The organism is Oceanisphaera sp. W20_SRM_FM3, from assembly GCF_052119705.1.
GTDB lineage: Bacteria > Pseudomonadota > Gammaproteobacteria > Enterobacterales > Aeromonadaceae > Oceanimonas.
The window spans coordinates 1-57,671 of the sequence record NZ_JBGQOP010000011.1 but is presented as its reverse complement, the minus strand read 5'-3'; the positions used below and the strand labels follow the sequence as shown (position 1 = coordinate 57,671).

General features: G+C 50.4%; 48 protein-coding genes (1 of these 48 running past the window's edge). 14 read left to right on the top strand and 34 right to left on the bottom strand.

Annotation, left to right across the window (positions count from 1 at the left end; all coding sequences use genetic code 11):
- Positions 1-1,031 carry the 3' portion of a helix-turn-helix transcriptional regulator gene (locus ACEN2G_RS07960; protein ID WP_442020952.1) on the top strand. The gene continues 7 nt to the left of window position 1, outside the view, so only the last 1,031 of its 1,038 coding nucleotides appear in the window; its start codon lies off the left edge, out of view; its stop codon occupies positions 1,029-1,031.
- A gap of 320 nt (positions 1,032-1,351) precedes the next feature.
- Here ACEN2G_RS07960 and ACEN2G_RS07955 read toward each other — a convergent pair whose 3' ends face one another.
- On the bottom strand, positions 1,352-1,948 hold the full coding sequence (locus ACEN2G_RS07955) for a hypothetical protein (protein WP_442020951.1): 597 nt from the start codon (positions 1,946-1,948) through the stop codon (positions 1,352-1,354).
- A 423-nt stretch (positions 1,949-2,371) separates the two neighbouring features.
- Between ACEN2G_RS07955 and ACEN2G_RS07950 the strand changes: the two genes are divergently transcribed.
- Together ACEN2G_RS07950 and mutS are read left to right on the top strand one after the other, a co-directional pair.
- A complete protein-coding gene (locus tag ACEN2G_RS07950; RefSeq protein ID WP_442020950.1) occupies positions 2,372-3,049 on the top strand; it encodes a hypothetical protein in 678 nt (225 codons plus the stop codon).
- Positions 3,050-3,738: 689 nt separating this feature from the next.
- Entirely contained in the window at positions 3,739-6,396 is a 2,658-nt protein-coding gene (mutS, locus tag ACEN2G_RS07945; RefSeq protein WP_442020949.1) for a DNA mismatch repair protein MutS, read from the top strand.
- 149 nt (positions 6,397-6,545) lie between these two features.
- On the opposite strand, the gene rpoS is transcribed toward mutS, so the two are convergent.
- From rpoS to pyrG, 11 genes are all read right to left on the bottom strand, one after another.
- The gene (gene rpoS, locus ACEN2G_RS07940) at positions 6,546-7,523 is read right to left on the bottom strand and encodes an RNA polymerase sigma factor RpoS (protein WP_442020948.1); all 978 of its coding nucleotides are present in this window, start codon (positions 7,521-7,523) and stop codon (positions 6,546-6,548) included.
- Between the two features lie 60 nt (positions 7,524-7,583).
- Positions 7,584-8,579 carry a peptidoglycan DD-metalloendopeptidase family protein gene (locus tag ACEN2G_RS07935; RefSeq protein ID WP_442020947.1) on the bottom strand — a complete coding sequence of 332 codons (996 nt, stop codon included), beginning with the start codon at positions 8,577-8,579 and terminating at the stop codon, positions 7,584-7,586.
- Complete coding sequence (locus ACEN2G_RS07930) at positions 8,579-9,160, bottom strand: YqaA family protein (protein WP_442020946.1); 582 nt, start codon at positions 9,158-9,160, stop codon at positions 8,579-8,581. The genes ACEN2G_RS07935 and ACEN2G_RS07930 overlap by 1 nt, the downstream gene beginning before the upstream one ends.
- A complete protein-coding gene (locus ACEN2G_RS07925) occupies positions 9,157-9,789 on the bottom strand; it encodes a protein-L-isoaspartate(D-aspartate) O-methyltransferase (protein ID WP_442020945.1) in 633 nt (210 codons plus the stop codon). The genes ACEN2G_RS07930 and ACEN2G_RS07925 overlap by 4 nt, the downstream gene beginning before the upstream one ends.
- Before the next feature lie 2 nt (positions 9,790-9,791).
- Positions 9,792-10,538 (bottom strand): 5'/3'-nucleotidase SurE, encoded by a 747-nt coding sequence (gene surE, locus ACEN2G_RS07920; protein ID WP_442020944.1) that lies wholly within the window; start codon positions 10,536-10,538, stop codon positions 9,792-9,794.
- Positions 10,519-11,583: a tRNA pseudouridine(13) synthase TruD gene (gene truD / locus ACEN2G_RS07915; protein ID WP_442020943.1), complete on the bottom strand. Its 1,065-nt coding sequence runs from the start codon at positions 11,581-11,583 to the stop codon at positions 10,519-10,521. The genes surE and truD overlap by 20 nt, the downstream gene beginning before the upstream one ends.
- Positions 11,580-12,056, bottom strand: a complete 477-nt coding sequence (ispF, locus tag ACEN2G_RS07910) for a 2-C-methyl-D-erythritol 2,4-cyclodiphosphate synthase (RefSeq protein WP_442020942.1) — start codon at positions 12,054-12,056, stop codon at positions 11,580-11,582. Before ispF ends, truD begins: the two co-directional genes overlap by 4 nt.
- Before the next feature lie 232 nt (positions 12,057-12,288).
- Complete coding sequence (ispD, locus tag ACEN2G_RS07905; RefSeq protein WP_442020941.1) at positions 12,289-13,029, bottom strand: 2-C-methyl-D-erythritol 4-phosphate cytidylyltransferase; 741 nt, start codon at positions 13,027-13,029, stop codon at positions 12,289-12,291.
- Positions 13,026-13,313: a cell division protein FtsB gene (ftsB, locus tag ACEN2G_RS07900; RefSeq protein WP_442020940.1), complete on the bottom strand. Its 288-nt coding sequence runs from the start codon at positions 13,311-13,313 to the stop codon at positions 13,026-13,028. The genes ispD and ftsB overlap by 4 nt, the downstream gene beginning before the upstream one ends.
- A 160-nt stretch (positions 13,314-13,473) precedes the next feature.
- Complete coding sequence (gene eno, locus ACEN2G_RS07895; protein WP_442020939.1) at positions 13,474-14,775, bottom strand: phosphopyruvate hydratase; 1,302 nt, start codon at positions 14,773-14,775, stop codon at positions 13,474-13,476.
- A gap of 96 nt (positions 14,776-14,871) precedes the next feature.
- The gene (pyrG, locus tag ACEN2G_RS07890) at positions 14,872-16,509 is read right to left on the bottom strand and encodes a glutamine hydrolyzing CTP synthase (protein ID WP_442020938.1); all 1,638 of its coding nucleotides are present in this window, start codon (positions 16,507-16,509) and stop codon (positions 14,872-14,874) included.
- A 304-nt stretch (positions 16,510-16,813) separates the two neighbouring features.
- Between pyrG and tenA the strand changes: the two genes are divergently transcribed.
- Together tenA and ACEN2G_RS07880 are read left to right on the top strand one after the other, a co-directional pair.
- The gene (tenA, locus tag ACEN2G_RS07885) at positions 16,814-17,482 is read left to right on the top strand and encodes a thiaminase II (protein ID WP_442020937.1); all 669 of its coding nucleotides are present in this window, start codon (positions 16,814-16,816) and stop codon (positions 17,480-17,482) included.
- Between the two features lie 506 nt (positions 17,483-17,988).
- A complete protein-coding gene (locus ACEN2G_RS07880) occupies positions 17,989-19,452 on the top strand; it encodes a carbon starvation CstA family protein (protein ID WP_442020936.1) in 1,464 nt (487 codons plus the stop codon).
- Between the two features lie 314 nt (positions 19,453-19,766).
- Here the strand turns inward: ACEN2G_RS07880 and mdh are convergent, their stop codons facing one another.
- From mdh to ACEN2G_RS07855, 5 genes are all read right to left on the bottom strand, one after another.
- On the bottom strand, positions 19,767-20,702 hold the full coding sequence (gene mdh, locus ACEN2G_RS07875; protein WP_442020935.1) for a malate dehydrogenase: 936 nt from the start codon (positions 20,700-20,702) through the stop codon (positions 19,767-19,769).
- A gap of 187 nt (positions 20,703-20,889) precedes the next feature.
- Entirely contained in the window at positions 20,890-21,600 is a 711-nt protein-coding gene (artM, locus tag ACEN2G_RS07870) for an arginine ABC transporter permease ArtM (RefSeq protein ID WP_442020934.1), read from the bottom strand.
- Complete coding sequence (gene artQ, locus ACEN2G_RS07865) at positions 21,593-22,240, bottom strand: arginine ABC transporter permease ArtQ (protein ID WP_442020933.1); 648 nt, start codon at positions 22,238-22,240, stop codon at positions 21,593-21,595. The genes artM and artQ overlap by 8 nt, the downstream gene beginning before the upstream one ends.
- A gap of 1 nt (position 22,241) precedes the next feature.
- Complete coding sequence (locus ACEN2G_RS07860; RefSeq protein ID WP_442020932.1) at positions 22,242-22,976, bottom strand: transporter substrate-binding domain-containing protein; 735 nt, start codon at positions 22,974-22,976, stop codon at positions 22,242-22,244.
- Positions 22,977-23,157: 181 nt separating this feature from the next.
- Positions 23,158-23,895: an ATP-binding cassette domain-containing protein gene (locus ACEN2G_RS07855; RefSeq protein WP_442020931.1), complete on the bottom strand. Its 738-nt coding sequence runs from the start codon at positions 23,893-23,895 to the stop codon at positions 23,158-23,160.
- A 164-nt stretch (positions 23,896-24,059) separates the two neighbouring features.
- On the opposite strand from ACEN2G_RS07855, the gene argR reads away from it, so the two are divergent.
- Positions 24,060-24,524, top strand: a complete 465-nt coding sequence (gene argR / locus ACEN2G_RS07850) for a transcriptional regulator ArgR (protein ID WP_442020930.1) — start codon at positions 24,060-24,062, stop codon at positions 24,522-24,524.
- Between the two features lie 92 nt (positions 24,525-24,616).
- On the opposite strand, the gene ACEN2G_RS07845 is transcribed toward argR, so the two are convergent.
- The 6 genes from ACEN2G_RS07845 to ACEN2G_RS07820 form a co-directional block, all read right to left on the bottom strand.
- A complete protein-coding gene (locus ACEN2G_RS07845; RefSeq protein ID WP_442020929.1) occupies positions 24,617-25,531 on the bottom strand; it encodes a Dyp-type peroxidase in 915 nt (304 codons plus the stop codon).
- A 141-nt stretch (positions 25,532-25,672) separates the two neighbouring features.
- A complete protein-coding gene (locus ACEN2G_RS07840; protein ID WP_442020928.1) occupies positions 25,673-26,749 on the bottom strand; it encodes an ABC transporter ATP-binding protein in 1,077 nt (358 codons plus the stop codon).
- Complete coding sequence (locus ACEN2G_RS07835) at positions 26,749-28,371, bottom strand: ABC transporter permease (RefSeq protein ID WP_442020927.1); 1,623 nt, start codon at positions 28,369-28,371, stop codon at positions 26,749-26,751. Before ACEN2G_RS07835 ends, ACEN2G_RS07840 begins: the two co-directional genes overlap by 1 nt.
- A gap of 36 nt (positions 28,372-28,407) precedes the next feature.
- Positions 28,408-29,421 carry a Fe(3+) ABC transporter substrate-binding protein gene (locus ACEN2G_RS07830; protein WP_442020926.1) on the bottom strand — a complete coding sequence of 338 codons (1,014 nt, stop codon included), beginning with the start codon at positions 29,419-29,421 and terminating at the stop codon, positions 28,408-28,410.
- Positions 29,422-29,640: 219 nt separating this feature from the next.
- A complete protein-coding gene (locus ACEN2G_RS07825; RefSeq protein ID WP_442020925.1) occupies positions 29,641-30,867 on the bottom strand; it encodes an ammonium transporter in 1,227 nt (408 codons plus the stop codon).
- Between the two features lie 15 nt (positions 30,868-30,882).
- Entirely contained in the window at positions 30,883-31,221 is a 339-nt protein-coding gene (locus ACEN2G_RS07820) for a P-II family nitrogen regulator (protein WP_442020924.1), read from the bottom strand.
- A gap of 185 nt (positions 31,222-31,406) precedes the next feature.
- On the opposite strand from ACEN2G_RS07820, the gene arfB reads away from it, so the two are divergent.
- Entirely contained in the window at positions 31,407-31,823 is a 417-nt protein-coding gene (gene arfB / locus ACEN2G_RS07815) for an alternative ribosome rescue aminoacyl-tRNA hydrolase ArfB (protein WP_442020923.1), read from the top strand.
- A 123-nt stretch (positions 31,824-31,946) separates the two neighbouring features.
- On the opposite strand, the gene ACEN2G_RS07810 is transcribed toward arfB, so the two are convergent.
- Positions 31,947-32,303, bottom strand: a complete 357-nt coding sequence (locus tag ACEN2G_RS07810) for a YacL family protein (protein WP_442020922.1) — start codon at positions 32,301-32,303, stop codon at positions 31,947-31,949.
- Positions 32,304-32,688: 385 nt separating this feature from the next.
- Here ACEN2G_RS07810 and ACEN2G_RS07805 point away from each other — a divergent pair, with 385 nt between their 5' ends.
- Positions 32,689-34,152: a uracil-xanthine permease family protein gene (locus ACEN2G_RS07805; protein ID WP_442020921.1), complete on the top strand. Its 1,464-nt coding sequence runs from the start codon at positions 32,689-32,691 to the stop codon at positions 34,150-34,152.
- A 160-nt stretch (positions 34,153-34,312) separates the two neighbouring features.
- On the opposite strand, the gene ACEN2G_RS07800 is transcribed toward ACEN2G_RS07805, so the two are convergent.
- The 10 genes from ACEN2G_RS07800 to ACEN2G_RS07755 all read right to left on the bottom strand — a co-directional run bounded on the left by ACEN2G_RS07800 (position 34,313) and on the right by ACEN2G_RS07755 (position 51,759).
- Positions 34,313-34,993: a Fe2+-dependent dioxygenase gene (locus ACEN2G_RS07800; RefSeq protein ID WP_442020920.1), complete on the bottom strand. Its 681-nt coding sequence runs from the start codon at positions 34,991-34,993 to the stop codon at positions 34,313-34,315.
- A 118-nt stretch (positions 34,994-35,111) separates the two neighbouring features.
- Entirely contained in the window at positions 35,112-37,331 is a 2,220-nt protein-coding gene (locus ACEN2G_RS07795; RefSeq protein ID WP_442020919.1) for a TonB-dependent receptor, read from the bottom strand.
- 552 nt (positions 37,332-37,883) lie between these two features.
- Entirely contained in the window at positions 37,884-40,481 is a 2,598-nt protein-coding gene (gene acnB / locus ACEN2G_RS07790; RefSeq protein ID WP_442020918.1) for a bifunctional aconitate hydratase 2/2-methylisocitrate dehydratase, read from the bottom strand.
- Between the two features lie 381 nt (positions 40,482-40,862).
- Positions 40,863-42,734 carry a methyl-accepting chemotaxis protein gene (locus tag ACEN2G_RS07785; RefSeq protein ID WP_442020917.1) on the bottom strand — a complete coding sequence of 624 codons (1,872 nt, stop codon included), beginning with the start codon at positions 42,732-42,734 and terminating at the stop codon, positions 40,863-40,865.
- Between the two features lie 218 nt (positions 42,735-42,952).
- Positions 42,953-44,377, bottom strand: a complete 1,425-nt coding sequence (lpdA, locus tag ACEN2G_RS07780) for a dihydrolipoyl dehydrogenase (protein ID WP_442020916.1) — start codon at positions 44,375-44,377, stop codon at positions 42,953-42,955.
- A gap of 146 nt (positions 44,378-44,523) precedes the next feature.
- Positions 44,524-46,428 (bottom strand): pyruvate dehydrogenase complex dihydrolipoyllysine-residue acetyltransferase, encoded by a 1,905-nt coding sequence (gene aceF / locus ACEN2G_RS07775; protein ID WP_442020915.1) that lies wholly within the window; start codon positions 46,426-46,428, stop codon positions 44,524-44,526.
- Positions 46,429-46,439: 11 nt separating this feature from the next.
- Entirely contained in the window at positions 46,440-49,100 is a 2,661-nt protein-coding gene (aceE, locus tag ACEN2G_RS07770) for a pyruvate dehydrogenase (acetyl-transferring), homodimeric type (protein WP_442020914.1), read from the bottom strand.
- 61 nt (positions 49,101-49,161) lie between these two features.
- Entirely contained in the window at positions 49,162-49,923 is a 762-nt protein-coding gene (pdhR, locus tag ACEN2G_RS07765; RefSeq protein WP_442020913.1) for a pyruvate dehydrogenase complex transcriptional repressor PdhR, read from the bottom strand.
- Between the two features lie 309 nt (positions 49,924-50,232).
- Positions 50,233-51,075, bottom strand: a complete 843-nt coding sequence (gene nadC / locus ACEN2G_RS07760; protein ID WP_442020984.1) for a carboxylating nicotinate-nucleotide diphosphorylase — start codon at positions 51,073-51,075, stop codon at positions 50,233-50,235.
- Between the two features lie 198 nt (positions 51,076-51,273).
- Positions 51,274-51,759, bottom strand: coding sequence for a retropepsin-like aspartic protease family protein (locus tag ACEN2G_RS07755; RefSeq protein ID WP_442020912.1), 486 nt, complete (start codon positions 51,757-51,759; stop codon positions 51,274-51,276).
- Positions 51,760-51,890: 131 nt separating this feature from the next.
- On the opposite strand from ACEN2G_RS07755, the gene ampD reads away from it, so the two are divergent.
- The 6 genes from ampD (at position 51,891) to coaE (ending at position 57,576) form a co-directional block, all read left to right on the top strand.
- Positions 51,891-52,451 (top strand): 1,6-anhydro-N-acetylmuramyl-L-alanine amidase AmpD, encoded by a 561-nt coding sequence (ampD, locus tag ACEN2G_RS07750; RefSeq protein ID WP_442020911.1) that lies wholly within the window; start codon positions 51,891-51,893, stop codon positions 52,449-52,451.
- A 155-nt stretch (positions 52,452-52,606) separates the two neighbouring features.
- Positions 52,607-53,053, top strand: coding sequence for a pilin (locus ACEN2G_RS07745; protein ID WP_442020910.1), 447 nt, complete (start codon positions 52,607-52,609; stop codon positions 53,051-53,053).
- Entirely contained in the window at positions 53,047-54,777 is a 1,731-nt protein-coding gene (gene pilB / locus ACEN2G_RS07740) for a type IV-A pilus assembly ATPase PilB (RefSeq protein WP_442020909.1), read from the top strand. Before ACEN2G_RS07745 ends, pilB begins: the two co-directional genes overlap by 7 nt.
- 67 nt (positions 54,778-54,844) lie before the next feature.
- A complete protein-coding gene (locus tag ACEN2G_RS07735) occupies positions 54,845-56,056 on the top strand; it encodes a type II secretion system F family protein (protein WP_442020908.1) in 1,212 nt (403 codons plus the stop codon).
- Positions 56,057-56,110: 54 nt separating this feature from the next.
- The gene (locus ACEN2G_RS07730; RefSeq protein WP_442020907.1) at positions 56,111-56,977 is read left to right on the top strand and encodes a prepilin peptidase; all 867 of its coding nucleotides are present in this window, start codon (positions 56,111-56,113) and stop codon (positions 56,975-56,977) included.
- Positions 56,974-57,576, top strand: coding sequence for a dephospho-CoA kinase (gene coaE / locus ACEN2G_RS07725; RefSeq protein ID WP_442020906.1), 603 nt, complete (start codon positions 56,974-56,976; stop codon positions 57,574-57,576). The genes ACEN2G_RS07730 and coaE overlap by 4 nt, the downstream gene beginning before the upstream one ends.
- Positions 57,577-57,671 lie beyond the last annotated feature (95 nt).

Genomic DNA, 57,671 nt, shown 5'->3' with positions numbered 1-57,671 from the left:
CGCAACACGACACGCTGATTCGCTATATCACTATGTTACAGCTGATCCCGCGGGCGCCGCAGTTCAAGGCCACCACCACGCTGCGCGATTTGCTGGCGGATCGCGGTTTTCACGTCAACCTGCGCTCTATTCAACGGGATCTCGACAAGATGTCGCTGCACTTTCCGCTAAAGTGTGACGATAAAGAACGCCCTTATCGCTGGTCATTTGATGCCGGTTATAAAAGCAATTTACCGGCGCTCGACACCGCCACGGCACTCACTTTGGTCTTGGCGGAAGAGTACTTAAAAAGCCTATTGCCCCAAATTGCCATCGACCGCCTTAGCCCGCAGTTTGACGAGGCCCGTAAGTTTCTCGATGGCCTGCAAACCAACGGTTACGCCAGCTGGGCCCGCCAAGTGCGCGCCATTCCTAATGGCAAAGCCTTATTACCCGCCGCCATCTTGCCGCATATTTGGCAAGGGGTGAGCGACGCACTGTTAAACCGCCAAGCCATAGCCGTGCAGTATTTAAGCCGCCAACAAGGCGAGGTAAAACCCTTTATTTTGCATCCCCAAGGATTAGTGGTACGCCACAGCGTCAGCTATTTATTGGCGACCGTAAATGAGTATGACGATATTCGCCAATTTGCGCTGCATCGTATTCAAGATCTAAAAGAAAGCCTAAGCACGTATCGCAGCCACCCCGACTTTAGCGTGGAGGCTTATATAGCCGAAGGCGCCTTCGGTTATCCGCTGGACCAACAGCACGTGCAGCTAGTCGCCAACATAGACAAAGCCATCGCCTGGCTATTAACGGAAACCCCGATTAGCCAACAGCAGCAGTTATCTGAACCCGACGCCAACGGCTGGGTCACGCTCACCGCCACAGTGCCTAACGATCAACAAACCCAATGGTGGATCATGGGCTTTGGCGCCCGCATTCAAGTGCTGCAACCCAGCACTTGGCGCGAAGCTATCATAGAGCAGGCGCAGAAGATGGTGGAGCAGTATCAATCAGCGCCGAGCGCCCAGCGCCCAGCGCCAAGCTAAAGATTAAAAACGGTGAAGGGTAAAGAGGACAAGCAAACCACAACACCCACCTTGCATTCTTAATGCCTGTGTAGCTGCGCGGTGTTTTCTGTAGGCACTGCTTCAGCTGTGCAATGTTGCGTAGCAATATCCTGCAGTGTTTTCTGTAGTCCCACGCTTTAGCTGTGGGTCTTGCGAAGCAAGATTGTTTTTCTTTAACTGACGGCTTACAGCTCCTCGAAGGGCCAGCCGTCTTCCTGAACTTACTTCAGGATCTCGCTCTAGTGTTTGATGTTTTTCTTTAAGCTGGGCGCTCTGCGCTGCCCTTAGAACCTAAAAACTCACACAGCACTTAAACGGCTGGTATCTAATACGGGCGGATAACTGGCATCGCCCCACAGTGCATCGGCATTATCCATCATAATGCCGATAATCATGGGCACCACATCACCCAAAATGGCATTAGCATCTTTCAGTTGCTGGCGATTTATACTGCTGTTCCAAGTAGCACCGCCGTGGATCAGCTGATTACGTAAGGTATAAAGTCGATTGAATACCACGCTTAATACCAAAGAGGTATTTTCACTGGCTAGCGCCACGTTGGCTGCACTTTTAGCCGCAGCAAAACGCGATTGCCACTCGTCACCAGATGCCAAGCCATTGGAGTGATCCCAAAACGGCTGATACACATAAATGTTATCCAGCAGCACCCGAATCGCCCCAGAATAACGCTTCCACACTAGGCTGTATAATTGCTGTTCGGTATCTAAATTCACAAGCTTTTCTAAATAGCGATTAAAACGCTCACCTTCAAACACACGCTGTTCACCCAGCTCATTAGCATAAGCGGCATTAAAGGCAATCCACAGAAAAATAAAGCGGCCATCTTGGTCTTCACTTTGCTCCGCCCTGTCCAACCAACTTAACGCCCTGTGCACCCGCAATCCTAAACCATCGGGATAATTCCCTCGCTCAGCCCGTGACGATTTTTTAAGCTTTTAAAGTTTTCCATTTATGTTCCCCATAACAATTCCGCACCAACATAACAGAGAACCACAACACCAAATCTATTTATAAGCTTAAAAAACAACCTAAAACAGCTTCTAATGATCTAGATTCTCAAATTTCATATCTATAGTCGCATAATGCAGTCTAGTAGCTAGAGGGCATATTAAAAATTTGGCATAGTAGCAAACACTAAATGTAAAAAGGCGACATGAATTACCGCCTGAGTTTTTTATACTGATATTTATAAAGTCAGCAAGATAATGGTCAGGCAGTCTAAAACCGTGCTCTCTCTAATTATGCATCGAAGATGCTTTGCATACGTTAGGCTCAGCCATCAATAACAAGGGATAAACATGAATAAGAAACTGAGCACATTTATCACGCCGTTAATACTTAGTGCGGCTTTACTGGCTGCACCCGCTTTTTCTCAAGGCCTAGAGCTAGAAGCAAAAGTGCCAGGCACACTGCAAGGCGAGCTGGGTTACGCCAGCATGAAGTATTGGGTAACCACCGCTGATGGCACCGTGGTGCAGCTATGGTCTGATACTGAGGTTGATGAAAACCTGACCGGCAAGAGCGGCCAGCAGGTAAGTTTGAATGGTGCGACTGTTACTTACAGTGATGGCAGTGTGTATTTTTCGCCTAAATTTGCAGCACAAGCAGCTAAAGCAGCGCTCGAGTTTACTATCGACAAGAATGAATACGATGATGTGATACGCATTCAACTAGATGGCCAGACTATTAGCAGCGTCAATGATTATTACACCGCCAGTATCGATAAAGAATTCACGACCAGTAATGGTAAAGTTGCGCTAATCCAGCTTGGTAGCGGCGGTACTGCCTGCCCTGCTGAGTATATGTTGGTGATCGCTCGACACGATGCACAGCCATTAGTCACTCCAACGTTTGGCACTTGCAGCGACATACCCGAGATCACCACTAAAGGTGAAGATATTTTTATGAACTTCCCAGGCAACCCCGACGAAAAATGGGCATGGGATCACAGCGCATATCGCTTGTACAAGCAATAACCCACTAGCCGATTAGTCCTTGTTTCACTCGCTGCTACCTATTGCGGTAGCAGCGAGTGGCGTTGGCGCACTTAACTCACTGAGAGGCTACAAGGTAGCTGAACAATCTAATGGTAGATTAGTGCTCAAAAGGAAATAGCTATATCTGGACTCTTCCCCGGCCCGCCGTACTTTTTATATGCAAAAGCTGTGAGCACAGATTCACTAGAATAATAAAACTGGGTCTTATATGCCCGAAATGTAATTCGCTACGGGTGGTTAGTGACCCGACTATTTGTAAGTAATCTAAACCTGATCCGGCGCTGCCGGATTTCGCGGCTAAAGCGCGCGACTACCGCAAAGCAATATATAAAGTTAGGCGCCGGCATTGGTTTTATCCTTAGCTGATCGCTTAAAGCCGACGGCTTACCGCTGCCGAAGGTGAGCCCTTATCATCAAGATCTCTTTCAGATTTAATCACTATTTTTCCGTGCGCTCCGTGCTTCTCGCAATAAAGAGGCGTGGCAAAAAGGGGTTGCTCTGCTCTGCTTAGCTCTACCTTGGTGCTGGGCGCTTGGCGCTGCACTCAAGCAATATGCCTTAAAACCCAGTTGCTGGTACAATGCCGCCTCAAGTTTTGGCTGAGCGTTCGCTTGCCAGCGCTTGGCTTCATCATCAGTTTCATAAAGATATAAGGCATTGATTTTAATATGAATCAAGACAACTCTCCCCATACGCCCATGATGGTGCAATACCTTGCCTTGAAGGCGCAACATCCAGATGTATTGATGTTTTATCGCATGGGCGATTTTTATGAATTGTTTTTTGATGATGCTAAAAAAGCCTCGCGTTTATTGGATATTTCCCTGACCCAACGCGGCAAGTCTGGCGGTAATGCCATCCCCATGGCAGGCGTGCCGCACCATGCGGCTGAGAACTATTTAGCGCGCTTGGTACAGATGGGCGAGTCGGTGGCCATTTGTGAGCAAATTGGCGATCCGGGAGCCACTAAAGGCCCGATGGAGCGCCAAGTGGTACGCATTATTACGCCGGGCACCTTGTCGGATGAGGCGCTGTTGGTGGAGCGCCAAGATAATTGCTTGGCGGCCATTTTTCATGATGGTCAGCAGTTTGGCTATGCCATGCTGGACGTAAGCACGGGCCGCTTCGTATTAAATCAATTTGCTACGGAAGAAGCGCTCACCGCCGAGTTGCAACGCACGCAACCTGCCGAGCTGTTATATCCAGAAAGTTTTGCTTATTTTGCCGCCATTGAAGGGCGCAAGAGTTTACGCCGTCGCCCAGAATGGGAATTTGATTTAGATACGGCACGCACCCTGTTATGCCAGCAGTTTGGTACCCGTGACTTAATTGGCTTTGGTGTGGAGCAGGCCAGCACGGCGCTCTGTGCCGCCGGCTGCGTGCTGCAATACGTGAAAGATACCCAGCGCACCGCCATGCCACACATTAACCGCATTAGTCTGGAGCGCAGCCAAGACATGGTGGTGATGGATGCGGCTACGCGGCGCAATCTAGAGCTGACACTAAATTTATCGGGTACGGTGGAAAATACGCTGGCCGAAGTGTTAGATAATACCGCCACCCCCATGGGCAGTCGTTTACTAAAGCGCTGGATCCATCAGCCCAGTCGTAACTTGGAGGCACTCACTCGTCGCCAAGACAGCATCGCCTTGCTGATCGACCAAGGCCGCTATGAGGGCTTACGCTCGCCATTGCGCCAAGTAGGTGATATGGAACGTGGCTTGGCGCGTTTAGCACTGCGCTCGGCGCGGCCGCGAGACTTAAGTCGCTTGCGTTCGGCCTTGCAGGCGCTGCCAGAGATCCAGCAACAACTAGCAGACGCCAATGGCGCATGCCTAACGGCGCTGGCCGCCACCATTGGTCAATATCCGGAATTGGCCGAGTTATTAGAGATAGCTGTGGTGGATACACCACCTGTGCTGATCCGCGATGGTGGCGTTATTCGTGATGGCTATAACGCCGAACTGGATGAGCTGCGGGAATTGGCCGCCGGTGCCCATCGCTATTTAGAAGCCTTGGAGGCGCGAGAAAAAGCCGCCACCGGTATTTCGACGCTTAAAGTCGCCTATAACCGAGTGCACGGTTTTTATATTGAGGTGAGCCGCGCCAGCGCCGACCAAGTGCCGCTGCATTATGTGCGCCGCCAAACGCTAAAGAATAACGAACGCTTTATTATTCCCGAGCTAAAAGAGTACGAAGACAAGGTACTAAACGCCCAAGGCAAAGGCTTAGCGTTAGAGAAAAAACTCTACGAAGCGCTGCTGGATACGTTATTAGCGCAACTGCAGCCGCTACAGCGCAGCGCAGGTGCGCTGGCAGAATTAGACGTGTTTGCCAATTTGGCGGAGCGCGCCGACAACTTAAATTATTGTCGCCCTACTCTGACCGAGGACGAACTGATCGATATCGAAGCTGGTCGTCATCCGGTGGTGGAGCAGGTGATGAGCGAGCCCTTTATTGCCAACCCGCTTAACATGTCTGAGCAGCGCAAGATGTTGCTGATCACAGGCCCCAACATGGGCGGTAAGTCGACCTATATGCGCCAAACCGCGCTGATCGTGTTGATGGCGTATATGGGTTCGTTTGTGCCGGCAGAGAGTGCGCGCATCGGTAAGATTGACCGTATATTTACCCGTATCGGCGCCTCGGACGATCTTGCCTCGGGCCGCTCCACCTTTATGGTGGAAATGACCGAGACCGCCAATATCTTAAATAATGCCACCGGCCACAGCTTGGTGTTGATGGATGAAATTGGCCGCGGCACCAGCACTTATGATGGTTTGGCATTAGCTTGGGCCTGTGCCGATGCGTTGGCCAATCAGCTGCATGCCTATACCTTGTTTGCTACCCACTACTTTGAGCTCACCGAGCTGGCCGGCCTGTGGTCGGCGGTGGCCAACGTGCACTTAGACGCACTTGAGCACGACGATACCATCGCCTTTATGCACAGCGTGCAAGAAGGTGCTGCCAGTCGCTCTTATGGCCTGCAAGTGGCGGCGTTGGCGGGCGTGCCCAAGCCGGTATTAGCACTGGCGCGCACTAAACTCAGCGAGCTGGAAACCGGCCAATTATTAGCCGCCACTGAGCAGGCTAAGCGTGCAGGCACGGCTAAAAAGCCAAGTAAGTCTAAGCCTTCTGGCAACACCGAGCGCCAAGAGGTACAGGGTTCTTTGCCGCTATTTGAAGAGCCCGTTGTCGACAAGCTTGACCAACCGCTTGATGCGGCCTTATTACTGCTCGATGAAATAGAGCCAGATGAGCTCACACCGCGCCAAGCCTTGGAGCTGCTGTATCAGTTAAAACAAAAGCGTCAGGCGAAAATATAGCCCCGAGCGCCCAGCACCAAGCGGCGAGCCAAACAAAAAAGCCAGCACCGACGTGATGTCGGATGCTGGCTTTTTTGTTGCGGGCTGGCGCATTATTACTTTAGGTGGCGCCGTACTGCTGATTTAAGTGCGTATGGATAACTTAAGGATTAGTTATCGTAAAAAAGCGTATCCACACACAGGCCTTGCTGAGTGACGATTTCTTTTAGACGACGCAGCGCTTCCACTTGAATTTGGCGCACCCGCTCTCGGGTTAAGCCAATTTCTTGGCCTACATGCTCTAATGTGGATGCTTCATAGCCCAGCAACCCAAAGCGGCGCGCCAACACTTCACGCTGCTTAGGGTTAAGCTCACCTAACCAGCGCACCAAGCTGTTATTGATGTCGTTGTCTTGCAGCTCAGTTTCAGGATTAGTGTCGTTTTCATCGGCGATCACATCTAACAACGCCTTGTCGCCGTCACCGCCAATGGGCGTGTCGACCGAGCTGACTTTTTCGTTCAGCTTGAGCATGCGCGAAACATCACCCACGGGTTTATCGAGGGCTTGAGCAATTTCTTCGGCTGTGGGTTCATGATCCAGGCGTTGGGCTAACTCGCGAGCGGTGCGCAGATACACATTTAGCTCTTTTACCACATGAATGGGCAGGCGTATGGTACGCGTCTGGTTCATGATGGCGCGCTCTATGGTTTGGCGGATCCACCAAGTGGCATAAGTAGAAAAGCGAAAGCCGCGCTCGGGATCAAACTTTTCAACTGCGCGAATTAAACCTAGGTTGCCCTCTTCAATTAAGTCGAGCAGTGCTAACCCTCGGTTGTTATAACGGCGGGAGATTTTGACTACCAATCGTAAATTGGACTCGATCATGCGTTTGCGCGCAACTAAATCACCCCGCAGGGCGCGGCGAGCATATAAGACTTCTTCTTCTGCCGTTAATAACGGCGAAATACCAATTTCACCTAGATACAGCTGAGTCACATCTAAAGTGCGGCTGTTTTCGGCACTAATGGTGTCTTCGGTCTCAATCGTTTCTACACTTTCTTGCTCTCGGCTAAGCGTCGCGTCCGTTGCGTTGTTAGCGTCAAAATCCATGTCATCTGTTTGAGCTAATGCTTTACTGTGACTCATGGTTACTCTCCCTTTTTCCGGGGACTACCTGTCTCCCGGATGTTATTTTTGGCAGATAGGCTACCTTTTTGGCAGATAGCTCATCGGATTTACCGACGAACCCTGATAACGGATTTCAAAATGCAACCGTACATCAGTGGTATCACTACTACCCATATCTGCTATGTGCTGCCCTGCACTCACATCTTGTTGCTCTTTCACTTTAAGCACTTCGTTGTGCGCGTAGGCAGACAAATAATCATCATTGTGTTTGATGATGATCAGGTTGCCGTATCCACGTAGCGCGTTCCCTGCGTATACAACCTTGCCCGCTGCGGCGGCATTAATAGCTTGCCCCCTGCTGCCTCTAATATCTATGCCTTTATTACCGGTTTCAGCCAACGAGAAACCCGAGATCACGGGTCCTGTAGTGGGCCAACGCCATTGAATAGTCTTATTATTGGCGGCGGTTTTTTGTGCAGCCGTTCCAGCGTAAACTTTTCCGGGAGCAGCTGCAACTGGCTTAGTCGATTTTACCGTCTGCGTATTCTTAGCTGCAGGACCGGTTTTAGTTTGGGTAACCTGTATCTTGCCAGCAGGGATTGCAGCCCTGCGCGCCGGCTGCCCATTGCGAGAACTTGATCCGCCTTGCAGCGTCAGACGTTGACCGACATAGATGCGATAAGGCGGTTTTAAGCCATTTAACAGCGCCAAATCCGCGACTCTGCTATTTGAATTTCTCGCTATGCTATTCAGCGTATCGCCACGGCGCACTGTATATTGTGCCCGCTTAATCCCAGGCACATCTAGGCGTAGCCTTTGCCCAGGATAGATAGCATAAGGCGGAGCAATACGATTATGACGGGCTAGGCTTGGCACATCCGTCCCTGCCTGCCATGCAATGGAATACAAGGTATCGCCTCTGGCGACCACGTAATGGCTACCATTGGCTTGTATTTGCCCACGCGCATTAACGCCATACACAGGAGCCGGGCGGGAGGCAGAGCAGGCGCTCAGCAAGGTGATCAATACCAGATTGATACACCACAGCATTAAACAGCGGCTCTGCCTTAACATCAGTTTCTTAACATCAAATAGGCTACCACGGCGGCAACCACGCACACCCAGCCTAAGATATCGATGTAGCGCAGTAGTTTGGCTTCCATTGTAGGCCCGCCCCACTTCATGAGTCCTGCCACCAGATAGAAGCGCAAGCCGCGCCCCACTATGGAGACCAGTACAAACGGCAAAAACGCCATGCTTAGCATGCCGGCGGTGACGGTAAACACCTTATAAGGAATGGGCGTGAAGCTGGCGATAAAGATCACCCAAATGCCCCATTCATGAAACCATGCTTGAGCAAGCTCAATTTTTCCTTCATAGCCCATGGAGGCAATAAAAGGGGCGACCACAGGATCCCAGAGTGCATAGCCCAGTAAATAGCCAAAGGCGGCACCTAATACCGAGAAGAAAGTAGCCAAACCCGCATAATACCAAGCGCGATGCGGCTTAACTAAGGTCATGGGTGCCAGCATCACATCCACAGGAATCGGCCAGAAAATGGATTCAACAAAGCTATTTAACGATAAATAAAGCGGCGCATGGCGATGCACAGACCAAATCATCACCTGCTGATATAACCGAGAAAAAATCTTCACTCAAGATCGCCTTTCACTAACGGGACAAAGCGCACCGGTTCTAATTCGGTACGGATAAATTGATCACCATGGCGCTGATACAGCCACAGCGATTGTTGAGCTTGGCCAACGGGGATGACCATGCGCCCACCATCGGCTAATTGCGACAATAAGGCTTGGGGTGTTTCTTGGGCCGCCGCCGTCACCATAATGGCATCAAACGGTGCCTTACTGGCCCAACCTTGCCAGCCGTCACCGTGCTTAGTGGCCACATTATATAAATCGAGACGCTGTAACCGACGCCGCGCTTGATATTGTAAAGACTTGATCCGCTCTATGGTGCAAACCTGCTCTACCAATTGTGCCAATACGGCTGTTTGAAAACCGGAGCCGGTGCCCACCTCTAACACGCGTTTGGGCCTAGGGTTTTGCGCCAACAACACCTCAGTCATACGCGCCACTATATAAGGCTGGGAGATAGTTTGGCCAAAACCGATTGGCAAGGCGCTGTTATCCCACGCTTGGTGGGCCATGGCTTCATCCACGAACTGTTCTCTGGGTAAGCAAGCAATCGCCTGCAGCACAGCTTCGCTGGTTATTCCTTGTTGTTGCAGCAGGCTATAAAGCCGCTGTCCTGCTAACGTAAGCACCCTTATTCCACTTCCTTAAGCCAGCTGGTTAACGCCGCCATCTTGTCATGCGCCGTCATATCTATGGTGAGTGGTGTAATTGAGACATAGCCTCTTTCTACTGCGTCGAAGTCGGTGCCCTCACCTGCATCTTGAATCGCACCCGGTGGGCCTATCCAATACATAGGTCGGCCCCGAGGATCGAATTCTTTAAGTACGGGCTCAGAGCGGTGTCGATTCCCCAAACGAGTCACTTTGATACCTTGGATCTCGCTTAATGGCAAGTCAGGTACGTTCACGTTCAGTATTTGGTTGGTCGCCAAGGGGGCTCTTAATAGGCCCTGCACTAATAAACAGGCGTAATGAGCTGCCGTCTCAAAGTGGCGATCACCGCATAAAGAGATAGCCAGCGAGGGCAAACCTAAATGACGGCCTTCGGTGGCGGCCGCAACCGTGCCGGAGTAGAGCACATCGTCCCCCAAATTGGCACCGTGATTAATGCCCGCCACCACCAGATCGGGATCCGGATCCAGCAGACAATTGACCGCCCAGTGCACGCAATCCGTGGGCGTGCCCTTCACCGAATAGAAGCCGCTGTCGTCGAGTTTATCGGCGCGCAGCGGTACTTCTAGCGTCAAAGAATGACTGGCGCCGCTGCGATTGCGATCTGGCGCCACCGTCACCACTTCGGCAAACTCAGACAAGGCCCAACTTAAGGTGCGAATGCCCTTAGCATTCACGCCATCGTCATTACTCACTAGTATCTTCATGACCTTCACTATCCTTCACGAGTTCACGCACCACACTGGTGGCATAGCTGCCAGCCGGTAACCAAAACGATAACCGCAAACGATCACCGTCGAACTGCCAGCTCATCTCTTGAGGTTTAAGCAACAGCGGGCGACGCTCTTGCTTTAGGCCTTGGGCTTCTAAGCCTTCGCACAGATCTGCATGTTCACTGAGTGCTGCCTGCTCTAACTCGGCGGCGGCTTCAATACTTGGCAAACGACCACGGCCCCACAGGGGCGCACTTAAGCGCACGTCATCTGAATCAAAGCGCGCCTGCAGTGCTGCATCGAGTGGATTATCGTCATTAAGGGTGAAAAAAGACTGGGTGCCGGAGAGCATTAAACAATCGCCGGCCACGAGTTGCTCGCCCAAACCGGCGCTTAAACGCTGGCTGGCAGCCAGATTAAACAGATAACTGCGCGCCGCCGATAAATACATAGAGCGTTTATTGCGATCTTTGATTTTTTTGCCATTAAACATGGCGCGAGCTTGGTCGAGATTGCCAAAATGATGGCCAAAGCGTTGGTCGCCATAATAATTAGGCACGCCACGGCTAGCGATGGCGGTTAAGCGGCTTTCCAGCTCTACAGGATCGGTGACGGCTAAATTGTTTACGACAAGCTCAAACCAGTTGCCTTTAAGGGCGCCGATTTTTAGCTTCTTGTGATGACGCCCGCGGGCCAAAATTTGTACGTCACCATTCTCAAGGCTAGAAAAATTAGGCTCGGCCTTACCGGGTAAATGCACACCAAACCATTGCTCGGTCACCGCATGGCGGTCTTTTAAGCCCGCCCAAGTGACTTCACGCTGGGTCACACCTGCCACTCGGGCTAATTCGCGCGCTATCCACTGGGTATTTTGGCCGCGTTTACGAATGTAGAGCAAAATATGCTCGCCTTCACCACAAGGGGTAAAGCCTAAGTCTTCACGCACCTTAAAGTCTTCGGGTACGGTTTTTAAGCGGCCAGTGGCCGAGGGCTCGCCGTGCAGGTAATGCCATTCGTGTAAATTAGCCGTCGCTGTCATAGCTGCACCAACAACACCACGGCTTCTGCCGCTATGCCTTCTTTACGTCCTACAAAACCGAGCTGCTCGGTAGTCGTGGCCTTGACGTTGATAATGCTTACCGGTACTTGCAAGTCCGCGGCTATGTTAGCCTCCATCGCCTCAATAAAGGGCGACAACTTAGGCGCTTGCGCCAGCACGGTAATGTCTGCATTGGCCAAGGCGAAGCCGGCGGCTGCCACTTTATTGACCACATCGCGCAGTAAGATACGGCTGTCTACATCTTTATAGGCGGCATCGGTATCGGGAAAATGGCGGCCAATATCACCGGCGCCAATGGCGCCTAATAAGGCATCGGTCAGCGCATGTAAAATCACATCGCCGTCAGAATGGGCTAATAAACCTTGCTCATAAGGCACGGCCACACCGGCCAGAATGCAGGGGCCTTCACCGCCAAATTTATGCACGTCAAAACCGTGTCCAATTCGCATCATGATTGTAATCTCTGTTATCAGTTAAATACTGTGGTGTTACGCGGTACGTCACACGTTAAGGCAAGTTAAAAACCTATTTTTGCCACGGAATACACGGAAAAACACGGAACAATTAAGATGAGATAAGAACGAAAACCTCTAGGTGTTAAGATCTTATAAACCATAAGCTCTTTTCTCCTTTGAGCTAGCTCTTCGTCCGTGTGCTTCCGTGTATTCCGTGGCAAAGAAATCTTTAGCTCTGCTCTAAGAAAAAGCTCGCCAGTGCCAAGTCTTCGGGTCGGGTGATCTTAATATTGTCACTGCGCCCTTCTACAAGCTTCGGCCTAAAGCCCGCCCACTCCATGGCTGATGCTTCATCGGTAATGGTAATGCCAGCAGCCAACGCGCCCGTTAAAGCTTGGCGTAGGGTGTGGGTCGCAAAACACTGCGGCGTCAGTGCGTGCCAGAGATCATCCCGCGATACGCTGTTAGCAATAGCGGCGTGGCCATCGCCACGCTTCATGGTATCGCGCACCCGACTGGCTAAAATCGCGCCTTGAGCTTGGCGACCGGCATTGAGCACAGCATCGAGATCCGCGCCCTGTAAACAAGGTCGCGCCGCATCGTGTACTAATACCCAGTCGGTAGTAACAAATGCCAGAGCATTAAGCACCGTATCGGCACGCTCGGCACCGCCAACGACTTGCTTAATACGCGGATGTTGCGCCAAGGCTAAGTGCTCAAACCAACTGTCGAGGGGAGAGGTGGCGACAATAATAGTGCCGATGGCACTGTGCTCAAGTAAGCGGCTCAAGGTTTGTTCGAGTACTGTGCTACCCGCTAACGTTAAATATTGCTTAGGCCGGTCGGCGGCCATGCGGCTGCCAATGCCAGCGGCAGGAACTATGGCCGTATAGATCGGAGCCGTATAAATCTGTGCCGTGTCGATAAGGGCAATATCAAGCGGCGCCGTATTAAGAACAGGCTTGCTCATGGTTGTACTTTATCGGCCAGTAATAGGCGATAAAAGGTTTCGCCAGGTTTGATCATGCCTAAATCGTTGCGCGCCAGCTCTTCTACCGCCGCCAGCCCTTTATTAAGATCTTCAATCTCTCGATACAATAATGCATTGCGGGTGACCAACTGCTCGTTATCCTCCATTTGGCGATTAACGTAGCCTTGGGCTTCATGATATTCCGCCAAGCCGTTTTTGCCCCACCAGAGGTCGTATTGCAGGGTACATAATAGGCCGAGCAGTATTAGGGTAAGGATGCGCATTATTCCTCCACGAATAGGGCGCTAGTTTCCCATATTCAGACGCCAAACAAAAGAAACCCCGCTCTGGGCGGGGTTTCTAGTTTTGCATTGCTGAGCTTAATTAAAGCAGTTAAGCCTGCAGCGGCAGTATTATTGGCCGCAGACGACGCTTATATATTAATTACGCCTGACCTTTAATCTCAGACAAGCCATTAAACGGCGCCTTGCCGTTCAGCTCTTCTTCGATGCGGATCAGTTGGTTGTATTTAGCAACACGGTCTGAGCGGCTCATAGAGCCGGTCTTAATTTGGCCAGCACAGGTACCCACAGCCAAGTCGGCAATAGTGGTATCTTCGGTTTCGCCAGAGCGATGGGAAATCACCACTGTGTAACCGGCTTTTTGTGCCATTTGAATCGAGTTCAAGGTCTCGGTCAAGGTACCAATCTGGTTGAACTTAATCAGGATAGAGTTGGCGATACCTTTGTCGATACCTTCTTTCAAGATCTTGGTGTTAGTCACGAACAAGTCGTCACCTACCAGTTGGATCTTGTCGCCCAGTACCTTGGTCTGATAAGCGAAACCATCCCAATCTGACTCATCTAAGCCATCTTCAATCGATACGATTGGGTAGCGCTTAGTCAAGTCTTCCAGATAATGAGTAAACTCATTGGCGGTGAATATTTTGCCTTCGCCGCTTAGGTTGTAGTTGCCCTTGGCTTTATCGTAAAACTCAGAAGCCGCGCAGTCCATGGCCAAGGTAATGTCTTTACCCAGCACATAACCGGCTTGCTCAACGGCGGCTTTAATCGCCACTAATGCCGCTTCGTTCGACTCTAAATCTGGCGCAAAACCGCCTTCGTCACCCACTGAGGTGCTCAAACCTTTGGCTTTTAATACTTTGGCCAAGCTGTGGAACACTTCGGCACCCATGCGCAGCGCTTCTTTGATGTTTTTGGCACCAACTGGCTGGATCATAAACTCTTGAATGTCGACGTTGTTGTCGGCGTGCTCGCCACCATTGATGATGTTCATCATCGGCAGTGGCATAGAGTATTTACCTGGGGTGCCATTTAGCTCGGCAATCCACGCATACAAAGGTACGCCTTTAGACAAAGCAGCGGCTTTCGCTACTGCCAGAGAAACGGCCAGAATGGCGTTTGCGCCCAGCTTGGCTTTGTTTTCTGTGCCATCTAAGTCGATCATGATTTGATCGATTTCAGCTTGCTTGGTGGCATCTTTGCCAATCAGCGCCTTGGCGATAACACCCTGAATGTTATTAATGGCAACTTGTACGCCTTTGCCTAAAAAGCGTGACTTATCACCGTCACGCAGCTCAAGCGCTTCGCGTGAACCGGTAGAAGCACCTGATGGCGCGATAGCACGGCCCATAAAGCCGCCTTCTAAAAACACATCGGCTTCTACGGTTGGGTTGCCACGCGAGTCGATAACTTCACGACCTATTACTTTAATAATCTTAGCCATTCTCTAACTTCCTCTTAGTTGAAAGGTAAAAACGGGATCAAGCACTAAAAAATACGGCCGAGTCGAAGGTCTCTTCAACTCGGCCGTGATATTAGGTTATTCCAGCTCTCCCTGCTGATATTGGCCTGCCGCTTTAATAAAGCCGGTAAACAAGCCATGTCCATCTCTTGGTGTAGAGGTGAATTCTGGGTGGAATTGCGCCGCCACAAACCAAGGATGATCGGGGTTTTCAATGATTTCGACCAACTTCTTATCGGCCGAACGCCCCGTTACTTTCATACCCGCCGCTTCAATTTTTGGCAGCAGATGATTGTTTACTTCATAGCGATGACGATGACGCTCATAGATAGTATCTGAACCGTAGAGCGCATGCACCTTAGAACCTGGCTCCAAGTGACACAATTGAGCGCCGAGGCGCATGGTGCCGCCGAGATCCGACATTTCATCGCGCACTTCAACCACGCCTTCTTCATCTAACCACTCGGTGATCAAACCTACCACTGGATACGGGCTATCTGGCTCAAACTCTGACGAGTGAGCGCCTTCAAGGCCCACCACGTTACGCGCATACTCAATCAGCGCGATTTGCATACCGAGGCAAATACCTAAGTAAGGCACGCGATTTTCGCGGGCGAAACGCGCCGCCATGATCTTGCCTTCAATGCCACGCTGACCAAAACCGCCAGGTACTAAGATAGCGTCTAAACCATCAAGCAGGTTTTCACCTTTGGTTTCAAGATCTTGCGAGTCAATGTATTTGATATTGACCGTTAGGCGATTTTTTAAACCACCGTGCTTCAGCGCTTCGTTAACTGACTTATAGGCATCGGGCAGTTCGGTATATTTACCGACCATGCCGATAGTCACTTCGCCGGTCGGGTTAGCTTCTTCGTAAATCACCTGCTCCCATTCAGACAAGTCTGATGGCGGGCAATCCAGATTAAAGCGCTTCACCACTAACTCATCTAAACCCTGTGAGCGTAATAACGCCGGGATTTTGTAGATGGAGTCCACGTCTTTCAACGAAATAACGGCTTTTTCCAGCACGTTACAGAATAAGGCTATCTTGGCGCGCTCGTTAGCCGGAATAACGCGGTCACTGCGGCAAATCAAGATATCGGGCTGAATACCAATCGACAGCAACTCTTTAACAGAATGCTGAGTCGGCTTGGTTTTCACTTCACCGGCGGCCGCCAAATACGGCACTAAGGTCAGGTGCATAAATAAGGTGTTTTCACGCCCTACTTGCACGGCCAACTGGCGCAAGGCTTCCAAGAACGGCAACGACTCGATATCACCCACGGTACCGCCTACTTCGACGATCGCCACATCGTGCCCTTCGGCACCGGCAATCACGCGGTCTTTAATGGCATTGGTAATGTGCGGTATCACCTGAATGGTGGCACCCAAATAGTCGCCGCGGCGCTCTTTGCGCAATACGTCAGCGTACACACGGCCGGAGGTAAAGTTATTGCGACGAGTCATCTTAGTACGAATAAAGCGCTCGTAATGGCCCAAGTCTAAGTCAGTTTCGGCGCCATCGTCGGTCACGAATACTTCACCGTGCTGAGTCGGGCTCATGGTACCTGGATCAACGTTGATGTAGGGATCCAGTTTCATGATGGTCACATTAAGACCGCGAGCCTCGAGGATGGCGGCCAGGGAAGCGGCTGCAATGCCTTTACCCAGGGACGACACAACCCCACCAGTAACAAAAATATATTTAGTTGTCATGTAGAACCTGAAGAAGCTAGGGAACGGATGGAATATTGAATTCAAGACGGGGTGAAAGTATACGCAATAAGGCTTATCACAACAATGAAAACCTCGGCCCTTCGGGCAGCGGTCAGCTTTAAGCCGTCAGCTCTCAGTTAACTGATCTTAAGATCTAGAACTTTTTGACAGCTTAACGATGACGGCTTATAGCGGCCCTCAAGGCTTGATTTTGTAGAAATTATGTCCAGTATGAGTGCGGCTCTTCGTCTAGCGCGTGCGCTGCTTGGCAAGAGTCGATGGCACATTCACAAAAGGACAGGAAATGAGCTTTACCTTCGACGACTTAAAAAAAGATAACCGGCAGCCTTGGACCGGTTATATTCAGCACGACTTCGTGCGTCAGCTCGGTGACGGCACGCTGGCACCCGAGGCGTTTCGCCATTATCTCAAGCAAGATTATTTGTTTTTAATTCAGTTTGGACGCGCCTTTGCATTGGCCGCCTACAAGAGCCCGACGCTTTCGGACTTGCGCCACGCTAAAGCCGGTTTCGATGCCATTATCGACTTGGAATTAGGACTACACATCGATTATTGCCAGCAATGGGGCATTAGCGAGCAAGACTTAGCCGAGCTGCCTGAAGCAAGAGCAACCTTGGCTTATACCCGTTATGTATTAGATACCGGTAACCGTGGTGATTTATTAGATATGCACGTGGCCTTGGCGCCTTGCTTGGTCGGCTATGCTGAAGTGGCGCGCTGGTTAATTGAACAGCCAGGTACTGTGCGCGGCGAGAATAATCCGTATGAAGCTTGGATTGCCATGTATGAAAGCCCTGAATTTCAAGCAGCCGCTCAAGCCGAGCGCGTTTGGCTCAATGAACGCTTGAAAGATGTCACACCTGTCCGCTTTAAGCAGCTCAGCCGTATCTTTAATGATGCGACGCGCCTAGAAATCGATTTCTGGGGTATGGGGCTCCATCAACAGATGTAAGCTGGGCTGTGAGGTGTGAGGTGTGAGGCAAAACACTTCACTTAAGCTAAGCACCAAACGTAAAAAATCCCTGCTCATAGAGATGCTGTCAAGCTAACGTCACTTAAGTAATAGTCACTTAAGTAATAGTCACTTAAGCAACAGTAACTTAAACCAACGCCACTGTGGGCAGGGATAACGCAATTGTTATTATTATTTAGCTCTGTTTTAATGCCGCACTTTTGTATTAGCTGCAGGCTTATTATCTTGGCACTTCCGTTTGTAGTGCACTGCAAAATAATAGCCATTTACCCTAAGCCAAACAAGCTAGACCTTAGTACTATACTCAAGCCTTGAGCGGCTCGCGCCTGCAAAATAGCCTTTAAGAAGTGGATGTTAGGCTAAGCGTTACCTAGGTCTAATAATCCCTATCTACCACTAGAATCTAGTATTCAGTTATTGGGAGCCATGGTACCTTGCTCTGCAAATTCAACCCTTAGCATCAAAAATAATAAGGAATTAGCCATATGCTTCTGTTCTTTATCAGCATAACCATACTCATACTCGGCTATAAGTTCTACGGCCCCTTTGTTGAAAAACAAGCCGGTATCGACCCCACCATAGCCACGCCGCAACAGCGCTTAAATGATGGCGTTGACTATGTTGCCATTAGCCCTGCGAAAGCGTTTTTAATTCAATTTTTAAATATTGCCGGTGTGGGCCCTATTTTTGGTCCTATCTTGGGCGCCATCTATGGCCCCATCGCCTTGGTCTGGATAGTGATAGGTAACGTGCTGGGTGGTGCGATACACGATTACTTCTCTGGCGTAATGAGCTTAAAAGAAGACGGCAAGAGCCTGCCAGAAATTGCCGGTCACTATTACAACGTGGTCTTCAAAGGCGTAATGCTAGTATTTACCTGCATGCTGCTGTTTTTTGTGGGTGTGGTGTTTATCATGAGCCCTGCTGGGCTGCTGAGTAACTTATCTTACTTTGAAGGCACCATTTTAGCCGGTAACAGCTTTTGGGTACTCTTGATCTTAGCTTATTACTTCTTAGCGACCTTGCTGCCGATCGATAAAATCATCACCAAGCTGTATCCGCTGTTTGGTTTGTTGATGATAGTGATGACCACCTTAATTGCCGGTGCCTTGTTATTGGAAGCGCCGCACTTGCCGCAAGTGGGCGATGTTTTTGCCTATTTTGATAACCATGATCACGCAGACTTATTAACGCCCAATCCCGATGGTGCTCCCGTATGGCCCTTATTATTTTTAACCATCACCTGTGGTGCTATCAGTGGTTTCCACTCCACCCAATCACCCATGATTGCCCGTTGCTTAACCAATGAAAAATACGCCCGTCCGGTATTTTACGGCGCCATGATGTGTGAAGGCATAGTCGCCTGTGTGTGGGCGTTAGCAGGTATTGCCGCCTTCCCTGGTGGTTATGTAGAGTTGAAAGCCATGTTGGCTCAAGGTGGTCCAGGCCTAGTGGTAAACCATATCGCGACCGGTTATTTAGGCGTGTTTGGTGGCGTGATGGCCATTCTGGCGGTGGCTATTTTCCCGATTACCTCAGGTGACACAGCGTTTCGTTCACTGCGCTTAACCATTATGGATGCGTTTAGTATTTCCCAAACCACCAAGCACAGATTGGCCTTATCGCTGCCTTTATTAGGTATCGCTTATCTGATGACCTTCTTGGACTTTGCGTTAATTTGGCGCTACTTCGCTTTCTCTAATATGCTGCTTTCTACCAGTGTGTTGTGGTTAGCAACCAAGTATTTGTTCGACCGTGGCACAGTGCACTGGGTGGCCAGTGTACCTGCGGTGATAGGCACAGCCATTACCGTGTCCTATATTGTCACCGCGCCGATTGGCTTCAACTTATCGCCGGAATACAGCAAGCCGATAGGGGTAGTAACAGCGGTCGTTTGCTTCATCGCCTTGGTGATGCAGCATAAGAAACGCCCAGCTATGGCTCAGTAAAAGCCTGAGACAAATAGTAAGTGAAAAAAGGTAGCGCTTAGCGCTACCTTTTTTGTTGCCTGACATAGTCGGCCGTCTCTTTGGTAAAGAGGACTTTGCTGGCAGTGTTAAAACATCAAACCGTGGCGAACAAGTTGCCACCTACCCAAGACAGACGCTATGTAGCCGTCCAGCCCTTCGGTGAAGAGGACTTCAACGGCCTCGCAAAGCGGGATCATTGATCCGTTAGGTTTACAGAATAGTATTAGGCTAGAGTCGATACACAGAAAGCAAAAAGGGAGCCTAGGCTCCCTTTTTATGGTTAGCATTCGTTATTATTTAACGAATTCTACGCCGATTTTGATATCGCCTTGCAGCGTATCCAGCATGCTGTCCAACGCAGTTTGTTCAAAGGTGCTCAGCTTGCCGTAAGGCAATACTTTTTCTACACCGTTCTTACCCAGCAACACAGGTTGTGCGAAGAACTGTGCGTGCTCGCTGCCACCGTCGATGTAGGTGTATTCAACTACGTCTTTTTCACCACTCAGGGCTTTCACCAGAGACAATGCAAAACGGCAAGCTGCTTGGCCCATAGACAGGGTCGCTGAACCGCCACCGGCTTTGGCTTCTACCACTTCGGTACCGGCATTTTGAATGCGGTGCGTCATCTTCTCAACTTCTTCGTCGGTAAAAGACGCGCCAGCCACTTGAGACAATAACGGCAAAATAGTCACGCCGCTGTGGCCACCAATAACCGGTACTTTAATGTCGGCCAGGCTGATGCCTTTGGCAGCAGAAATAAAGGTTTCGGCGCGGATCACGTCAAGCGTGGTGATACCGAACAGCTTGTTCTTGTCATAAACACCGGCTTTTTTCAGCACTTCGGCGGCAATCGGCACAGTCGTATTAACTGGGTTAGTGATGATACCAATGCAGGCTTTAGGGCAAGTGGCCGCGACTTTTTCAATCAGGTTTTTCACGATACCGGCGTTAACGTTAAACAAATCGGCACGGTCCATGCCAGGTTTGCGCGCCACACCGGCAGAGATCAGAACTATGTCGGCACCTTGCAGTGCGGCCGTTGGGTCTTCACCACCAAAACCCACTACACTCACGTCGGTTGGGATATGGCTAAGGTCGGCGGCCACGCCTGGAGTCACAGGCGCAATATCGTACAGGCTCAATGCAGAGCCAGCTGGCAGGGTAGTTTTTAACAGCAGGGCCAGAGCTTGGCCGATACCACCGGCGGCTCCTAGTACGGTAACTTTCATAGCTGAACTCCGTTATTATTTGAGTTGTTAGACGTTTCCTAATGCTTTAGCAACATAGCGAAAGCCCTGTAAAAACACAATAGTTAAGATAATGTGAAGCACTTGTTTGTGAGCGTTAGGACGCAATCTCATGCTTTGGCGAACCTATTATCTAAGGTTTTTCGAAAAGATCAGTTCTAACATTACTTTATTGTTGAGCTTGAAACTGTAATGCTCGCGTTTCTAGCAGACGAAAAATCCAGGTCAGTAAACCATTCAATATCAGATAGATAGCTCCCGCTAAACCGAACACCGCCAAGGTATCGTAAGTTTGGCCATTAATGCGCTGCGCCAAGCCCATAATTTCCATGATGGAAATAGTACTGGCCAACGAGCTGCCTTTCAGCACTAACACCACTTCATTGGAATAAGCAGGAATAACACGGCGCATGGCGTGGCGACATTTCACATTCAAGGTTTGTCCGCGGCTCATGCCTAACGCCTGACAGGCCAAGGTTTCGCCCTTAGGCACAGCTTCTAATGCGCCTTTGAATAAGCGGCAAGTATAAGCGCCGGCATTCATGCCCAGCGCCAAGATGGCACAAAACATTGGCTCGCGCAGATAGGTCCAAGCCCAGCTGCTTTTGATCCAGTCAAACTGCGCTGGACCGTAATAGATTAAAAATATCTGCACCAATAAAGGGGTGCCGGTCAGCAGTAACAAATAGCCTTCGGTCACCTGCGCCAATACCGGAATACGCCGCTCCAAGATCCAAGTTAAACTCAGCGCTATCACCAGCCCCAGTAGCAAACCGTAGGCGGTAATTTGCAGGGTAATATTAACGCCTTGTAATAATATAGGCAGGTAGCCAAACCAGTCGGGGCTGGTTGCAAAGTGTGATAACAGCCACTCAGTCATAACGGGTTACTCGCGCTCGTAGTCGTTGCAAGCCTTGTTGGCTGATAACGGTGATCACCAAATAAATAAGAGCCGCTATGCCATACCAAGTAAAAGGCTCATAGGTACGAGCGGCCACCGCCTTGGCTTGATACATTAAATCGTGCACACCAATCAAGGAGACTAAAGCGGTGTCTTTCAGTAACACCAGCCATTGATTGCCAAGCCCTGGCAAGGCATGGCGCCACATTTGCGGCAGCGTAATATGGATAAACGTATACAGCGGCGGCAGCCCCAAAGACTGTGCCGCTTGGCGCTGTCCTTTATGTACCGCATTGAGGGCGCCGCGCAGGGTTTGGGCGCCATAAGCGGCAAACAATAACGACAGCGCGGTCACGCCGCACCAAAAGGGGCTGAACTCAATGTATTGATCTGTCATTAAAAACAGTACTTGAGTGGAGCCAAAATAGATAAAAAATACCACTAGAATTTCTGGCAAGCCACGCAATACAGTGGACAACGCATTAGCCGGCCAGCGCAACAGCGCAAAGCGGCTCATCTCGGCGCCACACAATAGCATGGCCAGCACCAGCCCGACCGCCAATGACATCAATGCCAGCCCCAAGGTCATCAGGCTGGCATTCATTAGGTGAGTGAGCATATTACTTAGGGAAATACTGTTGGTAGAGTTTGTCGTAAGTGCCGTTTTCTTTTAACTGGCTCAAGCCTTGGTTAATTTGCTCCAATAACACCTGATTACCCTTAGTTACGGCAATACCAAAACCGGTGCCAAAGTAATCGTCATCGGTAATGCGCTCGCCCAATACCGCATAGCCTTCGTTTTTAGCCAACCAATCGCCCACCACTGCGGTGTCGGCAAACACGGCGTTAATGCGACCATTGCTCATGTCGAGCAGCGCATCTTGCACACTTTGATAAGGACGTGCCGTCATGCCGTTGGCTTCTAGCTTATCTTGGATGTATTTCTGATGAGAGGTGCCGTTTTGTACGCCCACGGTATCTTTTTGTAGCTGGTCTAATTCTGTAAACTTATCAATGGGCGTCACAAATACCGCTGAGTTTACGTAGTAGATGTCACTAAAGTCCACCTGCTTGGCGCGTTCTGGGGTAATGTCCATGGCGGCAATGGCGGCGTTGTAACGACGGAATTTAAGGCTGGGGATCAAACTGTCGAAGGCTTGATTATGAAAGCTGCAATCTAGCTTTTGCACTTCACAAATGGCTTTCGCCAAGTCGATATCAAAGCCTTGCATTTCATTGTTTTCATCAACAAATTCAAAGGGCGCATAGGCCGCATTGGTGACAAACTTCACTTCTTCGGCCTGTACTAATCCAGTACTGGCTAACAATGCCACCGCTAATAATGTCTTGTTCATCGGTTTGATATCCTTATTGTTATTTAGCCCTTTGGCCAGCTCTAAGTTATAAGCTGCCCATTGATATTAATCTTTTTAAAGATTTTCGCCTGGGTTGAAATGCGAGAACAAGTGTTCGCCTACAAAATACCGAACTGTGTTGTCCGCTTCACTCCTCACCCTTTACTCTTCACATGAAGAATTAATGCTTTAAAAACTCGGCAAAGCGCGCTGTTTGGGGCTGATCAAATAAGCTAGCATCGCCGTATTCGATAAGTCGACCTTGTTCAAGATAGGCGACTTTGCTGGCTACGCGTCGCGCAAAGCTCACCTCATGGGTCACCACTACCTGCGTAATACCGGTCTTACTCAACTGTAAAATAATCTCGGCCACCTCTTTGGTTATCTCAGGATCAAGCGCCGCCGTGGGTTCATCAAACAACAACACCCGAGGATCCATCATCAGGGCGCGGGCAATGGCCACTCTTTGTTGTTGACCACCCGACAGCGCATTAGGCCAGGTTTGGCTTTTTTCGCTGAGTTTCAATTGTGCCAATAACTGGCGAGCCTTATCTTGCGCCTGCGTTTTATTCATGCCCAGCACTTTAAGCGGTGCTTCCAGTAAATTTTGTTCTACCGTGAGGTGGGGCCATAAATGATACTGCTGAAACACCATGCCTACCTTAGCGCGCAACGCTTGACCGCGTTTGTGTAACTGGCTGGTGTGTGTATCAGGAAAGGAAAATGCCTCGCCGGCAATGGAGAGCTGACCCGAATCCGGAATATCCAGCAAATTCATCAAACGCAATAAAGAGCTCTTGCCCGCCCCACTGGGCCCGAGCAGCACTAAGGTTTCGCCGGCCGGGCAGTTAAGCGAGACCTGACTTAAAATTTCTTGACCAGCCCAAGACTTACAAATGTTATTGAGTTCTATGTCCATGCGCTATGCCCGCTTAAACTGTCAAAGTGTGTGGTTGATTTTATTTTACGGCGCGGTCAATGCAAGCTAACTTTGCATTTTTATGCAGCATAAATGACTAATACTTGATAAAAAACTATCAGAGATAGACAATATGTTCCACCCCGCTCATTCGGCTGCAGATCATGAACGAAAAACAAGAACACCTGATTAAAGTCTTCAAGGCCTTACTCAATGAGGAGCGTTTTGGTTCTCAAGCTGAGATAGTCACAGCGCTACAAGAAGCTGGGTTTGATAATATCAACCAGTCTAAGGTATCGCGCATGCTGAGCAAGTTTGGTGCCGTGCGCACCCGCAACGCCAAGATGGAAATGGTCTACTGCCTGCCCGTTGAGCTGGGCGTACCCACCTCCAGCAGCCAGTTAAAAAATTTAGTACTGGATGTGGGCCACAACAATGCACTGATCGTTATTCATACTAGCCCAGGGGCGGCGCAACTCATAGCGCGCATGCTGGACTCGCTCGGCCGGGCGGAAGGTATTCTCGGCACCATAGCCGGCGACGATACTATTTTTATCACCCCCACCCACGACACCCCCATCGCCGCCTTACACCAAAGCGTACTCGAACTATTCGAGCAGTATGTCTGACGCTTACGGCGAGCTATAAGCCAGAAGCTGGAAGCTGTCAGTTAAGTAACTTGCTCTCACTTCCAGCTTATAGCTGACCGCTTACAGCTTCTTTAAATGTCTCCTTTACTGCTCAACCACTCTTCACTGGGTGCGAAGAAGGCGGCACCGGTTTCGGCTTGGGTAAACAGCATTAGATGGTCAAAATACCCCGCGGCATCGGGCTGATACATGCTTTCTAGCATGCGCGTAAAGTGCAGCGGCGTATTGCAGCAAGAAATAAACACCAACCCTTGCGCATTCGCCGTGCCCCAGGGCAGGCTTTGGCGCAAGATTTCCATGCTATTGCCAGCGTCGTCTTTTAAGTTGGTGCGCAAGGTGTGCGCCGTAGGTGCCTTTTGCTGCGACTCAAACTCGATATCATCAGGCTTAGTGCGACCATAAACCTGTTCTTGATCGCTAATGGCCAGTTTTTCCCAGCGCGTTAATTTATGGCGATAATGCTGCACATGCAGATAACTACCGCCGGCAAATTGCCCATCCGCCACTAATGCTACGGCTGCGCGGTCTTCCCCTTGGGGATTCTCGGTGCCATCCACAAAGCCCGTCATGTCGCGGCGATCTAGATAACGAAATCCTTGGCGTTCATCTTTTAGCTCCACCAGCCCCGCCAACAGCGCACTCACCTTTTGCACGGCGATATAGGCTACATCGAGTCGGTCGGCTCTGAGCTGAAAAAATAAGTCGAAGGGGGTTTCGGGTGCCATGCGATCGTTGGCCACTTGAGCCGGAAAAACGGTGAGCTCGGCAGGGCGCGCCTGAGGATATAATTCATCCCACGTCTGATTGCCGATGGCGACTAAGCCAGAGAAAGCGGCATCGGGATAGTTTTGCGTGAGGGATTGCCACAAGGCCGGCATCTGCGCCAAAGCGGCGGGGACGCGTTCAAAGCCTTGGGGCAAAATATTAAACATTAAATAATAAGCATGCAGATTCGGTTCGGCGCAAATGCCAGCTTGTGCGGTCATGGCTTTCTCTTATCGGTTATTTACGGTGAGGAGAGAGGGGTAAATAGTGAGGCGTAAGGTGTGAAACACAGCGTCTTCAAATCCTGTGTTATTTTTTCACCTCACTCCTTACGCCTCACCCCTCACGTCTCACAAGATCCATCAAGCCACCGCCCGTTGACCTTCGGAGTCAGGAAAAAACGTTAAGGCGTGGGGTAAGACTTTGACGTGTACTTGGCTCACCGCCGGTAATAATTCATTGGTGCTGACCTCTAAGCGTTGCCCTTGGCATTCCACTACGCAGCGGCTGTGGGTGCCTAAAAACTGTTGCTCTAGCACACGGCCGTTGCCTTGTTCATGGCTATTTGGCGTACAAAGAGACAACTGAATTTGCCGCGGCCTCAGCATCAGCTGCCCCGTAGCACCAAGGTCGGCGTTAAGCACAGATTGGCTGGCTATGGGTCCCATGGCGGTGAGCAAAGTATGACTGTCGATAACCGTTGCCGGCACATAGTTGGCCAAGCCTAAAAAATCCGCCACGAAGCGGTTTTGTGGATGCTGATACAGGGTTTGCGGCCGCCCTACTTGCTCGATATGACCGGCGCGAAACAGCGCTAAACGGTCAGAAAAAGCGAACGCTTCTTCTTTACTGTGGGTAACGAAGATGGCGCTGATGCCTTGGCTTTTTAGCAGCTCACGTATTTCACCAATCAGGCGCATCCGCACTTGAGTGTCGATATTGGAAAAGGGTTCATCAAGCAGCATCAATTGTGGCTTGCCAATCATGGCTCTTGCTATGGCCACCCGCTGTTGCTGTCCACCCGATAATTGATGAGGCTGACGCTCGCCTAAGTCGGCCAAATTTACCAGCGCCAGCATCTCTGCCACTTTGTCACTAATAAACGCCTTGTTGCGCTCTTTGCTTTGTAAGCCAAAGGCCACGTTTTGCGCTACGCTCAAATGCGGAAACAGCGCATAGTCTTGAAAAATCATGCCGATATTGCGCTTTTCTGGCACGATCGCCAAGGCATCCGTGTTCATCTGCTGGCCGTGGATCGCTATCTCGCCTTGGCTCACCGGCAATAAGCCGGCAATGGCTTTTAGGAGCGTGGTTTTACCACAACCACTGGCGCCCAACAGGCACATGATCTCGTTCTCGCCCACTTGCAGTGACAGGTTATTTAACACCAAGTTGCCGTTATAACTGCAACTCAGATCTGTGACATCTAATGCCGCCATCAGTGTGTTTGCTCCAATGATCGGTTTAAGAAAATTAGCGGTATCAAGCCCACCAGCACTATGACAATGGCAGGCAAGGCGCCTAAGGCTAATTGCTCGTCTGATACAAATTGATAGACGTAGGTGGCCAGAGTTTGAAAGTTAAAAGGCCGCAGTAAGAGTGCCGCTGGCAGCTCCTTCATGCACTCAATAAACACCAATAAGGCGCCGGCTAATATGCCTTTGCGGATCAAAGGCACATGTACTTTCATCATCATGGCGCTGGGGCTGTAGCCCATGGTTTGGGTGACCATGTCTAATGATGGCGATACTTTGCCCAAACTGCTTTCTACCGAGCCCACGGCCATGGCGCCAAAGCGCACCAAGTAGCCAAAGGCAATGGCGGTCATGGTGCCGGTAAACAGTAAGCCCGGCTCAGTTATTCCTAACCAGAGTGCGGCATCATTGATGGCAAAGTCCAGACTGGTTAGCGGCACTAATACGCCGATAGCCAGCACTGTGCCCGGTAAGGCATAGCCCATGGAGGCCAAACGTTTGGGGATTTGGGTATAGGTTTTGCCGGTGAGTCGATGGCTCATGCCCAGCACTAAAGCCACCACTAACGCCATGGCCGCCACTAAGCTGGAGAGCACTAAGCTATTGAGACTATATTCAAAGAAACGGCTGTTCCAGGCTTGATCAAAATAGCGCACCGCGTGATAGCACAAGATAACGAAGGGCAATAAAAAGCCCAGCACGACTAGGCTCCAGCAAAAGCCCAGCGCAGCCCACTTAGTGAGGCCGGTCAACACATAACCAGATTGCTGTTCTTGGCCAAGATTTTTTTGAAACACCTGTTGGCGCTTGCGGCTCATGCGCTCTAGGCTGAGCAACAACATCACCACTAACAACATAATGGCGGAAATTTTTGCCGCCGCATTTAAACTGCCATAACCCAACCAAGTATCGTATACGGCGGTAGTCAGGGTGTTCACCGCAAAGAAATTTACCGTGCCAAATTCGGCTAAGGTTTCCATGGCCACTAACGATAAGCCCACCACTATCGCTGGGCGTGCCAATGGTAAGCTGACCTTTTTAAAGCTCTGCCAAGGGCTACAACCCAGTAAGCGACTCGATTGCACCAAGCTCATGGACTGCTCCATAAAAGCGGTGCGCGCTAACAAATACACATAAGGGAATAACACTAAGCCCAGCACCAGAGCGGCACCGCCTAGAGTGCGAATGGCGGGAAAGGAGTAATCATGGGCTGACTGCCATCCAAACCACAGGCGCAGCGTACTTTGTACGGGCCCAGAAAAATCGAGAAGATCGGTGTAAACAAAAGCCACTATATAAGAGGGCATGGCCAGCGGCAGAATCAACGCCCATTGCAACCAGCGCTTGCTAGGCAACTCACACATCGCCATCAGCCAAGCGGCTGGCACACCGGCCAGAAAACTGAACAGCATCACCCACAGCACTAACCAAAAGGTGTTGCCAATATAAGTAGGAAGCACAGAACCCCACAGATGACGGAACACGTCTTCTGTGGGGATCAGGGCTTCATAAATAAGTGCCATAATAGGCAAAGTCAGCAGCAGCGCGAGCGCCCAACTGCTGACTGTCCAACCGAGTCTTTTCATGAACCACTCAAACGGGGGCCTAAACCCCCGTCTTGTTTATAGATCGAATTTAACCTCGTCTACCAATTGCACGGCGGTTTTAGCATGCTTTGCTACATCAACCAACGGGCGTTTATCGGCAGCGAAATCACCCCAGCCTTTCACCAGCGCAGAAGGTTCAACACCCGCCTTCACTGGATATTCATGATTTACCGACGCATATAGGTGCTGCGCTTCATCACCAGCTAAAAATTCCATCAACTTAATAGCGGCATCTTTATTTTTTGCGTGCTTGGCCAGTGCCACAGCGGAAATATTCACGTGGGTGCCACGATCTGCCTGATTAGGGAAGTTAATGTACACGCCCTCGGCAGTTTCACGCTCATTGTCGTCGCTCAGCATAACGCCATAGTAATAGCTGTTGCCCAGCGCATAATCGCACACGCCATCATTCACTGCTTTGATCTGGTCGCGGTCACCGCCTTGTGGCTTTTGTGCCAAGTTGGCTTTTAAACCTTGCAACCAAGTTTTAGTGAATTCAACGCCATGCTCATCAATCATGGAAGAAGTTAAGGCCACATTATAAGGATGTTTGCCGCTACGAGTGCAAATTTTTCCTTTGTACTTAGGATCTGCCAATTCTTCGTAGGTAATGTCGTCACGCTTACCGACGCGGTCTTTAGAGGTATAAATGGCGCGAGCGCGCGTCGTTAGTGCAAACCATTGCCCGTCGGCAGCGCGATACTGGGCAGGAATACTTTCTTCCAGCACCTTGCTCTCAACAGGCTGAGTCAAGTCTTTATCGACCACTTCCATCAAGCGGCTCACGTCTACCGTTAACAATAAATCTGCCGGCGACAAACGCCCTTCACGCTCTAGGCGCTCACCCATACCGTCTTTTAAAAACACCACATTAACATCGATACCAGTTTCTTTGGTGAAGGTATCGATAATGGGTTTGATCAAGAAGTCTTGACGATTGGAATACACATTCACTTCTTCGGCGAAGGCTTGGCCAGCAACACTGGTAACCAACAAGGCGGCGGCAGATAACGCTAATTTGGTAGACATGCTTAACATCCATTTAGTTGAGTGAGAATAGTTACTGTTCAGCAGTATACCTAGCCCCAATTCGTAATCAATAAGCAAACCGCATAAGAATGATAAATATTTTCATCCGCAATATGATTGTCTGTTGAATCTGATTCTTTGCGTCGCGGCATAGCCGCTCAACCATAAAAAAGGAGACCTTGCGGCCTCCTTCTTATCCCAGACTCTAGCGTGCTGGCATTAGTTACGTTTTAGGGTCACGAACTCAGGGTAGGCATCGATGCCGCAGTCAATTCTGTCCATACCCGATTGCTCTTCTTCTTCGCTGACTCTAATACCCATGGTCCGTTTGAGTAGGTACCACACCAGCAGACTACAACCAAAGACCCAACCGCCTATCACCAAAATGCCGACCAACTGAGCCCACAAGGTGGCTTCGGGGTGAGCCACGGGAACCAGCAACAACCCCAGCATACCGCAGACGCCGTGTACCGAAATGGCTCCTACTGGATCATCGATGCGCAGCTTATCCAGCACCACAATGGCATACACCACCACTATGCCTGCCAGCAAGCCGATACCACAGGCCCACATATGACTGGGCGATAAAGGATCGGCGGTAATGGCCACCAATCCGGCCAAAGCACCGTTGAGGATCATGGTCAAATCCGCCTTGCCCCAAGTCAACTTAGTCACCAACAACGCACCTATGGCTCCAGTAGCAGCGGCGGCATTGGTGTTAACGAAGATGCCAGCCACGGCGGTGGCGTTTTCTACATCCGACAGCAGCAGTTGCGAGCCACCGTTAAAACCGAACCAGCCCATCCACAGAATAAAGGTCCCTAGGGTCGCCATCGGCATATTAGATCCGGGAATGGGGTGAATTTCGCCATCACGGCCGTATTTGCCACTGCGGGCGCCGAGCAGCAATACACCAGCCAGCGCGGCACTGGCCCCAGCCAGATGTACTATGCCGGCTCCAGCAAAATCGGTGAAACCCCACTTGGATAGGAAACCACCGCCCCAAGTCCAGTAACCTTCAATCGGATAGATAAAGCCGGTCATTACCACACTAAACACGAGAAACACCCACAGTTTCATCCGCTCGGCCACGGCACCGGAAACGATGGACATGGCGGTGGCCACAAATACCACTTGGAAGAAAAAATCGGCGTCCAGTGCATGGCTGGCTCCCAGCTCCGCTTGGCCAATCAGCCCCCCCATACTTGGCAGCCAGCCACCGACCGAGTTATCTACATACATAATGTAGTAACCCACCAATAAATACATGGTGCAGGCGATGGCATACAGTAAGAAATTTTTAGTCAGGATTTCGGTGGTATTTTTGGCGCGCACTAGACCCGCTTCCAGCATGGCAAAGCCGGCCCCCATCCACATCACCAGCACACCGGATATCAGGAAATAAAAAGTATCCAGAGCAAACTTCAGTTCGGTTAAAGTATCCATTATGCTCTCCTTCGCTTAAATGGCTTCTCTATCGTGCTCACCGGTGCGAATGCGCACGGCTTGCTGCAGGTCGTAGACAAATATTTTGCCGTCACCTATCTTGCCGGTATAGGCCGCTTGAATAATCGCCTCGACCACCTGCTCGACATGATCGGTGTGGGTAGCAATTTCTAACTTGACCTTGGGCAGAAAATCCACGGCGTATTCGGCCCCGCGATACAGTTCTGTGTGCCCCTTCTGGCGACCGAACCCTTTAACTTCTGATACCGTCATCCCCTCGATGCCGACATCGGCCAATGCCGAACGCACGTCATCGAGCTTAAACGGTTTGATAATGGCGCAAATCATTTTCATGGTGAACCTCCTTGTTTGCCTATACCGTCTCGGTAACAACTAATAATAAGCAAGCTTCACGCCAATATTTTTATCACTTAATTATCAAATAGTTACAGTTTAAAAACAGCAGCAAGATGAGGTCGTGATATGATATTGGTGCAGTAGAACTACGACAAGCACCATAATGGTGCAATGGAGTCACAATGTTATTTCTATCAGACCGAGTGCAAATCCCCGACCAGGAGCTGGAGTTTATTACCATGCGCGCCAGCGGCCCGGGTGGTCAGCATGTCAATAAAACCGACTCTGCGGTGCAGCTGCGTTTCGATTACGCCAACAGCCCTAGCCTGCCAGAACGCTATAAATTAGCGCTGGCCAAGATGAGGGACAATCGGGTGTTGGAGTCAGGCTGGATCATGATCCGCTGTGAAACTCAGCGCAGCCAGCTGATGAATAAGGAAACGGCCAAGGAGGCCTTGCTGAGCTTATTAGAGCTCGCGGGAAAACCGGTGAAAGTGCGTCGACCCACTCAGCCCAGTAAAGCGGCCAAGCGCAAACGTGCCGACAGCAAAACCCAGCGCGGTAAAATTAAGAGTGGTAGAGGGAAAATCAAGCTGTAAGCCGTCAGCTATAAGCCGTAAGAACATGACTCACTCAGTCTAATAACAATGCAGCGAAGCTCAGTAAAACGGCTCGGTTTTGATTTAACTTACAGCTGACAGCTTACCGCTTAGGGCTATGTTTTAGCGATTAGTACAAAAATCCTGCCACTGCTCGAGCACGCGCGCGAGATCGTCTAGGCCACAGCCGGCGTAGAGTTCATCATCGTAATAGGCCATGCCATCTTCTAATTCGCTATCAAAAGACAGTGCATGAGCACTGAGCTCGGCTTCTTCGCGTGTGAGCAATAAGCTGCATTCGCCGTAAGCTCGTTTAAACTCTTGGGTCTCACCGGCTTCTAACTGCGCAATGACGTCCAGTAGTTCGGCGGCTTCAATCATGGTCACCTCATCGGTTAACCAAGCGCCCATTACTTCATGGCCCATGGAAAAACGGGCTCTATGTTGGCCATTTAAATCACGAAAAAACTCAAATTCCACACTGACTCCAGCGGCCGCAACGGCAGGCCTAAATAAGAAAGTTGGATTCTATCACTCCCCAGAGCAAGCACGAAGCAAAGCTGTATCACAAATAACACATAGGGTTACTTAGAAGCTGAGAGTAAGGTGCCGACCATAGTATTAAAAAAACACATACTTAAATGCAACTCATGCATGTTGTGAGTTGGTCTAATTCAGTCATCTAACGTAGTCTATGCGCGCTCTACATAGGGCTAGGCTTAGTTTAAAGAATAATAACCAGCAACAAAAAACATTAAATTAACATAACCATAACAACAACCCCATAACAACAACCTTTGTGTGAAAACATCATAAGGCGCTAAGCCATAACTTTCTTGCTACTTACTTTTGGAATGCAGATACCATGAGCCAATCAGCACCAACTCAAGCCCAGCTTAGCCATAACGATCTGGTCTACAAGTTACACGACAAACCGCCGGTCATGCAGGCCCTGTTTGCTGCCGTTCAGCATTTGCTGGCCCTGTTCGTGGCCGTGATCACCCCCCCCTTGATCATCTGTCAAACACTGGGCATTCCGGCTCAAGATACCGCGCATATCATTAGTATGTCGTTGTTCATTACGGGCGTTGCGTCTTTTATTCAGATGAAACGCTTTGGCCCTGTCGGCACCGGCTTGTTGTCGATTCAAGGCACCAGCTTCAACTTCTTGGGTCCTATTATTGCCAGTGGTTTGGCGATGAAAGACGGCGGCGTGACCACTGAAGCCATGTTGGCGGCCATTTTTGGTACCGCATTGCTGGCGGCACCAACCGAGATCATCTTGTCGCGTTTCTTACACCTAGCTCGGCGCATTATCTCGCCGCTGGTGAGTGGCATTATCGTCACGCTGATTGGTCTGACCTTAATCCAGCTTGGCTTAACCTCTATCGGTGGTGGTTTCAACGCCATGGCCGATGGCACCTTTGGTTCGTTAGAGAACCTGGCTTTAGCCGGCACTGTGCTCGCCATTATCGTAATCATGAACTGTATTCCCAACCCCTATGTGCGCTTGTCCTCTATCTTAGTGGCCATGGTGGCAGGCACAGTGCTGGCCATGTACATGGGTAAAGTGCCACCAGCCATAGAGATGGACACGGCCACCATCGCCTTACCTATTCCGATGAAATACGGTTTAGGCTTTGACGCCTCACTGTTTATTCCCTTGGTATTAGTATTCTTGATCACAGCGCTGGAGGGTATAGGCGACACCACCGCCACTTCAGAAGTGTCTGGTGAGCCAGTGTCTGGTCCCATCTACATGAAGCGTATTAAAGGTTGTGTGATGGGTGATGGCGTTAACTCCTCATTGGCCTCTGTCTTTAATACCTTCCCCGTCTCTACCTTTAGCCAAAACAACGGCGTTATCCAAATGACAGGCGTTGCCAGCCGTTATGTGGGCTTCTTCGTGGCGGGCATCTTAGTCTTAATGGGCTTGTTCCCGGCGATCAGTACCTTAGTGCAGCGCATTCCTGAGCCAGTATTAGGTGGTGCAACACTGGTTATGTTTGGTTCTATCGCCGCCGCCGGTGTACGTATTTTATCCCGCGAACGCTTAGACAGACGTGCGCTGTTTATTATGGCTATCTCATTTGGTGTGGGTCTGGGTGTGTCTCAGGTGCCCGATATTCTGCAACACATGCCAAGTTTGGTGAAGAACGTGTTCTCTTCTGGCATGGCTGCCGGTGGTATTGTGGCCATAGTGCTGAATTTGATTATGCCACTCAGCCCAGAAGCTAAGGCCTTGGAAGATCAAGCAAAAGCTGAAGATCTTGCCCATCGTTTGCAAGAAAAAGCAGATAAGGCTCAAAAAAAAGTGACCGCTAACTAACTAGCTAATTCGCCAGTATGACACTTTAATAGCAAACCTAGCCGACCGCGCACCCTGTGCCCGGTCGGCTTTTTTGTTGAACTTATATAAGGTGTAAAGGGCAGATTCGGCACTGTGTTGATCTTCGCCTCACGATTCACCCCTCCCTCTTCACACGAATCTACAGTGCCCAGCGGCGCAGCAGGTTATGATAGACGCCGGTCAGTTGAATACTGGTATCGCTATCGGTACCAAGTTGCTGATTCACTTGCTGAATGCTGGAGTCCAAATCAAACAGTAAAGTGCGCTGACCATCGTCGCGCACCATGCTCTGGATCCAGAAAAACGAGCTAATACGCGCGCCTTGGGTAACGGGCGTAACATGATGCAAGCTGGTTGACGGATATAAAATAAGATCCCCCGCCGGTAGCTTAACGCTGTGCGCGCCGTAGTTATCTTCTACTACCAGCTCGCCGCCTTCATATTCATTAGGCTCACAAAAAAACAGCGTCGCCGACAAGTCGGTGCGAATAGGCTCACCGGTGGCGCTATTAAAGCGAATCGAGTTATCCACGTGTACGCCAAACGACTGCCCACCTTGATAGCAGTTAAACAGCGGCGGAAACACCTTGGCCGGCAAAGCGCCCGCCACAAATAAGGGATGCTGAGCTAAGGCTTGGGTGATCATCTGGCCAATATAACGGGCGGTCTCGCAGTCTTGCGGTAACTGTAAGTTATCTTTGGCCATGGCCGACTGAAATCCGGCGGTGCTTTTACCGTCTTGCCAATCGGCGGCTAATAACAGCGCTCGGCACTCGGCCACTTGTTCGGCACTCAGCACTTGTGGAATGTGTAACATCATAGCAAATCACTCCTGAAACGATAAAAGCCCCGTGAGGGGCTTTGTTAAAACTGTAGGTTATACGCCGTATGTAACTCTCTTTGATCGTTGGCACAATACCTACAGCACAAGACGGCGCTTAGAATTTGTAGTTAGCCGATACTACCGCCGAGCGACCATCGCCTAACTCTAATGCTGAACTACGGCTATCATCGCCAGCTCGGCCACGTACGCGCTGCGCATACTCTTTATCAAACAGGTTATTCACGTTTAATTGCATGCTCAACGCATCGTTAATCTGATAAGAAGCCATGGCGTTATGTACTATATAGCTGTCGATCTTATCGGGCACATCGGATGCGATCGCACGAGAGCCCACATACTGAGCGCCGTAACCCAGCTCTACACCCGGCTGCACTTCATAAGTGGTCCACAGGTTGGCGCTATTACGCGGCGTGTTACCTAAGGGCTGCCCCACAGGATCACGACCGCCTTCTTGTGGTTTAGCTACCGAAGCCAAGGTCTCACTGTCGAGCAAGGTGTAGTTGGCAAAGACTTTCCACTCTTCGGTTATCACGCCCGTTAAGCCCAGCTCAACGCCTTGAACGCGTTGCTCGCCCGCAAGCTTGAGAACGCCTTTATCATTAGCATCTTCTTCTCGGGCATTGGTTTTATCGACGCGGAACAAGGCACCATCAACACCTAAACGGCCATCCATTAGTTCCCACTTAGTGCCTAATTCCCAAGTATCACTTTTCTCCGGTTTTAAACTTTCGCCAGAGACAGCACCTGAGGTAGCTAACGCCTCAGCCGCAGGATTAAAAGAAGTACCGTAAGCCAAGTAAACGCGGCCATTATCCGCAGGCTTATAGACAACGCCAGCACGACCACTGAGCATTTTATCACTGGTTGTAGTCACACCGGCTTTAGTTTTATCTGCTGTTTCACCGGATATCCAATCGTGGCGTAGCCCTAAGCTTAAGTCCCATTTCGGTGCCAAACCAATGGTATCAAACACATACAAGGCTTTAGTGTTAAGCGTGGCGTCAGTACCGCCACGAGGGGTAGCAGTCGTACTTCCTTGCCAGATACCTGGAGGATTATAAAGGTCGAAACCATTACTAGGGTAAGGGTTAGCAGCAGTGCCCAAACCGTAGTTAGAGGCAGTTAGGTCATAGGTTTCGCGAGAAATCTCGCCGCCCAGCAGCATGTCATGCTCAAAGCCTGCGGTATCAAATTCCGTATTTAAACCCAATTGATTGATCAATAATTCGGTTTGCGCATCACGGCGATAAGCTTGGGGACCCGCTGGCTTATAGCGGCCTGAATCTAAATTATCAGTGTTTATCTGAGACGCAGAAATAGTGGTATCTCTGTCTACACGGCTATAACGAGTCTGGTTCTCAAGGCGCATGGTGTCGCTGAGTTCATGCTCAAGCTTTAGCGTAACAGCATCAGATTGTATTTTTTCCTCATCCAGATTGCGCCAGCCAAAGTAAGACTCCCGATCTACGCCTGGTAATACTTTGCCATCCCGTGCCGGTACGCCGTAGTCAGGCAGATTATCGTCAGTCTGGTGGAAGTAGCTTAAGGTGGCGCGCGTTTCTTCACTCAAACCAATCGTCAGTGAGGGGGCGATACCGAAACGTTCGCGATCGATATCATTACGGCCCGGCACGTTATTTTCGTGCGCCATTAAGTTAATACGAAACGCACTGTCTACGCCCACATCCTCTAAAGTTTGGTTCGCGTCCAGCGTTAAACGGCGATATTGATCTGTGCCTAAACTGGCACCCACTTCGGCAAAGTTATCTAGCTTAGGTACCTTGCTCACTTGGTTGATGGCGCCACCCGTAGTGCCGGCACCACCAAATACCGAGTTCGGGCCTTTTAGTACTTCTACCTGTTCGATGTTAAAGGTGTCAGTGCGGTTATTCTGGCTGCTATCACGCAGGCCATCAATTTGCATATTGGAGTTAGCGCTAAAGCCGCGAATATTAATTTTATCGCCTGAGCCGCCACCGCCCTCACCCGCATCAAAGGTAATGCCAGACACATTAGATAGTACTTGGCGCAAGCTCAGCGCTTGCTGCTCTTTAATGATTTCTTGCGGCACTACGGTCACGGTTTGTGGCGTATCCAACAAGGGCTTTACGTATTTGCTAGAGGCCGACTCATGCGCCTTATAACCTTGCTCACGTGCTTCTTGCACGGTAATGGTATCTAACTGGGTCACACCTTGTGCTTGGCCTTGTGCCTGCAATGGCGCAGTCACGGCTAACGAGGCTACTGCTAGGCCAACGGCCGACGAAAGCATTTTTTTAGGGGGACGAGAGGAAGATTTGATAAAGGTTTGCACTTACAGCTCCTTGAAGAAGTAAACCGAACATAGAATGAATAAGGAAAACAAAAGCCTATAAAGCTAAAGGCGAGTCATTCTCATTTAATGTATGATTTAGATCAAGGTTAATTTTGCTTTTTTTAAAAGTTCAATTTTTTGAAAAATAAAACAGCCGAGCGCCCTGCACCAAGCGCCTAGCCAGAAAAATACGATGTCTGTTTTTGGCTGTTCGCGTAAAGCTGACGGTTTATCGCTACCTGTAAGGCTCTCTTTTGTCGCCGTCGCTTCTGTGTACTTGTAGCCGGCAATTTATTCGCCGGTTCTGCGCAGCAGAATGTTTTAAGGTTTAAGACCAATGACTCAACCGTGTCGAAGTCCTCTTTGCCGAAGAGACGGGCACCTACAAACCCAAACCGACGGCAGAGCGTCCAGCGTCGACCGGCCAGCACACATCCACACGGAGCATGGATAAAAACGATGTTTATCTTTAGCTCGGCGCTGTGATCCCCGCCATAAAAAAAGCCAGCCCCGAGGGGCTGGCTTTAATGCATCGTAGTTTTAACTAACGACTTAGATAACTTGTTGGAAGATCACCGTATCGGCTTTTTCTACATAGCTGTCTAGCTGATCGAAGTTCAAGTAACGATAAGTATCGGCGGCAGTGGCGTTTAACTGCTCGGCGTAACTCATGTACTCGGCAACGGTCGGCAGCTTGCCATGAATGGCGGCGACTGCGGCCAGCTCGGCCGAGGCCAAGAACACGTTGGCCCCCTTACCTAAGCGGTTCGGGAAGTTACGGGTCGAGGTCGAGACTACCGTGCTGTTATCCGCCACGCGAGCTTGGTTACCCATGCACAGTGAACAGCCAGGGGTTTCGATACGCGCGCCCACGCGACCAAAAATGCCGTAATAGCCTTCGCTGGTCAGCTGATCCCGGTCCATCTTGGTCGGCGGTGCTACCCATAAACGCGTTGGCAACTGGCTGGTGTATTTATCCAGCAACTTACCAGCGGCGCGAAAGTGACCAATGTTGGTCATGCAAGAGCCAATAAAGACCTCTTCAATCACTTCACCTGTTACCTCAGACAACAAACGGGCATCATCTGGATCGTTAGGCGCACACAGAATCGGCTCTTTGATGTCGCTCATGTCTATTTCCAGCACATGGGCGTACTCGGCATCTGCATCTGCTGCCATCAGTTCAGGATTGGCTAACCAGTCTTCCATACCCTGAATACGACGCTCTATGGTACGACGATCGCCATAACCTTCGGCAATCATCCATTTGAGCATGACAATATTCGAGCTTAAGTATTCGGCAACCGGCTCTTTGTCTAACTTGATACTACAACCGGCGGCAGAGCGCTCGGCGGTCGCATCGGCTAACTCAAAAGCTTGCTCCACTTTTAGCTGTGGCAGACCTTCAATTTCTACGATTCGGCCAGAGAATTCGTTGATCTTGCCCGCTTTAGCCACGGTCAGCAGACCGTTTTTAATGCCGTAATAAGGAATGGCATGCACTAAATCGCGCAGCGTAATACCGGGCTGCATTTCACCTTTAAAGCGCACTAAAATTGACTCTGGCATATCCAAAGGCATAACACCGGTCGCCGCAGCAAAGGCCACTAAGCCAGAACCTGCAGGGAAGGAAATCCCAATCGGGAAACGAGTATGCGAGTCACCACCTGTACCTACGGTATCAGGCAGCAGCATGCGGTTTAACCAAGAGTGAATAACACCGTCCCCTGGGCGCAGTGATACGCCGCCACGGTTCATAATGAAGTCTGGCAGTGTGTGGTGGGTGTTCACATCAATCGGCTTAGGGTACGCCGAGGTATGACAAAACGACTGCATGGTTAAGTCGGCAGAAAAGCCCAAGCAGGCTAAGTCCTTCAGCTCATCACGGGTCATGGGGCCCGTGGTGTCTTGGGAGCCAACCGTGGTCATTTTTGGTTCGCAATACTGATTAGGACGTATGCCTTTCACGCCACAGGCCTTGCCGACCATTTTCTGCGCCAAGGTAAAGCCTTTGCTGGATTCTACTACCGCAGCTGGGCGTTTAAACACAGTTGATGTGTCTAAGCCAAGTGCAGCGCGCGCTTTATCGGTCAAGCCACGGCCGATGATCAGCGGAATTCGGCCACCGGCGCGTACTTCATCGAGCAAGACATCGGTTTTCAGGCTAAAAGTGCTCAGCACTTCATCAGAATCGTGACGACAAATTTTGCCTTCATAGGGATAAATGTCGATCACATCCCCAGTATTTAGTTTATCCACATCACATTCGATGGGTAGTGCGCCCGCATCTTCCATGGTGTTAAAGAAAATTGGGGCAATTTTATTACCGATACAAATACCGCCGGCGCGCTTATTAGGCACAAACGGAATATCGTCACCCATGTGCCACAACACTGAGTTAGTGGCAGACTTACGGCTCGAGCCGGTGCCCACAACATCACCCACATAGACCAGTGGGAAGCCTTGGGCTTTTAGTGCTTCTAGCTCTTTAATGGGGCCAATTACGCCGTCTTGATCTGGCACTATGTCGGGGCGGGCGTTTTTCAGCATGGCCAAGGCGTGCAGCGGAATATCCGGGCGAGACCACGCATCTTGCGCCGGAGACAAGTCATCGGTATTGGTTTCGCCTGGCACCTTGAACACGCGCATGCTGATCTTGTCAGCTAATGGTGCGCGCTCTAAAAACCACTCGGCATCTGCCCAAGACTGCATCACTTGCTTGGCGAAGGCATTACCGGCCTTGGCTTTTTCTTCCACATCGTGAAAGGCATCAAACATCAATAAGGTGTGGCTTAAGGCTTTGGCAGCAATCGGCGCCAAGGCATCCACGTCTAACAGCTCGACCAAAGGCGCGATATTGTAACCGCCTTGCATGGTGCCCAGCAGCTCTGTGGCTTGGGCCGCAGAGACCACAGTTGAGCTCACTTCACCTTTCGCCACAGCGGCTAAGAAGCCGGCTTTCACATAGGCGGCTTCATCTACGCCCGGCGGAATGCGAGTAGAGAGTAATTCGTAAAGAAAGGATTCTTCGCCAGCGGGGGGATTTTTAAGTAACTCAACCAAAGCGGCGACTTGCTCAGCGTTAAGAGGTTGGGCAACCACTCCCTCAACGGCACGTTCTGCGACGTGTTTACGATAGGCTTCAAGCACGACTGTATCCTCTTATTATATTCGCCATCTTGGCGGTAATATCCTTGTTGGAGGGATGTAGTGTTAAACCGGCAGCGCTAAGCCTAAGGCTTAAGTTTCCTCGGTTAAGACCACAAGCTTCACCCCACGCGAACGTGACGCCAGTATATAAGTTTTAACGCGAAATTAAAATCTAGCCCCCAACGTCTTTACACAAAACCGCGACTAAGCGCGCCTTTGTAACTTAAAGAGCCACCTATCTGCCGACGGCTTCACAGATAGACGAAAGATAGTGCTGAACGAAAAGCATAAAGCTAAAAAAACACCGGCCTGTTTGAGGGGCCGGTGTCTGGTTTGATGTTTTATCTGATCGCTTACAGCTTATGGCTAAAAGCTACGCCGTTAAGGTAATTGAAAACGACCAATCAGGCGCTGTAACTCACTGCCTTGACGGGCCAGCTCGCTACTGCTGGCGGCAGTTTGTTCGGTGGCGGCGGCGGAGTGATCCGACACTTCGCGAATGCTAAACACAGAACGGTTAATCTCTTCGGCAACCGTGCTTTGTTCCTCGGCGGCGGTGGCGATTTGATTATTCATCTGCTGAATATGCGATACCGAACTAGAGATGCGATGAATTGACTCACCCGCTTCATTGGCGATAGTCACAGTGGCCGTGGCCATATTCGCGCTTTCTTCCATCATCACTACCGACTCTTGGGCTTTCTTTTGCAGACCAATGATCAGGGTGCCAATTTCAGTGGTAGCTTGCTGAGTACGTTGCGCCAAGGCGCGTACTTCATCAGCCACTACCGCAAAACCGCGGCCTTGCTCGCCGGCGCGCGCCGCCTCTATGGCCGCGTTCAGAGCCAGCAAGTTGGTTTGCTCGGCCACGCCTTTGATCACATCCAAGATACTGCCGATGTTCATGCTCTCGGCTTCCAACTGATTAATAGTCTGTAATGACTCATTAATATCAACCGACAACTTACCGATTTGCTCGATAGTCTGTAGCACTTGGCGATCGCCCTCAACCGCTTGACCATCGGCGGTGCGGGCCGAGTCAAAAGCCGTTTCGGCGTTGCGTGCCACTTCTTGTACCGTGGCAGCCATCTCGTTCATGGCGGTCGACACTTGCTCCAGCTCAGTACGCTGTTGGTTAACACCAGTGCGGCTTTGCTCAGACACCGCAGACAACTCTTCGGCCGAGGCAGCAATATGGGTCGCGCTATTACTGAGGTCGCCCACTAATTGGCGCAGATTAACCGTCATGGTCTGCATCTGATCCATCAGCTTACCCAGCTCATCGCCACGGTCATGTTTAATATCTTGGCTGAGATCACCGTCGGCAATCCGGTTCGCTTGCTTGATCAATAAACCCAAGGGTTTGACGATACCACCGGTGATCATGATGGCAAACAGCACGCCCATCGCCAATGCGATCACCGTGATCAGCAAAATAATAAACTTAGCCTGCCCACTATCCTTAGCCATACGTTGTTGTTGAATTTCTAATAGCTGTTCAGATTTGTTGGCAATATTGATGGCGTGTTCGGTAATACGTTTATCCGTATTAGCTAAGCCATTAACCAACTCCACCACGGCCGCTTGGTTTTGTTGATATTGTTTAAGATCTGTGTGAATTGCGCGTACGTCATTATCATCTTGTGCCGCTAGACGACTTTCCAGTGTGCCTAGTAAACTATCCAGTTTGGCGGCGATTTCAGTGCCTAGGTCGGCTTTACGATTCAAGGCAAAGTCTTTTTGGCTTAACCGAATTTGCACAAAGCGTTGCACCCAATTGGTGGCCGCGCCATCGCGCGCAATCAGGCCTTCAATCTGTTGTTGTACCAGATTGCCTAGCGTATTGATCTCACCTAGCTCACGATGAAAGCTCTCGTTGAGATCCACCATCTCACCCAGCTCATCTTCATAAAACTTGGTGCCGGCCAAAACTTCCTCAATGATGGCCTGATCTTGGGGTTTGGTGATCAATTTTTTCAGTTGTTCAGCCACGTCTCTGGCTTCGTTAACGTGCACTTTAGCCTGCTCTAGCTGTCCCTTATCGTTGATCAGCATGTAATTTTTTTGGAAAAAACGCGCCTTACTCACCAGTAAGTCAATTTCACCGGCGCGCTCTAGTTTATTGGATCGTTCTAATACAGAAGTCAGTGAATTAAAACTCACCACGGCAGTGATCAGTGTGGCCAGCAACACCAAAGCAAAGCCCAATGTTAGCTTTGACCTCACACTTATATGAGCCAATTTAGAAAGCATAATATTTATCCTAGGGGGGTTATTTATCTTTTATTGCAATAATCATATCGGCTTAACGAGTTAAAACATGAAGGTAAAGTGTATAAAAGATGCCTATTTAACTATTTAAAGCGCTTTCTCCAAAATTAACTTCTCATATGAGGCTGTTAGCAGCAGAAAACAAAACGCCCAGCTAAGCTGGGCGTTTATTTTCATTTGGTGATCCGGTTAAAAGAAGCTTACTTCTTTTTCGCCTTAGGGTTTGGCATGTCGGTGATTGAGCCTTCAAACACCTCGGCCGCCATACCCACAGACTCATGCAGAGTCGGGTGAGCATGTATGGTCAAGGCGATGTCTTCGGCATCGGCACCCATTTCGATAGCCAAACCGATTTCGCCCAGCAGCTCGCCGGCGTTAGTACCAATAGTGGCACCACCCAGTACGCGATGGGTTTCTTTGTCGAAAATCAGCTTAGTCATACCGTAAGAGGAATCAGAAGCTATAGCACGGCCTGAGGCCGCCCAAGGGAAAGTTGCAACTTCAACCTTCAAGCCTTGCTCTTTCGCTTCTTTCTCGGTCACACCAACCCAAGCTACTTCTGGTTCGGTATAAGCGATCGATGGGATCACCTTAGGATCGAAGTAGTGGTTCAAACCTGAAATAACCTCAGCGGCCACGTGACCTTCATGCACACCTTTGTGGGCCAGCATAGGCTGACCGACGATGTCGCCAATGGCGTGAATGTGTGGCACGTTGGTACGCAGCTGTTTGTCGACACGAATGAAACCACGCTCATCGACATTAACACCGGCTTTCTCGGCATCCAGCAACTTACCGTTTGGCACACGACCGATGGCCACCAAGACGGCGTCGTATACTGTAGTCTCGCTCGCGCCTTTCTTGTCTTCCATGGTTACGTGAATGCCGTCATCTTTGGCTTCAACTGCGGTAACCTTGGTTTCCAATTTCAGGTTGAACTTGTCTTTCACCTGCTTGGTGTAGATCTTGATAAGATCTTTGTCGGCCGCGGGAATAACTTGGTCGAACATCTCAACCACGTCAATCTTAGAGCCCAGCGAGTAGTAAACGGTACCCATTTCTAGGCCGATAATACCGCCGCCCATGACCAGCAGCTTCTCTGGAATTTCGCGCAGCTCTAACGCGCCGGTTGAATCCCAAACCCGTGGATCTTCGTGCGGGATGAAAGGCAACTGAATCGGACGAGAGCCGGCTGCGATAATGGCGTTTTCGAAGTTGATGGTGGTGTTACCGCCCTCGCCTTCTACCACTATGGTGTTAGGGCCAGTAAACTTGCCGTAGCCGTTCACCACCTTAACTTTACGCATCTTAGCCATGCCACCCAAACCTTGGGTTAACTGGCCAATCACTTTTTCTTTGTGATTACGGATCTGATCCAGATCGATTTGCGGCGCGGCGAATGTTACGCCGTGGCTGCCCATGGTCTTGGCTTCTTCCATTACTTTAGCGATATGCAATAACGCTTTAGAAGGAATACAACCCACGTTCAGACATACGCCACCCAGTGTTGAGTAACGCTCAACCAATACGGTTTCTAGCCCTAAGTCGGCGGCACGGAATGCCGCAGAATAACCTGCAGGGCCCGAGCCCAATACTACAACCTGAGCTTTAACTTCTTGACTCATGGTGACCTCTATTATGATTTTTAGCCCCGTTCAAGCATGGCTGACAAGCCTAGACTCAATACGGCCAGTGCGCTCAACGGGCCAAAGTTTACTGTTCTGAAATACAAAAGAAAGTAAAAAGGCGGGCATTTGCCCACCTTGTCACATTAAAGGGCTAAACGACGCAGGTCGCTTAACACACCACTCATCAGAGTGATGAAACGCGCGCCATCGGCGCCGTCAATCACACGGTGGTCATAAGACAGAGCCAGAGGCTGCATCAAACGAGGTTCGAACTCTTTGCCGTTCCAAACAGGCTTAATGCTTGATTTAGATACGCCCAAGATTGCCACTTCAGGTGCGTTCACGATAGGCGTGAATTGAGTACCACCAATGCCGCCCAAAGACGAAATAGTGAAACAACCACCTTGCATGTCGGCGCCAGTCAGCTTGCCGTCACGGGCTTTCTTAGAGATTTCGCCAAGTTCAATCGCCAGCTCACGCAGGCCTTTCTTGTTCACGTCACGTACCACAGGTACTACCAAACCGTTTGGCGTATCAACCGCCACACCTATGTTGATGTACTTCTTCATGACCAGAGACTGTTCGTCATCGGATAAAGAAGAGCAGAACTTAGGATAGGCTTCCAGCGCCTTAGCAGCGGCCTTCATGATGAAGATCAGCGGGGAAATCTTATAACCCAGCTTCAGCTTATCGGCGATGGCGTTTTCAGTTTTACGGAACTCTTCCAGTTCTGTGATATCGGTTTCGTCAAACTGCGTTACGTGTGGGATTTTCACCCAGTTGCGGTGCAGGTTAGGACCGGAAATCTTCTGAATGCGCGTCATTGGCACCACTTCAACTTCACCAAACTTGGCGAAATCTACTTTTGGCCATGCCAGCACGGCCATGCCGCCGCCCGCAACTGCAACACCGGCAGGCTGGCTAGCAACTTGCTTGATGATGCCTTTAACGTAGCTTTGCACGTCTTCTTTCAGGATACGGCTCTTAGGACCGGTAGCGGCAACCTTAGACAGGTCAACACCAAATTCACGGGCTAAACGACGTACCACAGGTGTGGCGTGCACATAAGCGTTGTTCTCAACGAACTCGGCTTTAGCAGCCGGTGCGCTAGCTGCAGGAGCCGCTTTTGGCGCAGGTGCTGCAGCAGGCGCGGTCGCAGCAGGAGCTGCGGCCACAGGTGCAGCTGCACTTGTTGCCGGTGAAGCAGCAACTTCAAATACCATGACCAGAGATCCGGTATTAACCTTGTCGCCAACCTTGATCTTAATTTCTTTAACCACACCACCAAACGGGGCTGGCACTTCCATCGACGCCTTGTCACCTTCTACGTTCAGAATGGACTGTTCGGCTGCAACGGTGTCGCCCACGGCAACCATGATTTCAGTCACTTCGACTTCATCACCGCCGATATCAGGCACGTTCACGTCTTTGGCTTGCGGTGCGGCTGGTGCTGCAGGAGCAGCAGTAGGCGCGGCCGCCGCAGGGGCAGAAGCCGCAGGAGCCGAGGCGCCTGCTACTTCGAAGACCATGATCTGTGAGCCAGTTTTAACTTTGTCGCCTACGGCCACTAAGATCTCAACCACTTTACCTGCCGAAGGTGACGGGATTTCCATAGAAGCCTTATCGCCTTCTACGCCAATCAGCGTCTGCTCTTCAGTTACTGTGTCGCCAACGGCCACGTTGATTTCGGTGACTTCAACTTCGTCATCACCAATATCAGGCACGCTCACGTCTTGGCGCGCTGCAGTAGCAGGGGCCGCAGGAGCTGCGGCCGCCGGTGCTTCTGCCGCCGCAGTAGGGGTGGCAGCGCCACCCTCTTCTGCTTCGAATACCATGATCAAAGAACCGGTATTGATGGCGTCGCCAAGGGCAACTTTAATTTCTTTAACCACACCCGCGCTTGGGGCAGGTATTTCCATGGAGGCTTTGTCGCCTTCCACGGTGAGTAGTGACTGTTCAAGTTCTACACGGTCGCCCACGGCCACCATGATTTCAGTCACTTCTACCTCGTCTGTGCCGATATCTGGCACCAGAATATCTCTAGACATGTATTGCCCCTTTATGCGTACAGCGGGTTGATCTTATCAGCGTCAATGCCGTACTTAGTAATGGCATCAGCAACAACTTTCTTGTCCAGCGTACCTTGCTTAGCCAGCTCGGTCAGTGCAGCAATCACGATATAGTGCTTGTTGACTTCGAAGTGACGACGCAGGTTTTCGCGGCTATCTGAACGGCCGAAACCATCAGTACCCAACACTTTGTAGCTTACTGAAGGCATAAAGCCGCGCACTTGTTCGGCGTAGTTCTTCATGTAGTCAGTGGCAGCAATAGCAGGCTCAGACCCCATCACTTGTGCGATGTAAGGTACGCGTGCCTCGGAAGTTGGGTGCAGCATGTTCCAACGCTCAACGTCTTGACCGTCACGGGTCAGTTCGTTGAATGAAGGCACACTGAAGATGTCAGAACCTACACCGTACTCGTCGGCCAAGATAGCCGCCGCTTGGCGCACGTCGTTCAAGATAGTACCTGAACCCATCAACTGTACTTTACCCTTGCTACCGGCAATTGTGTCCAGCTTGTAGATACCCTTACGGATACCTTCTTCAGCGCCTTCTGGCATAGCTGGCTGATGGTAGTTTTCGTTCAGAGTAGTGATGTAGTAGTAGATGTTTTCTGGGTTATCACCGTACATACGACGTAAGCCGTCTTGTACGATAACCGCTACTTCATACACATAAGTTGGATCATAGGTAATACAGTTCGGGATTACGCTGGCTTGAATATGGCTGTGGCCATCTTCGTGCTGCAGACCTTCACCGTTCAAGGTCGTACGACCTGAAGTACCACCAATCATGAAGCCGCGAGCCTGTTGGTCACCGGCAGCCCAGCACAAGTCGCCCACACGTTGGAAACCGAACATCGAGTAATAGATGTAGAACGGGATCATCGGGAAGTCGTTGGTGCTGTAAGAGGTCGCTGCGGCTAACCATGAAGAAGTCGCACCCAGCTCGTTGATACCTTCTTGCAGTACCTGGCCTTTCACGTCTTCTTTGTAGTAAGCAACTTGCTCACGGTCTTGCGGCGTGTATTGCTGACCGTTAGGGCTGTAGATACCGATTTGACGGAACAGACCTTCCATACCAAAGGTACGGGCTTCATCGGCCAAGATTGGCACTATGCGCTCACCAATGGACTTGTTCTTCAGCATGATGTTTAAGGCACGCACGAACGCCATAGTGGTAGAAACTTCACGAGACTGCTCGCCCAACAAAGAGTCAAACTCAGACAGCTCAGGAATTTGCAGCTTGTCAGTGGTTTGAGCTAAACGAGTAGGCAGGTAGCCTTTCAGCGCTTTACGGCGTGCGTGCAGGTAATCATGCTCGCGAGTGCCTTCTTTGATTTCGATGTACGGCAGATCAACAATGTCTTCGTCGCTTACTTCCAGATTGAAACGGTCACGGAAGTGCTTAACGGACGACATGTCCATATTCTTAACCTGGTGGGCAATGTTCTTGCCTTCAGCCGCTTCACCCATGCCGTAACCTTTAACGGTTTTGGCCAAGATAACGGTCGGCTTGCCTTTGGTCTCGGCAGCATTTTTGTACGCAGCGTACATTTTAGCTGGATCGTGACCACCACGGTTCAGAGCGAAGATCTCTTCGTCAGACATATCTTTGACCAGTTCTAAGGTCTCAGGATATTTGCCGAAGAAGTGCTGACGTACGTAGGCACCGTCTTTCGACTTAAAGGTCTGATAATCACCGTCTACGGTTTCGTTCATCAGTTGTACCAGCTTACCGCTCTTATCTTTAGCGATCAGCTCGTCCCAACGACGACCCCAGATAACCTTAACCACGTTCCAGCCAGCACCGTTAAAGATACCGTCCAGCTCGTTGATGATCTTACCGTTACCAATTACAGGACCGTCAAGGCGCTGCAGGTTACAGTTGATGATGAAGCACAGGTTGTCCAGCTTTTCGCGGGCCGCGATAGTGATCACGCCTTTAGATTCTGGCTCATCCATTTCACCGTCGCCCAAGTAGGCGTAAACGCGCTGCTCAGAACAGTCTTTCAGACCACGGTTAGTCAGGTACTTCAAGAAACGCGCTTGATAAATGGCGTTCAATGGACCCAGACCCATAGATACGGTCGGGAACTGCCAGAAGTCAGGCATCAGTTTAGGGTGCGGGTAAGAAGGAATGCCCTTGCCGTCTACTTCTTGACGGAACATGTCCAACTGATCAGCAGTTAAGCGGCCTTCAACAAACGCACGAGCATAAATGCCTGGCGAGATATGACCTTGGAAGAATACCAAGTCGCCGCCGTCTTTTTCGTTACGGGCGCGGTAGAAGTGGTTAAAGCCCACTTCGTACATAGTGGCACTGGACGAGTAAGAAGCCATGTGGCCCCCCAAGTCCAGATCTTTTCTAGAGGCGCGTAACACGATCATCACTGAGTTCCAGCGGATAATAGCGCGGATACGACGTTCCAGATCCCAGTTACCCGGATACTCAGTCTCATCTTCAGACTTGATGCTGTTGACGTAGTCTGAGTGGGCATTTCTGGCCACTGCTACACCGGATTTAATGGCTTTAGTGGTGAGACGCTCATAAATGTACTGGGCGCGCTCAGGTCCTTCTTGACGGATCAACGATTCAAGAGAGTCTAACCACTCTTGAGTTTCGATTGAATCCACATCGTTATTCAGGATATCAGACATGGCTGTTTCCTATCTCGTTTGGGGCTCATGCCCATGGGTGTCATCAGTGCCGAAGGCATTGTCATTCCTGCTGTCGATGTCGGCGTAAAGAGCGCTGAATACGGCTCTCTTCACGCTGAATGTCGAGCAGAGTTTCTTCAATAAAAGCCAGATGATCGTGACATGCATCTCTGGCTTGTTCCGGCTCGCGAGACAGTATGCATTGGATTAGATTGGCGCGATGAACGCGGATCTTTTCCACCATACCGGCACGTCGGTTTAATATTTTGATATTGCGCAAGATACTGGACTCTAACAACGGCTGCATGGCGCGCAACAGGTGTAATAACACCACGTTGTGAGCCGCCGCGGCGACCGCGATATAAAATTCGGCGGCGGCCGCGGCTTCAGCGGGTAAGTCACCCAGCTCTTGTGCTTGTACTATGGCTAACTGTGCTGCACGTATAGCATCGAAGTCAGCTTCGTTGCCGCGCACGGCGGCATAAAAAGCGGAGATACCTTCCATGGTATGACGAAACTCCAGCATGTCGTATTGCGACTCGGGATGTTCCGCCAGCAGCTGAAATAACGGGTCAGCAAGTCCTTTAGTCAGGGCGTTTTGCACATAAGTGCCGCCACCCTGACGTCGAGAAACCAGCCCTCTTGCTTCCAGCAATTGGATGGCTTCTCGTACCGAAGGTCGAGATACGGCGTATTGCTCTGCAAGCTCGCGCTCTGGCAACAAACGTTGTCCGGGCTGCAAGCTGCCTTCTACTATCATCTGCTCAATTTTGGCGGCGATAGTGTCGGCAAGTTTTGGCTGCTTAATACGCTGATTCGACATTGACTCGGCTTATATTGGTAAGACCAATTGACACTGTTAAAAAAAGGTATCATTACGCCGCTAAAATGTCCAATAAATTAATTTAAATTGGACACAATAGCGTAAGAAATCGTCAACATTTTTAGACCAATATCTAAGGCTAGACTAGTCTAGAAAAAACGCAAATCAGAATTATTGATAATGGCTTTTTTGCTGCTGATTATTGCGTTAAGACACTGTGATGGGTAAAGGGTGAGGCGGGAGGAGAAAAAGCCAGCTTTCGGCTGCGGTACCTAACGCCTCACACCTCCCGTTTCACGCCTCACAATCTTATTCAGCAACTCGTAGCGATAAGTCCATGGCCTGTACATGCTTGGTGAGCGCGCCCACTGAGATAAAATCCACACCAGTGGCGGCAAATTCGGCGATGGTGTTCAGCGTCACGTTACCCGACACTTCTAACTTAGCCGCACCCTTGGTTAGCGCCACAGCGGCGCGCATATCTTGGGTGCTGAAGTTATCGAGCATAATAATATCGGCGCCAGCCTGCAGTGCTTGCTCTAACTCCGCCAGTGACTCCACTTCTACTTCCACAGATTTTTCTGGCTGCAAGCGCTTAGCCTCGGCCACGGCCTTATCAATACCGCCACAAGCAAAGATATGATTTTCTTTGATCAGATAAGCATCAAATAGGCCAATTCGGTGATTATGGCCGCCACCGCAGGTGACCGCGTATTTCAGCGCCAGCCGCAAACCGGGTAGTGTTTTACGGGTATCGAGCAAGCGGCATTGAGTGCCAGCCAATTGCTGCACATAGCTGCGCGTAATGGTGGCCACGCCGGATAAGGTTTGAATAAAATTCAGCGCGGTGCGCTCCCCCGTCATGATGGCGCGGGCGGGACCGGTCAGTGTTAATAAACGCTGATTAGCGCTGACCGCTTCACCATCTTTAACTAGCCACTGTAACTCAACTTCACCACCGAGTTGACGAAAGGTTTCGTCGGCAAAGGCTTGACCACAGAACACGCCGTCTTCGCGGGTGATGACATGCGCGACTACCACCTCAAACTCGGGCAACAACTGGGCGGTAATGTCGCGCGTCGCATCTAAGGTACCGCCTAAGTCTTCGGAGAGGGCTGCGGTGACATTAAAACGGACTTCTTGTTCTAACATAGTTTTTTCCAACATGGTTTTCCCGTATAAGACGCAGAAGAACAGGGAACAATAAAGATCAGATCTGAAAGAGATCTTTATTGTAAGGTCTATACCTTAACAATTTGGCCTTTATCGACCTTGACTTCATCTTAATTTTCCGTGGATTTCGCGGATTTCGTTGCAAAATATCTTTTGACCTGGCTGCTCACTTTTCTTTTATCTGCGAATGGTCAGTTGGCCATTGCGTTGAATGAGCTCAAATTGGCGCAAGGCGTTCATGCCTAACAGTATTTCATTACTGTCACTGGGCATAATAACGGCACTCAAATCGTACAAGGTGAAAGGCCCTAAAGACAGGCTTTTTATGCGCGTGGCGTAGCCCGTCACTGTGCCTGCTGCGGTACTTAACCTCACCGCAGCCCCTTTCTTTAACTGCAGCTTAGCGGCTAACGCTTGGGGCACAGCCACTTGGGTGGCGCCCGTATCTAACAGAAAGACCACGCCTAGGTCGTTGATCTGACCGCTGGCCAAATAATGACCGCGATTGTTTTGCTCCAGCACTATGGTCTGGGCATCGAGCTGGCGGATGGCTTGGTTAGGATTATTATCGTGGGTGAGCTTTTGCTGAAAAAACCAAGTCAACAGACCTAATGCTAACACCCACACCATTAACCACATGATGAGCCCTAATCGACGTTGCATATGCTCTCCTGCTCATCTGGCGACGCCCTGTTTGCTTATCAGCAATAGGTTGCTTGCCGCTTATGTTTACTTGCCGGGCTCGGGCTTAGCCTCTTACTATAGGGCCTATCTGACTGGTACTAGAGGCCCACATGACTCGTTCGCTAATGTTAACTGATGACGGCTGGTTGCAGCCTGCTCGCCACTGCCCCTCACCACACTTTGATGACAGACCCGAGCAAGAAGTGTCTTTATTAGTGGTGCACAGCATTAGTCTGCCGCCGGGCCAGTTTGGCGGCCCCTATATCGACCAGCTGTTTTTAGGGCAATTAAACCCTGATGATGATGCTTATTTTGTTGGCATTCAACATCTTAAAGTCTCGGCCCACTGCTTGATCAGGCGAGATGGCGAGCTAGTGCAATATGTCTCTTTGCATAAACGCGCTTGGCACGCCGGTCAATCTAACTTTCAAGGCCGCGAGCGCTGCAATGATTTTGCTATCGGGGTTGAGCTTGAAGGCACAGATACTGGCACTTTTACTGATGCTCAATATCAAACCCTCACCACACTCACCCAGCTTATCCAATGTCAATTCCCTGCCATTACGCCTGCCCATATCGTCGGCCACAGCGACATAGCGCCGGGGCGTAAGACAGATCCCGGCAGCGGCTTTGATTGGGATTTCATTGAGCATCTAAATCGTGATGCATGAGTTGCAGAAGCGATACTTTCGCGGCTTATAGCTGCAGACTGGTCATTTATTCGCCATGCTTGTTGTTTATTGCTACCTTTAAGGGCACCTCGCATCGCCAGCAAGGAAGCCGCTGGCACTGTTCATAACGATTTATCGGTCAAGGATGACACATTATGAAGCAGCCCCTTAACTCGCGCTCAAGCCTAGGTTTTACTCTAATCGAACTTATGATAGTGGTGGCAATTGTGGCCATACTCGCCGTGATCGCCCTGCCCTCCTACCAAAGTTATATTCAACGCGCCCGCTTCTCGGAAGTAATTGCCGCCACCGGCCCCGCCAAAACCGCCATCGATGTATGTGTGCAAATTAGTGGCGCTGATTGTGCCGCGGCAGGTACTAACGCCGTTCCTCCCACGGCAGTGGAAACTGATTACGTGGAAAAAGTAGAGGTAGAGGCCGTAGGCACCGACTCTTGGGTAATAACGGCCACCGCCACTGACCTACTAGACGAAGAAACATTTATTCAGGTGGGCACTCGCCCTAGCACAGGCGGGCGCGTCACATGGGAAAATAACCCTACAACCAATCCCGGCAGCTGCGTAGCAGTCAACCTATGCTAACCAGCCCTATATTAACCACCCAAGGCTTAGCCCGCAGTTTATTAGTGGCCGCGAAACTGACCCAAGCTGAAGTGGAGCAGGCGCTCACTCAAGTCCAGCAAGAAGCCAAGCCGCTGAGCACTGTGCTAGTAGAGCGAAAACTACTAACCAGCGGTGAGCTCGCTCAGTTTTGTGCTCACCATTACGGCTTAACTCTGTGGGATTTAGATGACCTCAATGGCCAAGACTTACCGCCGCAATATTTGAGCATGGACTTAATTGAACGCCATCATGCGCTGCCAGTGCTCTGTCAAGATAACGTCTTGTACTTGGCCATGGCGGATCCCAGCAATGTACTGGCATTAGAGGACTTTAGTTTTCGGTTTAATGTGGTTACGGATACCAGACTGGTAGAAGAAGCTAAGTTAGCCCTAAGGCTACAGCAGCTGCAGCGCAATGATGAGCCGCATCTGGTCGATTTAACTGCTAGCTCAGAAACTGACGTCTTAGATTTAGCCTTTGAAGAAACAGCCCAAGATGACGATGACGCGCCTATAGTGCGCTACATTCACCAAGTGTTGCGTGATGCGGTACGCAAAGCCGCCTCCGATATTCATTTTGAGCCTTATGAGCGCTTTTATCGGATCCGCTTTCGTATCGACGGCCTATTGTATGACGTGGCTTCCCCACCCAAGCAGCTGGCCAATCGCTTTGCCGCACGACTCAAGGTGATGGCACGCCTCGATATTGCCGAACGCCGTCAACCCCAAGATGGTCGTATTAAGCTGCAACTGAGTCGCCACAAGTCCATCGATATGCGCGTGAGTAGCTTACCGACCCAAGCCGGAGAGAAAATTGTGCTGCGCCTGCTCGATAGCGCCGTGACCAAATTAGATATTCATCAGCTGGGCTTTGAGGCGTCACAAAAAGCGGCCTATTTGAGCGCCCTACACTTATCTCAAGGATTAATTCTGGTAACAGGCCCCACCGGCTCTGGCAAAACTGTGTCGCTCTACACAGGCTTAAGTATCTTAAATACGGTGAGCCGTAATATATCCGCCGCCGAAGATCCCATTGAAATTATTATGCCGGGCATTAATCAGGTACAAATTAATCCCAAAGCGGGCTTAGGTTTTGCGCAGGCGCTCAGAGCTTTCTTAAGACAAGATCCAGATATTATTATGGTGGGCGAAATCCGCGACTTAGAAACCGCAGAGATTGCCATTAAGGCGGCGCAAACCGGCCATCTGGTACTCTCTACTTTACACACCAACTCAGCTACCGACACCCTGGCTCGCCTCATTAATATGGGACTGGCCGCTTATAACATTGCCTCTTCGGTTAGCCTGATCATTGCCCAACGCTTGGCCCGTAAACTCTGCCCTCATTGCAAACAACCACAGTCATTGCCGGTACAACAATTAGCCTTATTGGGGTTTAACGATAACCGTCAGAGACTCGATAGCGCTGAAGGTAAGGACGCCAAGCTTGATAAGCATGACATTACTTTATACCGAGCTTGCGGCTGCGCCTTGTGTACCGACGGCTACAAAGGCCGCATCGGTATCTATGAGGTGTTAGCCATGGATCACCACTTAGCTGGGTTAATGCTAAGCGGCGCCGACGCCTCAGCACTGGCACAAGCCGCTGCCGCGTCTGGCATGGTCACCCTACGCCAAGCCGCCTTGGCTAAGGCACAACAAGGTGTGATTAGCTTGGCCGAGGTCAATCGCATTACTCAATAAACGGGCGCATCATAGGCCGCAAAAACACGCGGCACTCACCCTTTACCCATGCAGCTGGAGGTCGCTCATGGATAAAAAGCAGCGCTATCATTGGCAAGGCATCAATAAAAACGGCCAAACTGTGTCCGGTTTTGTACATGAGTCCAGTTTACTTGCCGTTAAATACCAATTACAACGCCAAGGCATTCAGCCCATTCGGGTGCAACGTAAACGCGCCCCTTTATTCAACAAAGTTAACCAAACCATTCGCGCAGCAGACATAGCCCTAATGACTCGTCAATTGGCGACTATGTTGCAGGCGGGTATACCGCTGCTACAAAGCTTACAACTTATCGCGCGCTCAGCGACCAAGACCTCGCTGGCACACTTACTCAGCGAGCTCGCCACAGAGGTAGAAAGTGGCCAGCCCTTATCGCTGGCGCTGAAACAATTCCCCGCGCAATTTAGCGACCTCTATCGCGATCTGGTGCAGGCAGGTGAGCAAATGGGGGCATTGGCGCAGGTCTTTGCACAGTTGGCGGTGTACGCGGAAAAAGCCGAGCGGTTAAAAGCTAAAATAAAGAAAGCCCTGTTTTATCCGGCATTAGTGTTGGTGGTGGCGGCAGGAGTCACCGCCATTTTATTGCTGTGGGTAATACCCCAGTTTGAGGAGATGTACGCCAATTTTGGCGCGCCTTTACCTTGGTTTACTCAGGCCGTGATCGGCTTATCTCGTGGCTTGCAAGCCTACGGTGGCTATTTACTGTTAGCGATCTTAGTGCTCGGCTATGGGGTGATTAAAGCTCGGCGCAGCTCTCATCAATGGCGCCAGCGCCAAGATCGCCTATTGCTTAAGCTGCCGGTATTAGGGGGCATATTGCAAAAAGCCGCCTTAACCGGCTTTGCCCGCACGCTGGCCGCCACTTTCGCTGCCGGCATTCCTTTAATTGAAGGGCTAGTGTTATCCGCTGGCGCCTGCGGTAACCGAGTTTATCGCCAAGCGGTATTGCAGGCGCGCAATGACGTGATAGCTGGATTACCCCTGCATCAGGCGTTGACCGCCAGTCAGCTTTTCCCCGACCTGCTGGTGCAGTTAGCCATGATTGGCGAGGAAACCGGTGTAATTGACGATATGATGCACAAAGTGGCGAGCATTTATGAAGCCGAGGTCGATACCTCAGTCGATGCCTTAGCCAGCTTAATTGAACCTGTGATGATGTTGGTATTAGGAATTTTGGTTGGCGGTTTAGTCATTGCCATGTACCTTCCCATCTTTAGTTTGGGTAGCGTTATTCATTAATGCTGCATGATCATTAACGCTTAGATAGTCACTTATTCACACAAAGGATTTAAAATGGCGCTGTTAAGCCAATGGTTAACTGAAGATCTGCTCTCTCTTTATATTATGGTTACTTTATTTGGTTTATTAGTCGGTAGTTTTTTAAATGTGGTTATTTATCGATTGCCGGTGATGCTAAAGCGGGAATGGCAGCGAGATTGCACAGAACTCAACGCAAGTCCTACCCCCGCACAAGAAACCTTTAATATTTGTACGCCGCGATCCCGTTGTTCACACTGCCAGCATCAGTTGAGTGCGCTTGATAATATTCCGCTCGTCAGCTGGTTAATGCTGCACGGCCGTTGCCGTTATTGTCAGGTCAAGGTCTCTAAGCGCTATCCACTGGTTGAATTAAGCACGGCTATTTTATCTGCCGTTATCGTGTGGCGTTTTGGCGCCAGCCCACAACTGCTGGCCGCCTTGTTATTTACTTGGCTATTGATCTGCATGACCATGATCGACGTCGATCATCTGTTGTTGCCCGATAATCTAACCCTGTCGCTGTTATGGATAGGATTATTAATTAATATTGATGGCCACTTTATCGCGCTACCCGATGCTGTGATAGGCGCAGCTGTTGGTTACGGCGTGCTGTGGAGCTTATATTGGGCTTTTAAGTTAGCCACAGGTAAAGAAGGCATGGGCTATGGCGACTTTAAGCTATTAGCCGCACTGGGTGCTTGGTTTGGCTGGCAGTCGATATTGCCAATACTCTTACTCTCTTCCGTTATAGGCTCGGTCATTGGCTTAAGCTTAATGGCCAGCCGTCGCTTAAGTAGCGATCGCGTACTGCCCTTTGGCCCAGCCTTGGCTATTGCCGGCTGGGTGTATTTGATTTGGGGAAAATCCTTAATTAGCTGGTACTGGAGTGTAGCCTTATGACATATACAGTAGGAGTAACCGGCGGCATCGGCAGCGGTAAGAGCACGGTCGCCGATTTATTTGCCGAGCTGGGTGTCGTGATAGTAGATGCAGACATGATTGCTCGAGACGTTGTGGCCTCAGGTGAGCCAGTATTAGATGCCATTGGTGCCTATTTTGGCCCAGAGGTAATAGCTGCAGATGGCAGCTTAAATCGAGCTTTGATGCGCGAGCGGATCTTTGAAAATGCGGCTTATCGTCATTGGTTAGAAGCCTTACTGCACCCGCTGATCCGCGAGCGGATGCTTGTCGAATGCCAGAACGCCAGATCGGCGTATTGCTTGTTAGTAGTGCCGTTGTTAGTTGAGAATAAACTCACCGATTTATGCGACCGTGTACTGGTGGTGGATGCCAGTGCAGAGGTACAAATAGCGCGCAGCGTGCGCCGAGATAGCAGCAACGAGGCGCAGATCAAAGCCATGATGGCCACTCAGGCTAGCCGCGAACAGCGCTTGGCTGCCGCCGACGATATAATTGATAACAACGACTGTGACTTAGCGCAGCTAAGAGCCGCCGTGCTGCAATTGCATGAGCAATATTTGGCACTGTCGGGAGCGTAAGCCCTGCGGGCAGCCGTAAGCCGTAAGCCGTAAGCCGTAAGCCGTAAGCCGTAAGCCGTAAGCCGTAAGCCGTAAGCCGTAAGCCGTAAGCCGTA

What these genes read in the sequence shown, in the direction of transcription:
- ACEN2G_RS07730 (WP_442020907.1), top strand. Translation starts at nt 56,111, where the DNA reads ATGGCGCTGTTAAGCCAATGGTTAACTGAAGATCTGCTCTCTCTTTAT.
- pdhR (WP_442020913.1), bottom strand. Translation starts at nt 49,923, where the DNA reads ATGTCGAATCAGCGTATTAAGCAGCCAAAACTTGCCGACACTATCGCC.
- coaE (WP_442020906.1), top strand. Translation starts at nt 56,974, where the DNA reads ATGACATATACAGTAGGAGTAACCGGCGGCATCGGCAGCGGTAAGAGC.
- surE (WP_442020944.1), bottom strand. Translation starts at nt 10,538, where the DNA reads ATGAAGATACTAGTGAGTAATGACGATGGCGTGAATGCTAAGGGCATT.
- tenA (WP_442020937.1), top strand. Translation starts at nt 16,814, where the DNA reads ATGAGCTTTACCTTCGACGACTTAAAAAAAGATAACCGGCAGCCTTGG.
- ACEN2G_RS07825 (WP_442020925.1), bottom strand. Translation starts at nt 30,867, where the DNA reads ATGGATACTTTAACCGAACTGAAGTTTGCTCTGGATACTTTTTATTTC.
- ACEN2G_RS07745 (WP_442020910.1), top strand. Translation starts at nt 52,607, where the DNA reads ATGAAGCAGCCCCTTAACTCGCGCTCAAGCCTAGGTTTTACTCTAATC.
- ACEN2G_RS07735 (WP_442020908.1), top strand. Translation starts at nt 54,845, where the DNA reads ATGGATAAAAAGCAGCGCTATCATTGGCAAGGCATCAATAAAAACGGC.
- lpdA (WP_442020916.1), bottom strand. Translation starts at nt 44,377, where the DNA reads ATGAGTCAAGAAGTTAAAGCTCAGGTTGTAGTATTGGGCTCGGGCCCT.
- argR (WP_442020930.1), top strand. Translation starts at nt 24,060, where the DNA reads ATGAACGAAAAACAAGAACACCTGATTAAAGTCTTCAAGGCCTTACTC.
- ACEN2G_RS07935 (WP_442020947.1), bottom strand. Translation starts at nt 8,579, where the DNA reads ATGTTAAGGCAGAGCCGCTGTTTAATGCTGTGGTGTATCAATCTGGTA.
- ispF (WP_442020942.1), bottom strand. Translation starts at nt 12,056, where the DNA reads ATGATGCGAATTGGACACGGTTTTGACGTGCATAAATTTGGCGGTGAA.
- ACEN2G_RS07830 (WP_442020926.1), bottom strand. Translation starts at nt 29,421, where the DNA reads ATGTCTACCAAATTAGCGTTATCTGCCGCCGCCTTGTTGGTTACCAGT.
- ACEN2G_RS07845 (WP_442020929.1), bottom strand. Translation starts at nt 25,531, where the DNA reads ATGACCGCACAAGCTGGCATTTGCGCCGAACCGAATCTGCATGCTTAT.
- ispD (WP_442020941.1), bottom strand. Translation starts at nt 13,029, where the DNA reads ATGAGCAAGCCTGTTCTTAATACGGCGCCGCTTGATATTGCCCTTATC.
- ACEN2G_RS07840 (WP_442020928.1), bottom strand. Translation starts at nt 26,749, where the DNA reads ATGGCGGCATTAGATGTCACAGATCTGAGTTGCAGTTATAACGGCAAC.
- ACEN2G_RS07820 (WP_442020924.1), bottom strand. Translation starts at nt 31,221, where the DNA reads ATGAAAATGATTTGCGCCATTATCAAACCGTTTAAGCTCGATGACGTG.
- ACEN2G_RS07785 (WP_442020917.1), bottom strand. Translation starts at nt 42,734, where the DNA reads ATGCTTTCTAAATTGGCTCATATAAGTGTGAGGTCAAAGCTAACATTG.
- aceF (WP_442020915.1), bottom strand. Translation starts at nt 46,428, where the DNA reads ATGTCTAGAGATATTCTGGTGCCAGATATCGGCACAGACGAGGTAGAA.
- ACEN2G_RS07950 (WP_442020950.1), top strand. Translation starts at nt 2,372, where the DNA reads ATGAATAAGAAACTGAGCACATTTATCACGCCGTTAATACTTAGTGCG.
- mdh (WP_442020935.1), bottom strand. Translation starts at nt 20,702, where the DNA reads ATGAAAGTTACCGTACTAGGAGCCGCCGGTGGTATCGGCCAAGCTCTG.
- ACEN2G_RS07755 (WP_442020912.1), bottom strand. Translation starts at nt 51,759, where the DNA reads ATGCAACGTCGATTAGGGCTCATCATGTGGTTAATGGTGTGGGTGTTA.
- ACEN2G_RS07880 (WP_442020936.1), top strand. Translation starts at nt 17,989, where the DNA reads ATGCTTCTGTTCTTTATCAGCATAACCATACTCATACTCGGCTATAAG.
- ACEN2G_RS07855 (WP_442020931.1), bottom strand. Translation starts at nt 23,895, where the DNA reads ATGGACATAGAACTCAATAACATTTGTAAGTCTTGGGCTGGTCAAGAA.
- truD (WP_442020943.1), bottom strand. Translation starts at nt 11,583, where the DNA reads ATGACAGCGACGGCTAATTTACACGAATGGCATTACCTGCACGGCGAG.
- ampD (WP_442020911.1), top strand. Translation starts at nt 51,891, where the DNA reads ATGACTCGTTCGCTAATGTTAACTGATGACGGCTGGTTGCAGCCTGCT.
- ACEN2G_RS07835 (WP_442020927.1), bottom strand. Translation starts at nt 28,371, where the DNA reads ATGAAAAGACTCGGTTGGACAGTCAGCAGTTGGGCGCTCGCGCTGCTG.
- artM (WP_442020934.1), bottom strand. Translation starts at nt 21,600, where the DNA reads ATGACTGAGTGGCTGTTATCACACTTTGCAACCAGCCCCGACTGGTTT.
- rpoS (WP_442020948.1), bottom strand. Translation starts at nt 7,523, where the DNA reads ATGAGTCACAGTAAAGCATTAGCTCAAACAGATGACATGGATTTTGAC.
- artQ (WP_442020933.1), bottom strand. Translation starts at nt 22,240, where the DNA reads ATGCTCACTCACCTAATGAATGCCAGCCTGATGACCTTGGGGCTGGCA.
- arfB (WP_442020923.1), top strand. Translation starts at nt 31,407, where the DNA reads ATGTTATTTCTATCAGACCGAGTGCAAATCCCCGACCAGGAGCTGGAG.
- aceE (WP_442020914.1), bottom strand. Translation starts at nt 49,100, where the DNA reads ATGTCTGATATCCTGAATAACGATGTGGATTCAATCGAAACTCAAGAG.
- ACEN2G_RS07805 (WP_442020921.1), top strand. Translation starts at nt 32,689, where the DNA reads ATGAGCCAATCAGCACCAACTCAAGCCCAGCTTAGCCATAACGATCTG.
- eno (WP_442020939.1), bottom strand. Translation starts at nt 14,775, where the DNA reads ATGGCTAAGATTATTAAAGTAATAGGTCGTGAAGTTATCGACTCGCGT.
- ACEN2G_RS07860 (WP_442020932.1), bottom strand. Translation starts at nt 22,976, where the DNA reads ATGAACAAGACATTATTAGCGGTGGCATTGTTAGCCAGTACTGGATTA.
- pyrG (WP_442020938.1), bottom strand. Translation starts at nt 16,509, where the DNA reads ATGACAACTAAATATATTTTTGTTACTGGTGGGGTTGTGTCGTCCCTG.
- nadC (WP_442020984.1), bottom strand. Translation starts at nt 51,075, where the DNA reads ATGTTAGAACAAGAAGTCCGTTTTAATGTCACCGCAGCCCTCTCCGAA.
- pilB (WP_442020909.1), top strand. Translation starts at nt 53,047, where the DNA reads ATGCTAACCAGCCCTATATTAACCACCCAAGGCTTAGCCCGCAGTTTA.
- mutS (WP_442020949.1), top strand. Translation starts at nt 3,739, where the DNA reads ATGAATCAAGACAACTCTCCCCATACGCCCATGATGGTGCAATACCTT.
- ftsB (WP_442020940.1), bottom strand. Translation starts at nt 13,313, where the DNA reads ATGCGCATCCTTACCCTAATACTGCTCGGCCTATTATGTACCCTGCAA.
- ACEN2G_RS07800 (WP_442020920.1), bottom strand. Translation starts at nt 34,993, where the DNA reads ATGATGTTACACATTCCACAAGTGCTGAGTGCCGAACAAGTGGCCGAG.